The 54978-nt window shown below is 72.9% G+C and carries 55 protein-coding genes and 1 riboswitch (2 of these 56 cut by a window edge); of the genes, 22 read left to right on the top strand and 33 right to left on the bottom strand.

Annotation, left to right across the window (positions count from 1 at the left end; genetic code table 11):
• Window positions 1–545, bottom strand: the 5' portion of a protein-coding gene (locus AC0666_RS06435; protein WP_468583522.1) for a hypothetical protein. The gene continues 358 nt to the left of window position 1, outside the view; 545 of the gene's 903 nt are visible here — the first part of the coding sequence; the start codon lies at window positions 543–545; the stop codon falls past the left edge of the window.
• An 85-nt stretch (window positions 546–630) separates the two neighbouring features.
• A complete protein-coding gene (locus AC0666_RS06430) occupies window positions 631–2136 on the bottom strand; it encodes a hypothetical protein (protein ID WP_468971095.1) in 1506 nt (501 codons plus the stop codon).
• Window positions 2137–2244: 108 nt separating this feature from the next.
• On the opposite strand from AC0666_RS06430, the gene AC0666_RS06425 reads away from it, so the two are divergent.
• Genes AC0666_RS06425 through AC0666_RS06410 form a run of 4 tightly spaced genes read left to right on the top strand, consistent with a single transcriptional unit; the run spans window position 2245 to window position 4888 of the window.
• Entirely contained in the window at window positions 2245–3024 is a 780-nt protein-coding gene (locus tag AC0666_RS06425; RefSeq protein ID WP_468971093.1) for a LamB/YcsF family protein, read from the top strand.
• Entirely contained in the window at window positions 3021–3638 is a 618-nt protein-coding gene (locus AC0666_RS06420; protein WP_468971092.1) for a 5-oxoprolinase subunit B family protein, read from the top strand. Before AC0666_RS06425 ends, AC0666_RS06420 begins: the two co-directional genes overlap by 4 nt.
• The gene (locus AC0666_RS06415) at window positions 3635–4513 is read left to right on the top strand and encodes a 5-oxoprolinase subunit C family protein (protein ID WP_478707183.1); all 879 of its coding nucleotides are present in this window, start codon (window positions 3635–3637) and stop codon (window positions 4511–4513) included. Before AC0666_RS06420 ends, AC0666_RS06415 begins: the two co-directional genes overlap by 4 nt.
• Window positions 4514–4543: 30 nt before the next feature.
• On the top strand, window positions 4544–4888 hold the full coding sequence (locus AC0666_RS06410; RefSeq protein WP_468971089.1) for an RNA polymerase sigma factor: 345 nt from the start codon (window positions 4544–4546) through the stop codon (window positions 4886–4888).
• A gap of 323 nt (window positions 4889–5211) precedes the next feature.
• Here AC0666_RS06410 and AC0666_RS06405 read toward each other — a convergent pair whose 3' ends face one another.
• Both AC0666_RS06405 and AC0666_RS06400 read right to left on the bottom strand, forming a co-directional pair.
• Window positions 5212–6609, bottom strand: coding sequence for a HEAT repeat domain-containing protein (locus AC0666_RS06405; protein WP_468971086.1), 1398 nt, complete (start codon window positions 6607–6609; stop codon window positions 5212–5214).
• Between the two features lie 339 nt (window positions 6610–6948).
• Window positions 6949–7371: an ankyrin repeat domain-containing protein gene (locus AC0666_RS06400; protein ID WP_468971083.1), complete on the bottom strand. Its 423-nt coding sequence runs from the start codon at window positions 7369–7371 to the stop codon at window positions 6949–6951.
• Between the two features lie 324 nt (window positions 7372–7695).
• Here AC0666_RS06400 and AC0666_RS06395 point away from each other — a divergent pair, with 324 nt between their 5' ends.
• Both AC0666_RS06395 and AC0666_RS06390 read left to right on the top strand, forming a co-directional pair.
• On the top strand, window positions 7696–7890 hold the full coding sequence (locus tag AC0666_RS06395; RefSeq protein ID WP_356853947.1) for a hypothetical protein: 195 nt from the start codon (window positions 7696–7698) through the stop codon (window positions 7888–7890).
• A gap of 66 nt (window positions 7891–7956) precedes the next feature.
• Window positions 7957–9597 carry a hypothetical protein gene (locus AC0666_RS06390; RefSeq protein WP_478707182.1) on the top strand — a complete coding sequence of 547 codons (1641 nt, stop codon included), beginning with the start codon at window positions 7957–7959 and terminating at the stop codon, window positions 9595–9597.
• Between the two features lie 21 nt (window positions 9598–9618).
• On the opposite strand, the gene AC0666_RS06385 is transcribed toward AC0666_RS06390, so the two are convergent.
• Window positions 9619–11121: an SCO1417 family PLP biosynthesis transcription factor gene (locus tag AC0666_RS06385; RefSeq protein WP_468971077.1), complete on the bottom strand. Its 1503-nt coding sequence runs from the start codon at window positions 11119–11121 to the stop codon at window positions 9619–9621.
• A 311-nt stretch (window positions 11122–11432) separates the two neighbouring features.
• Between AC0666_RS06385 and AC0666_RS06380 the strand changes: the two genes are divergently transcribed.
• From AC0666_RS06380 to AC0666_RS06370, 3 genes are all read left to right on the top strand, one after another.
• Window positions 11433–12203, top strand: coding sequence for a glycerophosphodiester phosphodiesterase family protein (locus AC0666_RS06380; protein ID WP_468971074.1), 771 nt, complete (start codon window positions 11433–11435; stop codon window positions 12201–12203).
• 68 nt (window positions 12204–12271) lie between these two features.
• Window positions 12272–13654: an MFS transporter gene (locus AC0666_RS06375; RefSeq protein ID WP_478707181.1), complete on the top strand. Its 1383-nt coding sequence runs from the start codon at window positions 12272–12274 to the stop codon at window positions 13652–13654.
• 312 nt (window positions 13655–13966) lie between these two features.
• A complete protein-coding gene (locus AC0666_RS06370; RefSeq protein ID WP_007262928.1) occupies window positions 13967–14341 on the top strand; it encodes an RNA polymerase-binding protein RbpA in 375 nt (124 codons plus the stop codon).
• Window positions 14342–14423: 82 nt separating this feature from the next.
• On the opposite strand, the gene fxsA is transcribed toward AC0666_RS06370, so the two are convergent.
• The 4 genes from fxsA to AC0666_RS06350 all read right to left on the bottom strand — a co-directional run bounded on the left by fxsA (window position 14424) and on the right by AC0666_RS06350 (window position 18476).
• Window positions 14424–15008 (bottom strand): FxsA family membrane protein, encoded by a 585-nt coding sequence (fxsA, locus tag AC0666_RS06365; protein WP_478707180.1) that lies wholly within the window; start codon window positions 15006–15008, stop codon window positions 14424–14426.
• A 123-nt stretch (window positions 15009–15131) separates the two neighbouring features.
• Window positions 15132–15905 (bottom strand): polyprenol monophosphomannose synthase, encoded by a 774-nt coding sequence (locus AC0666_RS06360; protein WP_468971062.1) that lies wholly within the window; start codon window positions 15903–15905, stop codon window positions 15132–15134.
• Window positions 15906–16249: 344 nt separating this feature from the next.
• Window positions 16250–17890 (bottom strand): amidohydrolase, encoded by a 1641-nt coding sequence (locus AC0666_RS06355; protein ID WP_478707179.1) that lies wholly within the window; start codon window positions 17888–17890, stop codon window positions 16250–16252.
• A 145-nt stretch (window positions 17891–18035) separates the two neighbouring features.
• A complete protein-coding gene (locus tag AC0666_RS06350) occupies window positions 18036–18476 on the bottom strand; it encodes an Lrp/AsnC family transcriptional regulator (RefSeq protein WP_030240692.1) in 441 nt (146 codons plus the stop codon).
• 216 nt (window positions 18477–18692) lie between these two features.
• Between AC0666_RS06350 and AC0666_RS06345 the strand changes: the two genes are divergently transcribed.
• Complete coding sequence (locus tag AC0666_RS06345; RefSeq protein WP_468971058.1) at window positions 18693–19139, top strand: hypothetical protein; 447 nt, start codon at window positions 18693–18695, stop codon at window positions 19137–19139.
• 75 nt (window positions 19140–19214) lie between these two features.
• On the opposite strand, the gene AC0666_RS06340 is transcribed toward AC0666_RS06345, so the two are convergent.
• Entirely contained in the window at window positions 19215–20312 is a 1098-nt protein-coding gene (locus tag AC0666_RS06340; protein ID WP_468971055.1) for a phosphotransferase family protein, read from the bottom strand.
• 31 nt (window positions 20313–20343) lie between these two features.
• Window positions 20344–21477: an Rv3169 family protein gene (locus AC0666_RS06335; protein WP_468971052.1), complete on the bottom strand. Its 1134-nt coding sequence runs from the start codon at window positions 21475–21477 to the stop codon at window positions 20344–20346.
• A 197-nt stretch (window positions 21478–21674) separates the two neighbouring features.
• Between AC0666_RS06335 and AC0666_RS06330 the strand changes: the two genes are divergently transcribed.
• Window positions 21675–21962: a hypothetical protein gene (locus AC0666_RS06330; protein ID WP_468971049.1), complete on the top strand. Its 288-nt coding sequence runs from the start codon at window positions 21675–21677 to the stop codon at window positions 21960–21962.
• A gap of 60 nt (window positions 21963–22022) precedes the next feature.
• Here the strand turns inward: AC0666_RS06330 and AC0666_RS06325 are convergent, their stop codons facing one another.
• Window positions 22023–22307: a hypothetical protein gene (locus tag AC0666_RS06325; protein WP_478707178.1), complete on the bottom strand. Its 285-nt coding sequence runs from the start codon at window positions 22305–22307 to the stop codon at window positions 22023–22025.
• 307 nt (window positions 22308–22614) lie between these two features.
• Here AC0666_RS06325 and AC0666_RS06320 point away from each other — a divergent pair, with 307 nt between their 5' ends.
• A complete protein-coding gene (locus AC0666_RS06320; protein WP_468971044.1) occupies window positions 22615–23418 on the top strand; it encodes a maleylpyruvate isomerase family mycothiol-dependent enzyme in 804 nt (267 codons plus the stop codon).
• 471 nt (window positions 23419–23889) lie between these two features.
• Here the strand turns inward: AC0666_RS06320 and AC0666_RS06315 are convergent, their stop codons facing one another.
• The 4 genes from AC0666_RS06315 to AC0666_RS06300 all read right to left on the bottom strand — a co-directional run bounded on the left by AC0666_RS06315 (window position 23890) and on the right by AC0666_RS06300 (window position 27579).
• Entirely contained in the window at window positions 23890–25062 is a 1173-nt protein-coding gene (locus AC0666_RS06315; RefSeq protein ID WP_468971042.1) for an acyl-CoA dehydrogenase family protein, read from the bottom strand.
• A gap of 252 nt (window positions 25063–25314) precedes the next feature.
• A complete protein-coding gene (locus AC0666_RS06310) occupies window positions 25315–25467 on the bottom strand; it encodes an SCO1431 family membrane protein (RefSeq protein ID WP_468583551.1) in 153 nt (50 codons plus the stop codon).
• A 128-nt stretch (window positions 25468–25595) separates the two neighbouring features.
• Window positions 25596–26033 (bottom strand): SPW repeat protein, encoded by a 438-nt coding sequence (locus AC0666_RS06305; protein ID WP_361720548.1) that lies wholly within the window; start codon window positions 26031–26033, stop codon window positions 25596–25598.
• A gap of 91 nt (window positions 26034–26124) precedes the next feature.
• Window positions 26125–27579: a peptidase C39 family protein gene (locus AC0666_RS06300; RefSeq protein ID WP_478707177.1), complete on the bottom strand. Its 1455-nt coding sequence runs from the start codon at window positions 27577–27579 to the stop codon at window positions 26125–26127.
• Window positions 27580–27696: 117 nt separating this feature from the next.
• On the opposite strand from AC0666_RS06300, the gene AC0666_RS06295 reads away from it, so the two are divergent.
• Together AC0666_RS06295 and AC0666_RS06290 are read left to right on the top strand one after the other, a co-directional pair.
• Window positions 27697–28368 carry a uridine kinase family protein gene (locus AC0666_RS06295; protein WP_468971034.1) on the top strand — a complete coding sequence of 224 codons (672 nt, stop codon included), beginning with the start codon at window positions 27697–27699 and terminating at the stop codon, window positions 28366–28368.
• A 376-nt stretch (window positions 28369–28744) separates the two neighbouring features.
• The gene (locus tag AC0666_RS06290; RefSeq protein ID WP_468971032.1) at window positions 28745–30685 is read left to right on the top strand and encodes an AAA family ATPase; all 1941 of its coding nucleotides are present in this window, start codon (window positions 28745–28747) and stop codon (window positions 30683–30685) included.
• Between the two features lie 45 nt (window positions 30686–30730).
• On the opposite strand, the gene AC0666_RS06285 is transcribed toward AC0666_RS06290, so the two are convergent.
• From AC0666_RS06285 to ribD, 10 genes are all read right to left on the bottom strand, one after another.
• On the bottom strand, window positions 30731–31810 hold the full coding sequence (locus tag AC0666_RS06285; RefSeq protein ID WP_468971029.1) for a hemolysin family protein: 1080 nt from the start codon (window positions 31808–31810) through the stop codon (window positions 30731–30733).
• Complete coding sequence (locus AC0666_RS06280; protein WP_468583555.1) at window positions 31807–33240, bottom strand: hemolysin family protein; 1434 nt, start codon at window positions 33238–33240, stop codon at window positions 31807–31809. Before AC0666_RS06280 ends, AC0666_RS06285 begins: the two co-directional genes overlap by 4 nt.
• A gap of 263 nt (window positions 33241–33503) precedes the next feature.
• Window positions 33504–33968: a PH domain-containing protein gene (locus AC0666_RS06275; RefSeq protein ID WP_478707176.1), complete on the bottom strand. Its 465-nt coding sequence runs from the start codon at window positions 33966–33968 to the stop codon at window positions 33504–33506.
• 54 nt (window positions 33969–34022) lie between these two features.
• On the bottom strand, window positions 34023–34871 hold the full coding sequence (gene hisG / locus AC0666_RS06270) for an ATP phosphoribosyltransferase (protein WP_468583558.1): 849 nt from the start codon (window positions 34869–34871) through the stop codon (window positions 34023–34025).
• A gap of 66 nt (window positions 34872–34937) precedes the next feature.
• Window positions 34938–35219 (bottom strand): phosphoribosyl-ATP diphosphatase, encoded by a 282-nt coding sequence (locus tag AC0666_RS06265; protein WP_361720526.1) that lies wholly within the window; start codon window positions 35217–35219, stop codon window positions 34938–34940.
• A gap of 35 nt (window positions 35220–35254) precedes the next feature.
• The gene (gene ribH, locus AC0666_RS06260; protein WP_007262951.1) at window positions 35255–35740 is read right to left on the bottom strand and encodes a 6,7-dimethyl-8-ribityllumazine synthase; all 486 of its coding nucleotides are present in this window, start codon (window positions 35738–35740) and stop codon (window positions 35255–35257) included.
• Between the two features lie 55 nt (window positions 35741–35795).
• Window positions 35796–37100, bottom strand: coding sequence for a bifunctional 3,4-dihydroxy-2-butanone-4-phosphate synthase/GTP cyclohydrolase II (locus AC0666_RS06255; protein ID WP_468971022.1), 1305 nt, complete (start codon window positions 37098–37100; stop codon window positions 35796–35798).
• Window positions 37097–37750, bottom strand: a complete 654-nt coding sequence (locus tag AC0666_RS06250) for a nicotinamide mononucleotide transporter family protein (protein ID WP_361720519.1) — start codon at window positions 37748–37750, stop codon at window positions 37097–37099. Before AC0666_RS06250 ends, AC0666_RS06255 begins: the two co-directional genes overlap by 4 nt.
• Complete coding sequence (locus AC0666_RS06245; RefSeq protein ID WP_356850893.1) at window positions 37747–38370, bottom strand: riboflavin synthase; 624 nt, start codon at window positions 38368–38370, stop codon at window positions 37747–37749. The genes AC0666_RS06250 and AC0666_RS06245 overlap by 4 nt, the downstream gene beginning before the upstream one ends.
• Window positions 38371–39507, bottom strand: a complete 1137-nt coding sequence (gene ribD, locus AC0666_RS06240) for a bifunctional diaminohydroxyphosphoribosylaminopyrimidine deaminase/5-amino-6-(5-phosphoribosylamino)uracil reductase RibD (RefSeq protein WP_478707175.1) — start codon at window positions 39505–39507, stop codon at window positions 38371–38373.
• 150 nt (window positions 39508–39657) lie between these two features.
• Window positions 39658–39787: riboswitch (FMN riboswitch) on the bottom strand.
• A gap of 278 nt (window positions 39788–40065) precedes the next feature.
• On the opposite strand from ribD, the gene AC0666_RS06235 reads away from it, so the two are divergent.
• The 3 genes from AC0666_RS06235 (at window position 40066) to AC0666_RS06225 (ending at window position 44180) form a co-directional block, all read left to right on the top strand.
• Window positions 40066–42423 carry a chitinase C-terminal domain-containing protein gene (locus AC0666_RS06235; protein ID WP_478707174.1) on the top strand — a complete coding sequence of 786 codons (2358 nt, stop codon included), beginning with the start codon at window positions 40066–40068 and terminating at the stop codon, window positions 42421–42423.
• A 73-nt stretch (window positions 42424–42496) separates the two neighbouring features.
• On the top strand, window positions 42497–43381 hold the full coding sequence (locus AC0666_RS06230) for an RNA polymerase sigma-70 factor (protein WP_468583567.1): 885 nt from the start codon (window positions 42497–42499) through the stop codon (window positions 43379–43381).
• A gap of 55 nt (window positions 43382–43436) precedes the next feature.
• Window positions 43437–44180 carry an SDR family oxidoreductase gene (locus tag AC0666_RS06225; protein ID WP_478707173.1) on the top strand — a complete coding sequence of 248 codons (744 nt, stop codon included), beginning with the start codon at window positions 43437–43439 and terminating at the stop codon, window positions 44178–44180.
• A 43-nt stretch (window positions 44181–44223) separates the two neighbouring features.
• On the opposite strand, the gene AC0666_RS06220 is transcribed toward AC0666_RS06225, so the two are convergent.
• Window positions 44224–44622 carry a DNA glycosylase AlkZ-like family protein gene (locus AC0666_RS06220; RefSeq protein WP_468971008.1) on the bottom strand — a complete coding sequence of 133 codons (399 nt, stop codon included), beginning with the start codon at window positions 44620–44622 and terminating at the stop codon, window positions 44224–44226.
• A gap of 126 nt (window positions 44623–44748) precedes the next feature.
• Window positions 44749–45951 (bottom strand): ROK family transcriptional regulator, encoded by a 1203-nt coding sequence (locus AC0666_RS06215; RefSeq protein ID WP_468971005.1) that lies wholly within the window; start codon window positions 45949–45951, stop codon window positions 44749–44751.
• Window positions 45952–46006: 55 nt separating this feature from the next.
• On the opposite strand from AC0666_RS06215, the gene AC0666_RS06210 reads away from it, so the two are divergent.
• Together AC0666_RS06210 and AC0666_RS06205 are read left to right on the top strand one after the other, a co-directional pair.
• Window positions 46007–47236, top strand: coding sequence for an MFS transporter (locus AC0666_RS06210; RefSeq protein WP_478707172.1), 1230 nt, complete (start codon window positions 46007–46009; stop codon window positions 47234–47236).
• A gap of 143 nt (window positions 47237–47379) precedes the next feature.
• Window positions 47380–48021 carry a DUF5995 family protein gene (locus AC0666_RS06205; protein WP_468970999.1) on the top strand — a complete coding sequence of 214 codons (642 nt, stop codon included), beginning with the start codon at window positions 47380–47382 and terminating at the stop codon, window positions 48019–48021.
• A gap of 127 nt (window positions 48022–48148) precedes the next feature.
• On the opposite strand, the gene AC0666_RS06200 is transcribed toward AC0666_RS06205, so the two are convergent.
• The 3 genes from AC0666_RS06200 to AC0666_RS06190 form a co-directional block, all read right to left on the bottom strand.
• The gene (locus AC0666_RS06200; protein ID WP_361720495.1) at window positions 48149–49846 is read right to left on the bottom strand and encodes a flavin monoamine oxidase family protein; all 1698 of its coding nucleotides are present in this window, start codon (window positions 49844–49846) and stop codon (window positions 48149–48151) included.
• Window positions 49847–49897: 51 nt separating this feature from the next.
• Complete coding sequence (locus tag AC0666_RS06195) at window positions 49898–50698, bottom strand: carbon-nitrogen hydrolase family protein (RefSeq protein WP_361720492.1); 801 nt, start codon at window positions 50696–50698, stop codon at window positions 49898–49900.
• 170 nt (window positions 50699–50868) lie between these two features.
• A complete protein-coding gene (locus AC0666_RS06190) occupies window positions 50869–51261 on the bottom strand; it encodes a hypothetical protein (protein ID WP_468970995.1) in 393 nt (130 codons plus the stop codon).
• Between the two features lie 490 nt (window positions 51262–51751).
• Here AC0666_RS06190 and AC0666_RS06185 point away from each other — a divergent pair, with 490 nt between their 5' ends.
• From AC0666_RS06185 to AC0666_RS06175, 3 genes are all read left to right on the top strand, one after another.
• Complete coding sequence (locus AC0666_RS06185; protein ID WP_468970992.1) at window positions 51752–52486, top strand: GNAT family N-acetyltransferase; 735 nt, start codon at window positions 51752–51754, stop codon at window positions 52484–52486.
• Between the two features lie 140 nt (window positions 52487–52626).
• The gene (locus tag AC0666_RS06180; RefSeq protein ID WP_478707171.1) at window positions 52627–53115 is read left to right on the top strand and encodes a hypothetical protein; all 489 of its coding nucleotides are present in this window, start codon (window positions 52627–52629) and stop codon (window positions 53113–53115) included.
• Between the two features lie 882 nt (window positions 53116–53997).
• Window positions 53998–54351 (top strand): WhiB family transcriptional regulator, encoded by a 354-nt coding sequence (locus AC0666_RS06175; protein WP_468970984.1) that lies wholly within the window; start codon window positions 53998–54000, stop codon window positions 54349–54351.
• On the opposite strand, the gene AC0666_RS06170 is transcribed toward AC0666_RS06175, so the two are convergent.
• Window positions 54348–54803, bottom strand: coding sequence for an Lrp/AsnC family transcriptional regulator (locus tag AC0666_RS06170; protein WP_007262967.1), 456 nt, complete (start codon window positions 54801–54803; stop codon window positions 54348–54350). The two genes, AC0666_RS06175 and AC0666_RS06170, sit on opposite strands and share 4 nt — an antisense overlap.
• A gap of 10 nt (window positions 54804–54813) precedes the next feature.
• On the bottom strand, window positions 54814–54978 hold the final stretch of the coding sequence (locus AC0666_RS06165) for an amino acid transporter (RefSeq protein ID WP_478707170.1). The gene runs 1293 nt beyond the window's last position; 165 of the gene's 1458 nt are visible here — the last part of the coding sequence; the start codon falls outside the window, past its right edge — the gene reads right to left on this strand; the stop codon is at window positions 54814–54816.

Here is a 54978-nt window from a genome sequence, read left to right as displayed (position 1 = left end):
GCCGGGTCGGTGTTCTCCCCGAGCTCCTCGGCGCGCTCCTCCAGGCGGCGGCAGGCCTGCCGGACGAAGGCGTCGACCCCGTTGACGGTGACGCGGCCGATGTAGGCGTCGTCGGCGAGGTCCTCGGGGCGGGGGAAGGCGAGGGCGGCGAGGGCGAGGTGGGCCAGGCCGTGCAGGAACCGGTCGGCGGAGTCGGCGGTGGTGCGCCGGGCGTAGTCGCCCATCCGCACGGCGAACACCGAGTCCTCTCCTGCGGCCACGGCCATGCCCGCGCGGGGCGAGACCTCCAGGACGACGAGCCCGAGGCCGGTGGCGACGGCATCGGCGAGCCGCCCGAAGGCGGGGTCCTCGCGGTAGCGGCGCAGCAGCTCGGTGTACTCGGCGTCGCGGGTGGGGAGCAGTTTGGGCTGCAGCCCGAAGGCGACGAGCCGGGCGGCGTCCGCGGCGTCGGCGGGGGTGACGCCCGTGCTCTGCGCGGGCGCGACCGGGACCGGCGGCGCGTCGGCCTCGCTCCACGCGGGGTGCTCGGCGTGGTGGTCGCTCACGGGTACTGCCTCTCGTGGTGTGCGGTGGTTTCGGCGGCGGTTCGCGGGGCCCGCCCGCGGGGCGTCAGTGGGCGGGGGGCGGGGATCATGAGGCCTCCGTGCGGTCCGCGGTCATCGCCGCCGCGTCCAGCAGGGCCGTGCCGACGATCAGGTCCGCGCCGCCGAATTCGGGGTCGTCGAGCGTGGTGCCGTCGTCCACCGCGAACAGCAGCCGCTCCTCGCCCTGGCGGTAGGCCGTGCCCACCGCGGGGCTCGCCGCGTGCACCGCCAGCAGCGCGACCAGGTACGGCAGGTCCGGGTCCGTACGCCGGGCCTCGGCCAGCAGGCCAGACAGGCGGCGCGGCGCGTCGTGGGGGAGGTCCAGCAGCTGCATCGCGGCGGCGAGCTGCTCCTCGCTGAAGCGGCTGTCGTCGGGGGTGGCGATCAGGTCCGGCTCCGGCATCTCCGCGCCGAGGTGCTCCCGTTCCACCGGCGGGGTCAGGAGTATCTCCACCAGGTCGGCGACCCGCACGGAGACGGGCGTGCGCAGCCCCGTGCCCCGGGCGAAGAAGGCGTCGGTGACGCGGGTGGCGTCGGCGAGCGGCAACGGCAGGACGGGGGCGACCAGTTGGCCGTAGAGGTCGATGCCGGTGCGCCGGGCCGGGGCGGCGAAGGCCTGGCGGTCCTGTTCGGCGCGGAAGAGCGGGCCCGCGTCCAGGAGCCTCGACTGGAGCTGGGTGTGGCGGCGGATGCAGTCCTTGACGATGTCGACCAGCTCGGCGGCGCGCCGCTTGTTCTCGGGCTCCGCCGCCTCGTCGCGGGCCTTGCGGATGTTGGTCAGGATCGCGTTCTCGTGGCGGTAGCGGTCGGCGACGTGGTCGAGCGCCTCCTCGATCATGTCGGGCACGGACTGCAGCCAGTCGACGGCCCGGACGTTTCGCCGCGTCGCGTCCAACGTACGGCGCAGGGTCTCGGCGTACTGCACGGTGCGGTAGCGGGCCTGCTCGGCGGCCAGCTGGGCGTCCGCCAGCCGGCCCCGGCTGATCAGGACCTCCAGCTTCACCTCGGCCGCGATCTGCGCGCTGGTGACGTCCGTGTCGAGGGCGCCGACGAGGACGTTGACGGCCTCGTCGGTCGTGCGCAGGTACACCGCGCCCCCGTAACCGGGGACTTCCTCGATCAGCTTGAAGTCGTAGTCCCGGCGGACGTACACCCCGTCGGGGCCGAACGTGCCGTAGATCGCACGGAAGCCCCGGTCGACGCTGCCGACGTTGATCAGGTTCTCCAGGACCCAGCGGGCCACCCGCTCGTGCTCGGCCGCAGGACGGGCCGGCGCCTGGGCGGCGACGCGCGGGAGCAGCCTGGCGACGATCTGCTCGTGGTCGGCGCCCGTGTCGAAGTCCATCGTGAGCGTGACCAGGTCGATCGCGGCGAGGGCGACCTCGGCCATCGCGTAGATCCCGTACTCGCCGGCGAGATTGGCCTTGCGTACGTCGAGGTCGTGCAGCGGGGCGGTGCAGGCGAGCGCGCGCAGCCGCCGGGCCAGGCCCTCGTCGGCGGCCGGGCCCGGCGCCGGGGACGGGAGGGTCTTTGCCGGGGCAGGGAGAGTCACGGACAAAGACTAGGCGCTGTCACGGACAACATCCCAAACGGCATGGTTCGGCCGGATCGGTCCCCGGCGCTCGGCAACGCGGCGCGGGCGCTGTTCTACCCTCACGGCATGGCCTCCATGATCACACCTCTGATCGACCTCAACGCCGACCTCGGTGAGGGTTTCGGACGCTGGACGCTGACGGACGACGAGGCGCTGCTGTCCGTCGTCACGAGCGCCAACGTCGCGTGCGGATTCCACGCCGGCGACCCGTCCACCATGCGCCGGGTCTGCGAGCTGGCGGCGCAGCGCGGGGTACGGATCGGCGCCCAGGTGTCCTACCGCGACCTGGCGGGCTTCGGGCGGCGCGCCATGGACGTGCCGGCCGGTGAGCTGGCCGACGAGGTGGCTTACCAGATCGGGGCGCTGGAGGTGTTCGCACGGGCCGCCGGCTCCCGGGTGTCGTACGTGAAACCGCACGGCGCGCTGTACAACCGCACCGTGTACGACGCCGAGCAGGCGGGGGCCGTCGTCGCCGGGGTGCGGACGGCGGCCGGGTCCGGGGTCCTGCCGGTCCTGGGCCTGCCGGGGTCGGTGCTGCTGGCGGCCGCCGAGGCGGCGGGGCTGACGGCCGTACCGGAGGCGTTCGCCGACCGCGCCTACACCCCGGCGGGCACGCTCGTACCGCGCGGTGAACCCGGGGCGGTGCTGCACGATGCGGATGCCGTGGTCGCCCGGGCGGTCGCGATGGCCGCCGAGGGCGCGGTGACCGCCGCCGACGGCTCCCGGGTGGCGGTGGCGGCGCGCTCCCTGTGCGTCCACGGGGACACGCCGGGGGCGGCGCTGCTCGCCCGCCGGGTACGGGAGGCGCTGGGGGCCGCCGGGGTCCGGGTGGAGGCCTTCGCGTGAGGCCGCTCGTGGTGGGCGGCGAGGCGCTGCTGATCGAGCTGGACTCGGCCGCCGAGGTGGCCGCGCTCCACGCCGAACTGCTGCGCCGCCGCGACGCGGGCGAGCTGGGCGCCGTACGGGACCTCGTGCCCGCGGCCCGGACCGTACTTCTCGACGGCGTACGGGACCCCGCCGCGCTCGGCGTCCGGATCGCCCGGTGGGAGGTGCCCCCGCTCGCGCAGACGCAGGGGGCCCTGGTGACCGTCCCGGTGCGCTACGACGGCCCGGACCTGGCCGAGGTGGCCCGCCTGTGGGGCGTGGCCCCCGAAGAGGTCCCGGCCGTCGTCGGCGACACCGTCTTCCGGGTGGCCTTCTGCGGCTTCGCCCCCGGCTTCGGCTACCTGACGGGGCTCCCGGAGCGCTTCCACCTGCCCCGCAGGGCCACCCCGCGCACCGCCGTCCCGGCGGGCTCGCTGGCGCTCGCGGGCGAGTACGCAGGGGTGTACCCGCGCTCCTCCCCCGGCGGCTGGCAGCTGATCGGGACCACGGACGCGGTGCTCTGGGACCCGGACCGGGAACCGGCGGCGCTGTTCGCGCCGGGGGTACGGGTGCGGTTCACGGAGGCGGGCCGGTGACCGGGTCGGTGACCGGGCTTGTGGTGATCCGCCCGGGGGCGCTGACCACGGTCCAGGACCGCGGCCGCCCCGGCTACGCGCACCTCGGGGTCCCGCGTTCGGGCGCGCTCGACACGGCGGCGTACGACCTGGCCAACCGGCTGCTCGGCAACGCCCCGGACGCGGCGGCGCTGGAGACGACCCTGGACGGGGTCGGGCTCCGGGCCCTGGCTGCGACCAGCGTGGCCGTCACGGGCGCGCCCTGTTCCGTACGGGTGTCCGGCCGCCCGGTGCCCTGGGGAGCCGCGGTCGGGCTGCCGGCCGGGGCGGAGCTGGAGGTGGGCCGGGCCGAGTCGGGGGTGCGCAGCTACGTCGCGGTGCGGGGAGGCCTGGACGTCCCGCCGGTCCTGGGCAGTCGCTCGACGGACCTGCTGTCGGGGCTGGGGCCGCCGGTCCTGTCGGCCGGGATGCCGCTGCCTGTCTCCCCACCCGGCCCGCAGCCGGTGCCGTGGGCGGATGCCTGCCCACTGCCCGGGGCGCCCGCGGAACTCCTCCTCCCGCTCCGCCTCGGGCCGCGGGCGGACTGGTTCACGGAGGCTTCGCTCGCCGGGCTCTGGCGTTCGGTGTTCCGGGTCGCGGCGATGTCCAACCGCATCGGCCTGCGCACGGAGGCGGGCCCCCCGCTGGCCCGCAGCCGCCCGGGGGAACTCCCGAGCGAGGGCATGGTCCTGGGCGCGGTCCAGGTCCCCCCGGACGGCCTGCCGGTGGTGTTCCTGGCCGACCACCCGGTGACGGGCGGCTACCCGGTGGTCGGCGTGGTCCCGCCGGGACCGGCCCTGGACGCGGCGGCCCAGGCCCGGCCGGGGGTACCGGTCAGGTTCGTGAGGGCGCGATGAAACGTTCCGGAGGCCATCGGCAAGTAGGGGGTGAGGGGGCCGACCGGGTCCCCTGTGCAGGGGAGGAACCGGGTGCGCAGCCCACGACACGAGACCGGACCACCGGATCTCACCACGCCCGAGGGATTCGGGGCGTTCTACGAGGGACACATCGATGCCGTACTCGGCTTCGTCACCCGCCGGGTCGCCGACCCGCACCTGGCGGCGGACCTGACGGCGGACGTCTTCCTCGCCGCGATGGGCTCGGCCTCCGGTTACCGGCCCCACAGGGACCGTCCTGGTCCCGAAGCTGCCGCAATCCCAGTGCAAGGAAATCCAGGGCTGGGGCCGCGGCCCCCAGGACGATCCCGCGGCCGCTCTGTCGCACGGCGGTGACGGCCGCACCCTCAAGGTCAACCCGAAGGCGGTCCCCCCGGGGTACACACTCGTGTTCACGTGGGCGGACTACTTCCCCCCGGGGGAGGGGAAACAGGGACTCATCTTCGGAGTTCTGGAGAACGCCGACGTCCCGTCCTGTTCGGTCGACTACATGGAGGAGTTCCTGAGGTCACACCCGTGGCCCCCTACCCTGCCCCCCGGCGTACCCACCCCCGTTGCACCCCATTCCACTCCGTGACCGCAGGTGGTCACAGCACTCGGCCCGGCTCCCTCCCGTCAGGGGGGCCGGGCCGAGTGGTGTCGGTGGGGTGGCCGTCGGGCTACACGGCGGATTCCGGTGCGATGCGGCTGCGGACGGCCGACTGGACGTCCTCCTCCTCCGCCGGGTCGGCGGCCAGGCGGCGCAGGCGGGGGGCCACGCGTACGTCGGCGGTCTCCGCGTGGAGGGCGGCCACCTCGCGGGTGGTCTCCTCGCAGTCCCACAGGCATTCGACGGCGAAGCCCGCCGCGAAGGAGGGATCGGTGGCGGCCAGGGCGCGCGCGGCGCGGCCGCGGAGGTGGGACGAGGCCGTCTCGCGGTAGACGTGGCGCAGCACCGGCGCCGCGCAGCCGATCGACAGCCGGCCCGCTCCGTCCACCAGGGCGAACAGCCGCGGGGAGTCCGGGCCGGAGCCGCGGACGGTGGAGCGGAGGGCGCCCAGGACCAGGCCGGCGTCCTCGGCGTCGCCGTGGGCGGCCAGGAGGGCGGCGGCGGCCGCGCCGAGGGCGTCGGGGCGGTGGACCCAGCGTCGGGCCCGCTCGACGGCCGCGGGGCCGCTCATGCGCTCGTAGGCGGCGACGGCGGGCTCGTCCGCGGCTGCTTCGATGAGGTCCAGCACGGCCGGGTTGTCCGGCTCGGCGAGGACCAGGTGGTGCAGGGCGGTGGCCCGGGCGGCTTCGCCGAGGGTGCCGGCGGCGGCCGCGAGGATGGCGGAGCGGTCTTCGGGGGCGGCCACGGCGGCGAGGCACCGCGCGGCGGGGACGTGCAGCGGGGTTCCGCGGCGCAGCCCGTCGGCGGCCCAGTCGAAGACGGCCTGGACGCCCCAGCCGGGCCGGGGGCCGTTGGGGGTGAGCTGGCGCTGCCAGCGGTCGAAGGAGCCCTGGCGGCGGGCTGCGCGCAGCCGCTCTCCGTAGGCGGGCAGTTCCTCCCAGAGGAACCATGGCCGGGGCTCGTAGGCGTCGCGTACGGCGGCGGCCAGCCGCGCCTCACCCTCCTCGCCGGCGGGGAATCTCGCGAGGACCGGCGCGGCGAGGGAGCGCAGCCCCTGGTCGTCGTCGCGCAGGGCGAGCTCGTCGAGGGCCCAGGCCCAGTTGGCGCCGGAGGCGGCGTAGCGGCGCAGCAGCATGAGTGCGTCGTCGCGCCCGTAGGAGGCGAGGTGACCCAGGACGGACAGGGCGAGGCCGGTCCGGTGGTCCGTGTCGTCGACGAGGTCGTCGGCGCTGAAGAGGTGGCTCTCGATCTCGCCGAGGGGCCCGTCGAGGTCGAGGTACAGGCGTGCGTAGTACAGGGAGCGGTTCTCGACCTGCCAGTCCTGGCGCGGGTCGCGGAGCACGCACTGGTTGAGCGCCGCGAGGGCTTCCGCTCTGGGCGCCGCGAGCGCGTGCAGCGTGCCGTCGCCGCGGCCGCGCTGGAGGAGCCCGAGCAGGGTGCCGCTCGGCGCTATGACTGGTTCGAACATGGGAATGGCCTCAAATCAAGCTGGGGACGCAACCGGGAATCGGGATTCACAGGGCCGCGTAACAGCATGTGAGGACGTCCGCCGTCTTGTTCCGCTCGATGTAGACCATTGCCTTCTCACTCTCGTCGGTGCTTCGCGACCTCGGCGGCCGGTTCGGCAGGTGGGCTCGGACACCCGTCGTGTCCTGCCCGGTCCTGCCCGTCCGTCGTGCTCGCGAATCGAATCCGACGCCATGATGACCCAGCCGGTTTGTGCACCGCGACCACATTTACGGCTGTCGTGATCAACCCGTGAGCTGGGGGACCGGTCGGACCGTGCCAGGTCACGGCCAAAAACGGACTACTTGGCTCCGAAGAGTTCCAGCAGGTTGGCCTTGGCGAACATGCGGGCCGTGTCCACGGCGGAGGGGGTTCCGGCGTTCGGGTCGGCGCCTCCGGCGAGCAGGGCGCGGATGACGTCCTCCTCGCCCTTGAAGACGGCGCCGGCGAGCGGGGTCTGGCCGCGGTCGTTGGCGCGGTCGGCCTCGGCGCCGCGGGCGAGCAGGGCGGTGACGGTGTCGGCGTGGCCGTGGTAGGCGGCCAGCATCACCAGGGTGTCGCCGCGGTCGTTGGTGAGGTTGGCGGGGACCCCTGCGTCGAGATAGGCGGTGAGCAGGACGGTCTGGCCTTGGCGGGCGAGGTCGAAGATCTTGGTGGCCAGTTCGATGACGTCCTCGTCGGGGGCGCCCGGGGCGCCGCCGGCGGGCTCGTGCTGCTCGCTCATCGGTCGTGTCCGCCTTTCGTCAGCGAGTCGAGTCGGGATGGGGGCAGGCCGGGCGGGCAGCAGGGTGCCCGGTGCTGCGTCCGTACGGGTGAAGCGTCAGAGTAGCGCCCCGACCTGCACATACGGGGGCGTGTCCACGGCAAGGATCCCCCGCCGGGCCAGACGGGCCGATGCGCGGCCGGTCCGCGGCGGGCGCGCCAGCCAGGCTCGGCCGGTCAAGTGAAAAATGCCGGGATTCACCTAATTGCACCTTTTATCGCATTGATACTTCCTGTGAGCCTGGAACAACTGATGGTGACTGTCCCCACCCACCAGGAGAACTTCATGATCCTCTCCATCTCAGGCGTCGTCCTGCTCGGCATCATCGCCTTCCTGTTCTTCAAGAAGGACGGGCTGAAGCTCTCGCACGCGTTCGTCTGCTCGCTGTTCGGTTTCTTCCTCGCCGGTTCCGCCATCGCGCCGAGCATCACGGCGAGCACGGCGAGCCTGGCGAGCCTGCTCGGCGGGATCAAGCTCTAGCGTCCGCTGCCGCTCCGTCCCGCCCGACCGGACAACTCCCCGACCGGACAACTCCAGGAGACGCCCGTGGCCCGGCGCCCACTCCCCCGCATCCTCAGCAGCGGCACCGCGTCGCTGGCCCGGGGCCGCGATCTCGCGCGCACGGCCGCCGACAGTGCCACGGACGTCCTCCATCCGCTCCTGCTCATCGGGCGCGGCCTGCGCCTCCTGGCCGCGGCCGGGCGGCGCAAGTGGGCCGGGACCCCCAAGGACAAGCGTGGTCCCGCGCTGTTCCTGGGGGCCGCCTGCGTCCTCGTGGTCGCGCTCGCCCCCTACGGCCCGCTGCTGGCCCTGATCACCCTGATGGCGGCGGCGGCCTGGGCCGGACGGGACCGCAAACCCGTCAGGACGGGCCCCAGCGAGGCGGAGACCGAACGCCTCGTCTCCCTCTACGAGGCCCTCGTGCCGTACTTCTCCACCTCGGAGGACCCCGATCCCCTCTTCGCCCACGGCGGGAGCTGGGACCGTGCCTTCAGCGACTGCGCATTCGACCAGGAGGGCCGGATCACCCGGCTCCACATCCGCTACCCGGCCTACTTCACCGACGGTGAGGCCTCCTCGCGGGCCCGGATCGAGGCCCTGCTGCACGCCAAGTCGGGGCGGGGCCGCGAGTACCTCTTCCAGTGGGACGAGGAGGGCAACCAGCTCGATCTGACGGTGCTCCCGCCCCTGCCGACCGGGATCGCCGCGCAGCCGTTCGTCACCTCGCCCGGGGAGACCGTGCTCGGCTTCACCGACGCGGGCAGCGTGCAGCGCACGCTGCCGGTCACCGACGGCGGGCAGCCGCGCGACGTGCCGCCGGTGATCTGGCGTACGGGTCCCCGCTCCACCGAACCCCACCTGCTGGCCGTGGGCCAGCCGGGCAGCGGCACCTCCACCCTGCTGCGCTCGATCGCCCTGCAGGCGCTGCGACAGGGCGGCGAGGTCCTGGTCGTGGAAGGCGGCGGCAGCGGCGACTACGCGTGCCTGGCCGGACGGGCCGGCGTGCACGCCGTCGAGTGCGCGCCGAAGGGAGCGCTCGCCGTGCTGGAGTGGGCCGCCCAGGAGACCGGCCGGCGGCTGGCCGAGACCCACCGGGCCAGGGAGGAGGGCCTCCCGGCGCCGAAGGACACCCGGCGCCCGCTGTGGATCCTGCTGGACCGGCCGAGCGTGCTCGCGCACCTCGCGGCTGCGGAGGGGAGCCCCGACCCGCTGGCCCAGCTCCAGGTGCCGCTCCGGCACGGTCGTACCGTGCACGTCACCGTGGTGGTGGCCGAGCACTTCGACCATCTGGAGCTGCTGAACGACGCCGTCTGGCAGCACACCCGGGCGCGGGTCGCGCTCGGAGTGGCCGCCGCCCAGCAGCTCGCGGACGTGCTGGGGCTGCCGCCGCACACCACCCCGCCCGCGCAGGTCCCCGCGGGCCGCGGGTACGCCCGGCTCGGCACGGGTCCGGTGCACCGGCTGCAGGTGCCGGCCACGCCGGATCCGTACGACGACGCGGCGCCTCCCCTGCACCGCCAGGCCGTACGGGAACTGCTGCCCGCGCGGGAGGCCCCCGACCGGCCCGTCGCGCTCGGCAAGCCGCTGCAGGCGCAGCCGCCGGCGCAGCTCCAGGGCTCGGTGACGGACACCGCGGAGATCCCGAAGGTCCCGGACGCCCCCGAGGTCCCCGCCGAGGCTCCCTGAGCGGGTTCCGCGCGGCGGGATCTACGCGACGAAGGTGCGCGGGGGTTCCGCGCCGCTGCCGCCCGCACCCTTGCCGACCAGCCGGGCCGCCGCCGCCAGCCGCGCCGCGGCCTCCTCGGCCACCGGCCCGCCGACGGTGAACGGCAGCCGGACGTATCCCTCGAAGGCGCCGTCCACGCCGAACCGCGGGCCCGAGGGGACCCGTACGCCGACCCGCTCCCCCACCTCGGCGAGCCGCGAGCCGGACAGGCCGCCCGCCCGGGCCCACAGGGTGAGCCCGCCGAGCGGCACCTCGAACTCCCAGTCGGGCAGCTCCCGGCGCACCGCCGCGACCAGGGCGTCCCGGTTCTCCCGGGCCTGGGCGCGGCGGATCCCGACGGCTTCCTCCCAGCCGCCGGTCCGCATCAGCCAGTTCACCGCGAGCTGCTCCAGCACCGGCGTGCCGAGGTCGGCGTACGCCCGCGCCGCGACCAGGCTCCGGATGACGTCGGGGGCGGCGCGGACCCAGCCGATCCGCATGCCCGCCCAGAATGCCTTGCTGGCGGAGCCGACGGTGATCACGGTCGAGCCGGCGGGGTCGAAGGAGCAGACGGGCCGGGGCATCTCCAGCTCGGGGTCGAGCTGGAGCTCGGTCATGGTCTCGTCGACGACGAGGACGGTGCCGGCCGAGCGGGCGGCCTCCACCATGGCGCGGCGCTGCTCCGCCGTGGCGAGCGCGCCGGTCGGGTTGTGGAAGTCGGCGACGACGTAGGCGAGGCGCGGGGCGGCGTCGCGCAGCACCTGGCGCCACAGGGACATGTCCCAGCCGCCGAGCCCGTCGGCCATGGCGACCGGTACGAGCCGGACTCCGGCGGCGCGCATGAGCTGGAGGATGTTGGCGTAGGAAGGGGATTCGACGGCGATCCGCTCACCGCGGCCCGCGAAGAGGCTGCAGATGGCGTCGATGGCGCCCATCGCGCCGGTGGTGACCATGATCTGCTCGGGCATGGTGGGGATGCCGCGCTCGGTGTAGCGGTCGGCGAGCATCCGGCGCAGCGCGGGCAGTCCGGCGGGGTAGTCGCCGTGGGTGTGCGCGTACGGCGGCAGTTCCTCCAGGGCGCCCTGCACGGCCTTGGTGAGCCAGGGCTCGGGGGCCGGGAGGGCGGCGCAGCCGAGGTCGATCATCGAGCCGAGGGACTCGGGCGGCAGCGGTTCCAGGCCGCGGGCGGGCAGCGGGTTCCCGGCCGGCACGGAGGTCCAGCTGCCCGCTCCGCGGCGGGACTCCAGGAACCCCTCGCCGCGCAGGGCCTCATAGGCGGCGGCGACGGTGGTGCGGCTGAGGGAGAGGGCGACGGCCAGTTCCCGCTCGGCGGGCAGCCGGGCGGCGACGGGGATGCGGCCTTCCAGGACGAGCAGCCGGATCCCGTCGGCGAGGGTGCGGTACGCCGGGAGTTTGCGCGCCCCGGGGATGCCGGGCCGCTCCTGCTGGGAGGTGATGAGCCGCGCGAGCTGCGCGGCACCGACCGCCGAGGTCCACTCTGCCATGCCGTCCGGTCCACCTTTGTCGCATTGGCCTCACCACACCGCGGCAGCGGCGGGTATTGGATTGCTCCGTTCCCGCACAGCCTGTCACGCCGGGGGCCACCGGGCCAGAGCCGGCCGGGGACCGGGGCGGCCCGGGTCCACACCGACCCCGGGGTCCACAGCCGCCCCGGGTCCACCAGACCGGCGTCCACACCGGCCCGGTCGGCCGGGTCTCCCTCTGGCGGCCAGGTGTCCTTTCGGCGGCCCGGTGTTCACCGGGGCTCCATGCCGTCGCTCCCGGCGCCGGGGGCGGAGCGTGCATACTGCGGCGGGTGACGCACGTACGCCTTCGCCATCCGTATCTGGACCACCCGGCCCCGATTCCCTTCGCGCACCGGGGAGGTGCCGCGGACGGTCTGGAGAACACCGCCGCCGCCTTCCGGCGGGCCGCCGCCGCGGGGTACCGCTACTTCGAGACCGATGTGCACGCCACCGCCGACGGCAAGCTCGTCGCCTTCCACGACGCGACCCTGGACCGGGTCACCGACGGGCGGGGCCGGATCGCCGAGCTGGCCTGGAGCAAGGTCCGCGAGGTGCGGGTGGGCGGCAGCGAGCCGCTGCCGCTGTTCGAGGAGCTCCTGGAGGAGTTCCCGGACGCCCGCTGGAACATCGACGTCAAGTCAGAGTCGGCCCTGCACCCGCTGGTCAACCTGATCGCCCGCGCCGGGGTCTGGGACCGGGTCTGCGTCGGGTCGTTCTCGGAGAGCCGGGTGGCCCGGGCGCAGAAGGTCGCCGGCCCCCGGCTGGCCACCTCGTACGGGGTGCGCGGAGTGCTCGGCCTGCGGCTGCGCTCGTACGCGATCCCGGCGGCGCTGCGGGCCGGGGCGGTGGCGGCGCAGGTTCCGGAGACGCAAGGGGGTATCCGGGTGGTCGACCGGCGCTTCGTCCGCACGGCGCACGAGCGGGGCCTCCAGGTGCACGTGTGGACCGTGAACGAACCGGAACGCATGGAGGCTCTCCTCGACCTGGGAGTCGATGGCATCATGACCGACCGGATCGACATCTTGCGCACGGTGCTGGACCGGCGCGGGGCCTGGGCCTGACGAGCCCTTACGGCCGCCGCGTCCGGTGGAGCGGCCGGGGCGGCACGGGGACCAGCGAGGGGGCACCGATGAGTGCGCGCACGACAGAAGAAGCGGAACCGGGCGCGGAGGACGGCAGAGCGGGTGCCGCAGCCGCGGCGGCCCGCAAGCGGGAGCAGCACGGCTGGTACTTCTACGATTTCGCCTGCTCGGTGTACTCGACGAGCGTGCTCACCGTGTTCCTCGGGCCGTACCTGACGGCCGTGGCCAAGGCCGCCGCGGATGCCGAGGGCTATGTGCACCCGCTGGGCCTCCCTGTCCGGGCGGGGTCCTTCTTCGCGTACGCGGTGTCGGCGTCGGTGATCGTGGCCGTGCTGGTGATGCCGCTGGTGGGCGCCGTGGCGGACCGCACCGGCCGCAAGAAGCCGCTGTTGGCGGCGGCCGCCTACACGGGGGCCACGGCCACGGCCGGAATGTTCTTCGTGGGCGGCGAGCGCTACCTGCTGGGCGGCCTGCTGCTGATCGTCGCGAACGCCTCGCTGTCGGTCTCGATGGTGCTCTACAACGCCTACCTGCCGCAGATCTCCACCCCGGACGAGCGGGACACCGTCTCCTCCCGCGGCTGGGCCTTCGGCTACACCTCGGGCGCTTTCGTGCTCGTCCTGAACCTGGTGCTGTTCCAGGGCCACGACGCCTTCGGCCTCGGCGAGGGTGCGGCGGTGCGGATCTGCCTGGCCTCGGCCGGTCTGTGGTGGGGGGCCTTCGCGATCACCCCCCTGCGCCGGCTGCGCGACCGGGCCGTGGTGCGGGAGCCGGGCGCGGGGCCGGCCGTCAGCGGCTGGAAGCAGTTGGTGGCGACCTTGAAGGACATGCGGCGCTACCCGCTGACCCTGTCGTTCCTGCTGGCGTACCTGATCTACAACGACGGCGTGCAGACGGTGATCTCGCAGGCCTCGATCTACGGGTCGCAGGAGCTGGAGCTGGAGCAGTCCACGCTGATCGTGGCGGTGCTGCTGGTGCAGATCCTTGCGGTGGCGGGTGCGCTGGCGATGGGCCGGCTGGCCGTGGTGTACGGCGCCAAGCGGACGATCCTCGGTTCGCTGGCCGCGTGGGGGCTCACCCTGGCGGCCGGATACTTCCTGCCGGCCCGGACGCCCGTGTGGTTCTTCGCCCTGGCGGCGATGATCGGGCTGGTGCTGGGCGGCAGCCAGGCGCTGTCGCGGTCGCTGTTCTCGCACCTGGTGCCGGCGGGCAAGGAGGCCGAGTACTTTTCCGCGTACGAGATGAGCGACCGCGGGCTGAGCTGGGTGGGGCCCCTGGTGTTCGGCCTGACGTACCAGGTCACCGGGAGCTACCGGGACGCGATCATCTCGCTGGTGGTGTTCTTCGCACTGGGTTTCGCGCTGCTGGCGCGGGTGCCGGTGCGGCGCGCGGTGGAGGCGGCGGGGAATCCTGTTCCCGAGCGCATCTGACGGCCGTCGGCAGCCCGGCCGGGGCCGGATCTTCATACGAATTCCGAACGGATTTCGACGTTGAAGCGAAGGGCCGGTAGTGTACGCCTTTGGCCTGCCAGGCGGACCGTTACTGCGTGCGTAAGAAGTAAAGACGTTGGGTGACATCTGCTGCCAGATGTGACAAAACGGGCATTGGTGGGTACAACAAGGGGCGGCACGACGGGCGACGCACGACCCGGAGCGGGAATCTATACCGCCGACCGGACGTTGACCGGATGACGACGACAGCGACACCTGTCCTGTGGGCGACAAGCCCGGGAGGCACGATTCATGAGTGAGCGAGCTCTCCGCGGTACGCGGCTCGTGGTTACCAGCTACGAGACGGACCGCGGCATCGATCTGGCCCCGCGCCAGGCGGTGGAGTACGCATGCCAGAACGGACATCGATTTGAGATGCCGTTCTCGGTTGAGGCAGAGATTCCGCCGGAGTGGGAGTGCAAGGCGTGCGGCGCCATGGCACTCCTGGTTGACGGGGACGGGCCCGAAGAGAAGAAGGGCAAGCCTGCGCGAACGCACTGGGACATGCTCATGGAGCGGCGCACCCGCGAGGAGCTGGAGGAGGTGCTGGCCGAAAGGCTGGCGGTCCTGCGTTCCGGCGCCATGAACATTGCCGTGCATCCGCGGGACAGCCGCAAGTCCGCCTGACAAGCGGACGGATTCACACACAACAAGCCGAGGGCCCCCGCCACGCATGTGGCGGGGGCCCTCGGCTTGTTGTGTTCCTGCCTCAGGGAGCCAACGGCGGCCTGTACCCCGTGTCGGGCCGGGCCGCGCCCGACTGCTGTCCGCCGTCCTCCCGGATGACCTCGCCCTGGACCACCTTGCCGTCCGGGTGGTGGATACGGGCCTGCTGGAACGCGTCCCCGAAACCGCCCTTGGAGGCCGAGGCCATCCTGCGCTCCAGCGAGCGCGCGAAGCGCCGCCCGACCCATGCCCGCACCGGCGGGATCAGGCAGAGCAGGCCGGCCAGGTCGGAGAGCAGGCCGGGCAGGATGAGCAGCAGACCGGCCAGCATGGTGAGGCCGTTGCCGCCGCCCGGCTGCTGCGGGGCGGGCCGGATCCCCTGCTGAGCCTGCTGGAAGGTGCTCGTCAGATTTCTGAAGGCCCGCCGTCCCGCGCGCTTGATGACCACCGCGCCGAGGACGATGCCGCCCGCGATCAGTGCGGCGACGGTCACAGCGCCGGCCGCCTCCGCGACCAGACTGAGCAGCCAGATCTCCAGGATCAGCCAGACGGCGACCGCCAGGGGCAGGAACGTGCGGGCGGGCGAGCGCCGCCGCGGGGCCGTGGAAGTGGAAACGCCGCTCATCATGGGTCCAGTGTGCCGGGAGCAGCATAAAAGCGACCTCAGCCGGGGGTGGCGGGCCTCCCCGAGGGACCGTGCCCTCGGTCCTGTCCCGGCCCCGGCCTGTCCCCGGCCTTGGCCTGACGCTCGCTACCCCTTGGCCTTGTCCTGCCCGGTCAGCTTGGCCGCGTGGGCCTTGAGCCCCCACTGGGTGACCCGCCACAGGGCCTCCACCACGATGTCCTTGCTCATCTTGCTGTCGCCGAACTCCCGCTCGACGAAGGTGATGGGCACTTCCACGACGCGGAAGCCCTGGCGCACGGCCCGCCGGGCCAGGTCGACCTGGAAGCAGTACCCCGCGGAGGCCACCTCGTCCAGGCCCAGCCCCTCCAGCGTCTCGCGCCGGAAGGCCCGGTAGCCGCCGGTCACGTCGCGGATCGGCACGTCCAGCATCAGCCGGGAGTACGTGGAGCCGCCCCGGGAGAGGAACTCCCGGCTCTTGGGCCAGTTGACGACCCGGCCGCCCGGCACCCAGCGCGAGCCCAGGACGAGGTCGGCGCCGGCCAGCGCGGTGAGCAGCCGGGGCAGCTCCTCCGGCTGGTGGGAGCCGTCGGCGTCCATCTCGACGAGCACGCCGTAGTCGCGCTCCAGGCCCCAGGCGAAGCCGGCCAGATAGGCGGCGCCGAGGCCCTCCTTGCCCTTGCGGTGCAGGACGTGCACGTGGTCGTCGCCGGCTGCCAGCTCGTCGGCGAGCTTGCCGGTGCCGTCGGGGCTGTTGTCGTCCGCGACCAGGATGTGCGCCTCGGGCACCGCCGCGCGCACGCGGGCGACGATCGGCCCGATGTTCTCCGCCTCGTTGAAGGTGGGGATGATCACCAAGGCCGTGCCGAGCGGTCCGTGGCCTCGCTGTCCGCCTTCGCTCACTGGGTCCGCCTTCGTGTTCTTGTACGTCCTGTCACAGAGGATGACTCTAGAACAGTGGTCGGGGCCCGCGGTCCTTCGGGCCGGTCCGGTCCCCGCTGGCTGCGGATCGCCGTCACCGTTGTCTACTGGACCGCCGGGCCCCGACGCGGGGCCACCTCCCCCGGCTACCTTCCCCAGACCTCGTCCGGGGGTACCCCGGGGGTGCCCCCACCGGCGAAACCTTCCCTCGCCCCCGAGGCGCGGGCGCGCTGAGCGGACGGATCCGTCCGGTACGGACGTCGTTTGGTGGACCCGGCCGAACCTATCCGGGTCCGGCCGCCGGTACCGAACCGAGGCCCGCCGGATCACCCCTGTGGCCGTACGAATACCTCCCGCCCGCCGACCACGGTGGCCAGGCACACCGGCAGATCCCTGCCCGGGGTCAGGTCGGGCAGGCCGGGGGTGCCGGAGCGGGGGTCGGTGGACCAGCGGGCGACCCGGTCGTCCGGGGCCTGGACCACCAGTTCGGCGTTCTCCCACACCGCGTAGTCGGCCGGGGCCCCGGGGACGAGCACGCCCGCGCCGTCCCGGCCCAGCGCCCGCCAGCCGCCGCGGGTGTGGGCGGTGAAAGCGGCCCGTACGGAGATCCGGTGCTCGGGGGTGCGGTGGAAGGCGGCCGCCCGGACGGTGCCCCAGGGGTCGAAGGGGGTGACCGGGGCGTCGGAGCCGAAGGCGAGCGGTACGCCGGCCTTGAGGAGGGCGGCGAACGGGTTGAGGGTACGGGCGCGCTCCGCGCCGAGCCGGTCCGCGTACATGCCGTCCTCGCCCCCCCAGGCGGCGTCGAAGGCGGGCTGCACGGACGCGGTGAGTCCGAGGTCGGCGAAGGCGGCGATGGTGGCGGGGGTCATCATCTCGGCGTGCTCGACGCGGTGCCGGGCGGCGCGCACCCGGCCGAGGCCGACCTTGTCGGCGGCGGCGCGCACCCCCTCGACCACGGCGGTGAGCGCGGCGTCGCCGATGGCGTGGAAACCGGCCTGCAGGCCCGCTTCGGTGCAGGCGGCGACGTGCTCGGCGATGTCGGCGGCGTCGAGGTAGCCGGTGCCGGTGTGCGGGGCGTCGGCGTACGGGGTGTGCAGGCAGGCGGTGTGGGAGCCGAGGGCTCCGTCGACGAAGAGGTCGCCGGCGGCGCCGATCGCGCCGAGCGCGGCGGCCTGTTCCAGGTCGCGGTCGGCCCAGTAGCCGAAGACGCGCGGCCCGGGCCGTTCGCGGGCGAGGTTGAGCAGGTCGCTGAAGTCCTCGGCGGAGGAGATCCCCGGGCCGCCGCACTCGTGCACGGAGCCGATCCCGAGGGAGGCGGCCCGGTCGAGGGCGGCCTGCTGGGCCTCGGCGCGCTGGGCGGCGGTGACGGCGGAGAGGGCGGCGGTGCGGACGGCGTGGTGGTCGTCGCGGACCAGCGGCTCGTCGCCGCGGACGACGAGGCCGGGGACGAGGTCCAGCAGGGCGGTGGTGACGACGGCGGAGTGCACGTCGATGCGGCTGAGGTAGAGCGGGCGGCCGCCGACGGCCTCGTCGAGCTCCGCGCGGCGGGGGGCGCGGCGCTCGGGCCAGCGGGCGGCGTCCCACCCGTGGCCGAGGAGCACGCGGTCCGCGGGGCGGCGCTCGGCATAGGCGCGGACGAGGCGGAGGGCGTCGGCGAGGGAGGCGGCCCCGGAGAGGTCCAGCCCGGTGAGCGCGAGGCCGGCGGCGGTGGTGTGGACGTGGGCGTCGGTGAACGCGGGGGTGACCAGCGCCCCGCCGAGGTCGACCACCTCGTCGACGCCCTGCGCGAAGGCGTCGGCGGCGCCTTCGGAGCCGACCCAGGCGATGTGTCCGCGCTCGACGACCATCGCGGTGGCGAAGGGGTCGGCGGGGCTGTGGACCTCGCCCCCGCGCAGGAGGACGGTGCGTGCGGGGGCGTCTGCTCCGGCGGCGGTGGCGGTGGCGGAGGTGGCGGTGCGGTCAGTCATGGCCCCAGTTTCGCGGGTCGACCGCCCCCGCTCCGACACGACCCCCCTGCGGGCGGGTGCGGCCCCTGCCGAACGGAGTCCGGCGCAGCGGCTCGAAGCCCGGGAGGCGCCCCGGCGCCGAACGGTGCGAGGGACGCATAAAGAATCAGACGCGGGGCGGGCGGGCCTCGTACGGGGTGGAGAGGACCACCGTGGTGCGGGTCGAGACGTGGGCCAGGGCACGCAGCCGGCCCAGGAGGTCCTCCAGTTCGAGCGGCGTGGCCACCCGGACCTTGAGGATGTAGTTCTCGTCGCCGGCGACGCTGTGGCAGGCCTCGATCTCCGGTACGCCGGCCAGCCGCTCCGCGATGTCGTCGGGCGCGCTCGGGTCGAAGGGCTTCACCGAGATGAAGGCCGTCAGCGGCAGCCCGACGGCCTCGGGGTCGACCACCGCCGCGTACCCGCGGATCACCCCGCGCTGCTCCAGACGGCGTACTCGCTGGTGGACCGCCGACGTGGACAGTCCCGTGGCCTTGCCCAGGTCCGTGTAGCTCATCCGCCCGTCCCGTACGAGCAGATCCACGATCTGGCGGTCCAGCTCCTCCATTGCGCTCATAGCCGCACAACCTACGGCCCAATGCCCCTCCAGGCCCAGTGCTGTCCGCCCACAAGTGGCACCTGCGGCGGGCATGTGACCAAAGCCACAGGGGTATGTACGCGTACGCCGGGATGTCGTGGTTACTCGTGCCGCGCGACGGGAAGTGCTTGCTGTGGCCGAGGCCGTGGGAATGCCCGCCCGGCCCACTCAAGGGGGAGTACATCCATGCAGAACACCCAGCGCGCCGGTCGCACCGAACGGGAGCCTCTGGAACCGGGCGGTTCCGCGTACGCGGACGACGCGGAGTACCTCGACGACACCGAGGGTTTCGACATCCACCACGCGACCTGCCCGGACTGCGGTCAGGCGATCGCCCTGGTGGCGGACGAGGAGTACCTGCCGGAGCACGCGCTCTGCCTGACCCCGTGGAACCCCTTCGGGCTCACGGTGTGCGCGGGTACGGGCCGGCCGGCCGCCGACGCGCTGCCGACCGTGGGCACGAGCGGCGGTGAGGAGGCGCGGGACCTGGAGGTCGTACTGCTGACCCTGCCGCAGGGGCTGGACTGGCGGACGCAGCCGTTCTCGCACGTGGGCGGCCCCGGCTCGCGGCCGGTGCGGATGCCGGCGCCGACGCTGCTGCCGCAGATGCGGCAGCACGCGCAGGCCGCCTGACCCGAGCACCGGAGCACCGGAGCACCGGAGCACCGGAGCACCGGAGCACCGGAGCACCGGAGCACCGGGCCGGAGCTACCAGTACGTTCCCTGCACCATCGCCGCGAGGCCGGCGTGGTGCAGGATCAGGGCGTCCGGATCCGCCGGGATCTCGACCTCGCCGAAATGCGCCTGCCGGTAGGCGATGCGCAGCATCACGATCCCGTGCCGCAGGGCGGCGTACAGGGTGTGGAACTCCATGTCCCGCGGGGTGTGCCCGGTGAGTTCGGCGTACCGGCGTTCCAGGTCCGTGCGGCGCAGGAAGTCGGGCAGGCCCGGCTGGCCGAAGCCCACCGTGAGGTCCTGGAAGAAGCGGTGCAGGTAGACGGTCCAGCCGAGGTCGACCTCGCGCGGGGCGTAGGCCGCCATCTCCCAGTCGAGGACGGCCACGGGTTCGAAGCCGTCGTAGACGACGTTGCCGATGCGGGCGTCGCCCCAGTTGAGGACGGCGGGGCCCTCGTCTTCGGGCCACAGCTCCTCCAGGCGGTCGAAGGCCCGTTCCAGGAGCGGTGAGGGTGCGAGTCCCCGCACCACCCAGGCGTAGTAGGCGCGTTGGGCGTCCACGTGGCGGCGCAGCGGGCTGCCCGCCCCCTCGGGGAGGAGGAACTCGGCCTCCTTCGCCGGGAACTGGTCGTGCAGGCGGGCCAGCAGCGAGATGCTGGCCTCCTGGAGCGCGGCGCGTTCGGTGTCGCTCGCGGCGTGCAGCCAGTTGCCCTCGTACGTGTAGGGCATGACGTCGGGCGGCACCCGGCCCTCGGCGCGCGCCATGACGAAGAAGGGCGCTCCGAGCGGTCCGGGGTCCTCCTCCAGCCAGTGCACGCGCGGGACCGGCAGGTCGGTGTGGGCGGCGACCAGGCCCATCACCCGGTGCTGGCGGGCCATGTCGTACGTGGGGAAGACGGTGTACGCGGCCGGGTCGGCGGCGAGCCGCAGGGCGCAGGCCCGTACCGGGGTGTCGGGGTGTTCGATGTCGAAGAGCAGGGTTTCGCTGGACATGCCGTTGGAGGCGGGGACGCGGACGTCCGTCACCTGCGCGCCGGGGAGCCGGGTGTCGAGCCAGGCCGCGAGGCGCCGGCCGAGTTCTTCCGGTTCCCGGGTGGAGGTGCGGGGACGTGGTGCCGGTGCTGCTGCCATGACTGCCCCTTTGCTGCTGCTGGTTCTGCTGCTACTGGGCCACTGAGCCGTAGTCGGTGAAGCCGCTCGGGTCGTGGCGGCCGAAGCTGCCGTGTTCGAAGATGCCGTGGCCGGTCTGCCCGTCGAGGGTGAAGCGGGCGGCGTGGTCGGTGACGCCGAAGGCGGCCATGGGGTGGGCGGCCGGGTCGGAGAGGTCGTAGACGCGGCGGTCGGTCCAGCCGCGGCCCTGCCAGCTGCCGTGCTGCCAGTCGGTGGCGGGCGGGTAGCCGGCGCCGACGGCGAGCGGGGAGGAGTTCAGGATCTCGACGCCGAGTTCGAGGGGTTTGCGGGCGGGGTCGGTGAGGTGGACGACCGCGCTCTCGGGGTGGCGGGTGCCGGGGCGGTAGCGGATGTCGGTGTGCGGCCAGCCGAGCTGGACGTCGCTCCGGCCGCTGCCCTCGGGGAAGACCTGGACGGCTTCGCTCAGGGTGCGGTGCCCGTCGGCGTCCTCCTGGGCGATGACCATGAGGAAGCGGTCCTCGAAGCGGACAGGGATCCAGAGCCAGTGGAAGCCGTCGGGCCGGTGCTCCTCGGCGGCGCGGCCGCCGTCCTCGCCGGGAATGGGGCGGACCCCCCAGCTGCGGTCGCGGGTGCCGGTCCATTCGCCCGGGGTGAGGGCGAACTGCTCGCCGCGGGCCCGCAGGGTGCCGGTGACGTGGCCGGCCTGGACGAAGCGGCGGCCTTCGAGCATGAGGCGGTCGCCGCGCCGCTGGACGTGGTGCGGCTCCCAGACGGCGGGGAACTCGGCGGTCCAGGTGAGGGCGTAGGAGAGCCCCTGCGGGTCGGCGGGGTCGGCGTCGCAACGGAGGGTGATCCGCTTGAGCGGTTCGTCGACGATGATCCGCAGGGGGCCGACGGAGAGGTGCATGCGGTCGTCGGTGAGGGCGTCGGAGGCCCGCACGGCGAGGAGTTCGTCGCCGAGGCGCAGGGTGGCGTACGCGTCGATGACGCCGGCGTTGGGGTAGACGCCGAGGCCGAGGATGAGGACGGCGCGGCCGGCGTGGTCGAAGACATGGAAGATGCACCGGTCGTAGGCGTTGCGGTCGCCGGTGACCAGGTGTTTCATCGACAAGGGGGCCTGGTGGACGGGGTATTCGTCGAGGGGTACGGGTCGGTCCGCGGGCATGGCAAACCTCCTGGGCGGCGCGGCGGTGTGCGAGAGCTCGGCGGAAATGACGGTACGTCAGAAACCGTTCTGACGACCATACTTCTGGCACGTTCTGACAGCTCGGCACGCCCGGTCGGCCACCCGGGGAAGGATCGAACGGAAACCCGCAGGGCAAGGGCGGTTACCCGCGCGGCCGGTGGCGCGTTTGGCCCTGCATGACCACGCTTGAAGCTTCCACGCCGCGGACGGGACGTCGCCGCAGGCCGATGCTGGCCGGCTACGAAGAATCGGTTCAGCAGAGGCAGCCGGATCCACCGATCTACCGCGCGCTGCTGGCCCGCTGGGCCGACGACGGGCGCACCCTGCCCGGGCGTCGGGACCCCGAGTGGTCCCGGGTCGCCGGCGCCCCCATCTGGCCGAGCGGGCCCCTCTTCGGCGATCAGGCCGGGTCGTGGAGCGAGAGCAGTCCCGCCACCGCCGAACGCACGCCGCAGCGGACGTAGCGTGCTCGGCCGTGGGCACCCGCGGTACGGCCGTTGGCGTTAAGCGCTTGATCATGGCAGTCAGCTGCGGGTCTCGGCGTTCGGGTGGGGCTGGGCCTGGAGCCGTTCGCGCAACTCGACCTCCTCGGCGGTGAGCGGGTCTTCGGGCTGGCGGATGCGGGTGGGCTTGGGCCGCAGCGGCAGGCCGTCGTCCAACGCAGCGACCCCGGCTTCCGCGAGTGCCCGGTAGAGCGAGGCGACCGAGAGGGACTTGCCCGCGTTTTTCCCAACCTTGATGGTGAGCTTCTTCGCGAGGTCGGGGACGGGGACGCCCTTGTCCTTCAGCGCGATGGCGAAGGTCAGCATGTCGTCGTCGATGACCTTCGGCCGTCCGCCGTGGTTGCCCTTGGACGCGGCGATGACCTGCCCTTCGAGGGTCTCCTCCCGTGCGGGTCTTGAGAGGATTTTTCGCGAGCGGTGATCTGCGGCAACGCGGTCACTCCCGAGGTCAGTCGCAGAACTCGCAGGTGAACACGTATGAGAATGACCGTGTGTGACGCACCGTCGGCGGCGGAGAGGTCCTCCATCATTTCTCCGCCGTGGTGAGGTCTGCTCGCGATGCGGCTGTGGAAATCGCTGTCCAAATGTCGGAACGCAGTGATAGAGATTCAGGGTGACAATGACCCTTGAGTTCCCCGTTCTGCTGCGACTGATCGACGAACGGTCGACTGCCTTCCGCGCCGCGGTCGCCTCCGCGCCCAGCCTGGACGTACAGGTGCCCACCTGCCCCGAGTGGACGCTGTTCGATCTGGCGCAGCACATCGGCGAGGGGCGCCGCGACTGGGCCGCCACCGTCGCCGCAGGGCCCGCTCCGGCCAAGTCCGCAGCGGAGGGCGCCCCGGCTGCGCCTCGGGAGCGCGAGGCCCTGCTGGCCTGGTTGGCGGAGTCCACGCAGCAACTGCTGGACGCGTTGCGGAAGTCCGGCCCGGATCGCGGTTGCTGGACGTGGTGGGAGACGTCGCAGTCGCCGCAGACCTCCGGTGCCGTAGCTCGGCACCAGCTCCAGCAGATGGCGGTGCACACGTACGACGCCCAGATCACCGTAGGTGCCCCGCAGCCGCTGCCGGACGAGGTGGCGCTCGACGGTGTCGACGAGTTCCTGTCCACCTGCGTCGCAACGACAAGTGCCTGGCCGCACAAGCCCGCTGCCATCGACTTCCACGCCTCCGAGGGCCGCTCCTGGCGCCTCTCGCTCTCCGCCGACGGCGCACGGACCGCCCGCCTCGCCGGGCCCGGCGCCATGCCGGCCACCGCTGCCGGCCAGGAGCCCGACGGGGCCGCCGCCTTCTTCTCCGCTCGGGGCACGGCCAGCGAGCTGGTCCTCATCCTGTACGACCGTATCCCGGTCGACTCCCTGAAGCTCGACGGCGACCGACGTCTCTTCGAGCAGCTCAGCGCCTGGGACCCGGATGAGTAGGACGTGACGATGCGCCACCTCGTACGCTCCGGGGCATGCCTCCCGCCAACGGCCACAACCACGCCGTGGTGGCCTCGGGGCCGCGGGGGGAGCAGACCGTCACGGCTGCGAAGCGGCTGACCAAGCCGGCGGCTCACAAGCTGATCGGTGCGCCTGGTCGGCCCCTGACGCCGTCACTTCTCAGCGCCGCCCTCGTCGTCATCGAGTCCGGCCGCGTCCGGGTCGCGCAGCGGGCGCAGGGTGCCGCCCGCCGGCTGGGTGGGGGTGAAGCCGTAGCGGCCCAGGACGTTGAGGTTCTTGTGCTTGAGCGGAGACAGCCGGCCCGCGTTGAGCTTCCGGAAAACCCCCGCCGGTGCTGCGCTCAGGACGTACGCGACGGAGGCCCGCCCGGCGCCCCGGCCGGGCGGCGGCGAACAGTTCGTTCGGCTCCGCTTGGGACGGGGAGCGGGCGGACCTCCGACGGCAGCGGCGTCAGCGCGACTCGGGTCCCGCGAGGTGGCGGGCGATGACCATGCGCTGGATCTGGTTGGTGCCCTCCACGATCTGGAGCACCTTCGCCTCCCGCATCAGCCGCTCCACCGGGAAGTCCGCGGTGTAGCCGTAGCCGCCGAGGACCTGGACGGCGTCCGTGGTGACGGCCATCGCCGCGTCCGTGCAGAACAGCTTGGCCATCGCGGCCTGCCGGGAGAACGGCTTGCCCGCGTCCCGCAGCCGCGCCGCCGCGAGGTACAGCGCCCGGCCCGCCTCGATCTTGGTGGCCATGTCGGCCAGCATGAAGCGCAGGCCCTGGAAGTCCGCGATGGGGTGGCCGAACTGCTTGCGGTCCAGGGCGTACGCGAGGGCCTCGTCGAGGGCGGCCTGCGCGACGCCGATGGCGCAGGCCGCAATGCCCAGGCGCCCCGCGTCCAGCGCGGCCAGCGCGATGGTGAAGCCCTGGCCCTCCTCGCCGATGCGCCGACTGTCCGGGACGCGGACGCCGTCGAAGTGCAGCTGGGCGGTGGGCGAGCCCTTCATGCCCATCTTCTTCTCGGGGGCGGCCGCCGTCAGGCCCTCCGCGTCGCCCGGCACCAGGAAGGCCGTGATGCCCTTGGCTCCGTCGCCCCCGGTGCGGGCGAGGACGGTGTAGAAGTCGGCGACGCCGCCGTGGGTGATCCACGCCTTGGTGCCGGTGATGATCCAGTCGTCGCCGTCGCGCACCGCCTTGGTGGTCAGCGAGGCGGCGTCGGAGCCCGAGGAGGGTTCGGAGAGGCAGTAGGCACCGAGCAGGCCGCCGCCGAGCATGTCCGGCAGGTGGGCGCTGCGCTGCTCCTTGGTGCCGTAGCCGGCCAGGCCGTGGCAGGCGAGGGAGTGCACGCTGACGCCGAGGCCGACGGTCAGCCGCGCCGCGGCGAGCTCCTCCAGGACCTGGAGGTAGACCTCGTACGGCTGCTCGCCGCCGCCGAACTCACCCGCGTACGGAAGTCCCAGCAGACCGGCCTCGGACAACAGGGTGAAGATCGCACGGGGGAACGTGCCCGTGTCCTCCTCCTCGGCGGCCGTGGGGCGGATCTCCCTCTGCGCGATCTCGCGCACAAGTGCGAGGAGGTCCCGGGACTCCTCGGTGGGCAGCTGTCGGTCCACCGGCTGCGGGGCGCGGTCGTTCATGGCGGCGCTCTCCTCCCTCGTCGGGCACGGCGGCGACGCGCGAGGTGTGGGACGCGCCGCCGGATCTCGGTGCTCTCACAGCCGATACTGCCCTCCCGGGTCGCGGAAGGAGCAGTTCAGGGGCTGCGGCGGCTTGAGTATGCCCGATCAGGGCCGTCCCGTCACCGGGGCAAGATCACCCGCCCGACCGAACGGCCTTTCGGGAGCGGACGGGGCCGGACACACCGGCACGAACCGCATCCGGAGAGGGGGTCAGAGCCAGCCGACCTGGGTCACGAACATGGCCACGACGACCACGAGCGTCCAGCCGAGCACGTGCTCGACCCAGGCGGAGGAGTCCTTGGGACCGCCGGTCCCGACGAGGTTGCGGGCGCGGGCGGTGAGGGTGGCGGTGTATGCGGTCATACGGACCAATGTGACAGCGTATGCGGCTTTCACGGTAGAGACGAGGCTCACGGGTGGCGCGAATCACGTGGCCGGGCCCCGGCCGTCTCGCGGTCGGGGCCCGGCATTCCGTGGGTGTCGAGCGGGTGTCAGCGGGCGGTGCGGCCGACGCGGTTGCGGCCCGCCATGGCGGCCATGGCCAGGGCGAGCAGGCAAGCGACGATGCCCGTGATGATGTTGTTGACCACGGTGCGGGTCGTGTCGACGTTGCCCGCGATGACCCAGGGAGCCACGATCGTCCAGGCCCCGATGGCCAGAGCCGTCCAGGCCATCGCGTGGGTGCGTTCGTAGGCCGAGCCGAGACCGCTCATGCACAGGCAGTACGCCAGACCTGCGATCAGGTTGTTGACGGTCAGCGCGGTCAGCACACTGAACCCGGCGATCCACGGCGAGGCCGCCAGGTACAGGCCGGTGATGAGAGCCAGCGCCTCCACGGCCTGGGCGGCCGGGGTGCTGGTGACCCGCTCGAACCGCGTACGCATCTCGGCGAGGTCGGGGTGGTGTTCGATGCTGCTGTGGGTGGTCATGGGGGCCGCCTCCTGTAGAAGACTTATAAGCCCTTTACCCCCTTATGTTCGCCTTATCCCGATTTACGGTCAATGCAGGTCCGGCCTTTCCTCACAGCACGCCGGCCGACCGCAGCGCCTGGATCTGGGCCTGGCTCGGGCGGGCCGGGGCGTAGAGGTAGCAGATGCCGCCGGAACCCGAGACGGTCTTGCCCGCCGCGTCGTGCCGCTTGGTGCGCAGCCACACGTTCTCCCACTCCCGGCGCCGGTAGACACGGCGGACGGAGGGGTTGTCGGGCGAGTTCGGGTCGTTCGCGATCACGTCCCCGGCCGCGGTGAAGCCGATGACGGTCATCAGGTGGCCCGCCGTGCCGTAGCCGGCTCCGGTGAGCTCCTCGGCGCGGAAGGACTGCGAGGTGATCACCGGGATTCCGGCCGCGATCAGGGCCTCCAGGTCGTTGAGGGAGCCGAGCCGGGTGACCACGCCCGCGAACCCGGGATAGGTCGCGGCGTAGGCGGCGTTGAAGGGCCAGTTCCCGCAGCCCTTGAACGCCCAGTCGTAGGTGGACCGGGCCGCGTGGCAGACCTGGGGGTCGGCGTAGGAGGGGTTGACCCAGGCGAGGTCCCGGGCGGCGGGCCGCAGACCCCAGGACTCGATGATCATCTGGGAGGAGGTGGGGCTGCACCACGCCTCGCCGCCGTTGTCGTACTCGGGGTACTGGCCGACGTGGAGCTCCTGCGAGTACCGCGGGACCTTCAGCTCGCGGGCCGGGCGGGAAGGGGTGGAGGCGGGAACGGTGAACCGGTCCGGTACGTCGGAGGCCATGGCCCCGGCCAGCCAGACCGTCGGCCCCGCGACCGCGCCGCCCGGGGTGCGGTACAGGGTCAGGCGCAGCTGCCAGGCCTCGATCCGCAGGCCGCCGGCCTTGGCCGGGGCGTCGAGGGCCAGGGTGTCGGTCCACACGGTGGAGCGGCCGTCGGTCTGGCCGTTCACGGAGGTGCGCCGGATGTCGCCGTCGCCGGAGGCCCAGCGGCCCATCACGTACCACGGCGTGGCCGTGCCGTCGGTGTACGTGCCGCGCACCTCGGTCTGGATCCAGCTGCCCGCGGGGGTGTGCGCGTTCCAGGAGGCGATGATCTCGGAGGCGGGGACGGTCGAGTGGTGCACCGGGGAGGTCCAGGTCGCGTACTCCCAGGTGCTCTTCCTCCCCGTGTGCGGGTCGGCGTACTCGGTCCGGCCGGCCGGCGTAGCGATCCGCACGCCGGGACGGGTACCGGAGACGGCGGCGGTCCCCCGGTGCGTGCCGGCCCGCCAGTGCGAGTCCGTGAACCAGAACCGGTTGTCGACGGCCTTGCCGACGGCTCCGGCTCCGGTCGGGCGGCCGGAGTCCGGGCCGGCGGGGGCCGCGCCGTTGCCGGACACGGCGTTACCGGGCAGGCTGGTGCCGGACACGGCGGTACCGGACGTCGCGGTACGGGCCTGTGCCCTGCCGCCGGGAACGGCGGCGGCGGTGGCAGCCGCGAGGGCGATCGCGAGCAGGGCCCGGCGGGGCGTGGGTGCGGTCATCGAGGCGGTCCCCCGGAGTCGGTCGGGTGCGGTGTTGCCGGTCGGCTTTCCCAGCCTTACAGTTCCCGGCAGCCGGACGGTGAAGCCGCGGGCGTGTCGGGGTCATACCCTGACCGGGTGGAGTCACAGCAGTCACCGGCACCCTCACCGCTCCTCGGCCGGCCGCAGCCCCTGGAGCGGCTCGCGCACGAGATCAGCGGCCTGCCGCCCTCGCTCGGCCCGGTCAGGCTGATCGGCATCGACGGCCACGCCGGCTCGGGCAAGAGCACCTTCGCCGGACACCTCGCCGCGGCCCTGGGCGGGGCGCCCGTACTGCACCTGGACGACGTCGCCACCCACGAGGAGCTCTTCGACTGGCCGGCGCGGCTGCGCGCGCAGGTGCTGGAGCCGCTCGCCGCCGGGCGGGCCGCCCACTGGGCCCCGTACGACTGGGCGGAGCGCCGCTTCGGCCCGGAACGGGTCCTGGAGCCCGCGCCCGTGCTGCTCGTCGAGGGGGTCGGGGCGGGGCGGCGGCTGCTGCGCCCGCACCTGGCGCGGCTGCTGTGGATGGAGACACCGCGCGCGCAGTCCTGGGGGCGCGGACGACACCGGGACGGGCGGGAACTTTCCGAATTCTGGGACGGGTGGGAGCGCGCGGAGCTCGCGCACTTCTCGGATGATCCTTCGCGCCCCTTCGCCGACACGCTGGTACGCCAGAGCAGTACGGGATACGAGTGGACTTCCGGGACGGCTGGGACGACGCGACAGCCGAGTTCCGTCACGGAAGGTAACGAACTCCCCCGGGCCTGAGCGGCCTCCGGAATCCGGCCGCGCGGGCCTTCACCGACGTGCTTGACCTGGGCCCCGCACCGGCCTTACGTTCTCAATGCGCGGTCTTTCCAGGCCGCCGCGGACGCGAAGCCCCCGATTGTTCCCCCGTGATCGGGGGCTTCGTTCTGCCCCCGCCGCCTCCCGGGCGGCCGCCGCTCGCGGCACTCCTCCCCGAAATCTTCACCCTGTGTCACCCCGCCTCCGTCGGGGCTCTGCGGGTCCGCGCCTCCCGCACCCTGGGTAAGGTGCGTCCCCGCAGGTACGATGCACCCCTGGTTTCATCGGCGCGGTGGACAACTCGCGGGCTCGATGCGGGGGTTGCCGGGCACCACGGGGCAGGCTTGTGGGGGATGTGATGGATTTCGCCGCGCCGGGCAGTACGCACGCCCCGGCCGAACTCGCCTGGCTGCGCGGGGTGGACGCCTGCACGATGGGTGCCTATCCGCAGGCCGAGGAGGAGTTCCGGACGGCCGTACGGCTGGATCCCGCGATGGCCGACGCCTGGCTGGGCCTGCACGCCCTCCGGGTGGACACCACGAACGCGTTATTACGCATGTACGCCCATCGGGACCGCTTCGGCGAGCAGCGGGCCCGCCACCGCCGCACGCTGAACTCCTGGTACTGGCTGGGCTGGTGGGTCCAGCCCGTACTGGAGAGCCGCCGGGACCTGCTGCTGGCCCACGCCTCGCATTGGCTGGACGGCCGCCACGTGCCCGAGCTGGACCAGGCACTGGCCGCGCTGCCGCCGGTGGACACCGACGCGCAGGTACGTTTCCTGCACGCCTGCCGGGCCTATCTGGTCAAGGACTGGGAGCAGCTGGTCCGGCACACCGAACCGCTGGTGGACGATCCACTGCTCGGCATCGAGGCGGGCCTCTTCGGCGGGATGGCCCGGGTCCGGCTGGAGATGTACGGGCAGGCCGAACCGATGCTGTCCGCGGCGCTGATGCGGTGCCGCAGCGAGCAGCCGCAGCGCAAGGAGCTGCGGTACTGGCTGGCGCGGGCGCGCGAGGGGACCGGGCGCAGTGCGGCGGCGCTGCCGCTGTACCGGGCGGTGCACCGGGTGGACCCGGCGTTCATGGACACGGCGGCGCGGCTGACGGCGATCGAGGACAGCGAGGACGCCGACGGGTACGCCGGATACGCCGGGCATGCGGCGGACACCGGGTACGCCGGGCACGGCCTGACCTCACTCGGTGGGGATTTCGCCGCGGTGGCGCTGGGCGGCGTCCCGGTCCAGGACATCGCGGCGGACGGCCAGGCGGAGCCGGACCCGCTGCTGTCGCCGGAGCCGCCGGACCCGCGGTTCGGGGCGCCCGCCACGGACCGGGTGGAGGACGTACGGCGGAAGGCGCCCGTCCCGCCGCAGACGGCGCCCGGGGGGCTGCCGGCCGGGCCGTCCGACCCGGAGCTGCTGGCCCGGGCGCTGTCCGAGCTGGAGCGGATGGTGGGCCTGGAGCCGGTGAAGCGTCAGGTGAAGGCCCTGTCGGCGCAGTTGCACATGGCGCGGCTGCGGGCCGGTCAGGGGCTGCCGGTGCAGCCGCCGAAGCGGCACTTCGTGTTCTCGGGGCCGTCCGGTACCGGCAAGACGACCGTGGCGCGGATCCTGGGCCGGGTCTTCTACGCGCTCGGCCTGCTGGGCGGGGACCACCTGGTGGAGGCCCAGCGGGCCGACCTGGTGGGCGAGTTCCTGGGCCAGACCGCCGTCAAGGCCAATGAGCTGATCGATTCCGCGATCGGCGGGGTGCTGTTCGTGGACGAGGCGTACAGCCTGTCCAACTCCGGGTACAGCAAGGGCGACGCGTACGGGGACGAGGCCCTGCAGGTGCTGCTGAAGCGGGCGGAGGACAACCGGGACCGCCTGGTGGTGATCCTCGCGGGCTATCCGGCCGGGATGGACCGGCTGCTCGCCACCAATCCAGGGCTGTCCTCGCGGTTCACCACGCGGGTGGACTTCCCGAGCTACCGGCCGCCCGAGCTGACCGCGATCGGCGGGGTCCTGGCGGAGGCGAACGGGGACCGCTGGGACGAGGAGGCCCTGGAGGAGCTGCGCAGCATCAGCGGGCACGTGGTGGAACAGGGCTGGATCGACGAGCTGGGCAACGGCCGCTTCCTGCGCACCCTGTACGAGAAGAGCTGCGCCTACCGGGACCTGCGGTTGGCGGGCTTCGCCGGCGAGCCGTCCCGGGACGATCTGGCGACGCTGCGGCTCCCGGACCTGATGCAGGCGTACGGGGAGGTCCTGTCGGGCCGGGGCCCGCAGGACCGGGGCCGCCCGGAGCCCCCGCCGCTGTGAGCGCGGCGGCGGCCCGGGCGGCCCCGGCGGCCCGGCCGGGCGGGGTCAGCCCGCCATCGCCCCGTCCCGGCGGGGCGGGCGCAGGGCCGCCGCGACGGCCCTGCGGTGCGCGGGGTCGCGCACCTCGCCGACGAGCATCTCCAGGACGTCCTCCAGGGCGACCAGGCCCAGCACCCGTCCGGCCGGGTCGGCGACCTGCGCCAGATGGGTGGCGTCCCGCCGCATGACGCTGAGCGCGTCGTCGAGCGGGAGGGTGGAGGACAGGGTGGTCATCCGGCGCCAGACCCGCTGGGGCACGGCCCGCTCCCGCTCCTCCAGGTCCAGCACGTCCTTGACGTGCAGGTAGCCCATGAAGGCGCCGTTCTCGGAGCGGACGGGGAAGCGGGAGTAGCCCGTACGGACGGTGAGCTGCTCGATCTGGCGCGGGGTGGCCGAGGGCCCGACCGTGACGAGCCGTTCCCGTGCGAGCAGCACGTCGGTGACCGGGCGGCTGCCGAGCTCCAGGGCGTCCTCCAGCCGTTCCTGCTCACCCGGGTCCAGGAGGCCCGCCTGCCGGGAGTCCTCGACGAGCCGGCCGAGCTGGGCGCTGGTGTAGACGGCTTCGACCTCGTCCTTCGGCTCGACCTTGAACAGGCGGAGCACGAAGTGCGCGCACGCGCCGAGCGCGGTGGTGACGGGCCCGCACAGCCGGGCGAACGCGACCAGGCCGGGGCTGAACCAGAGCGCGGTGCGCTCGGGGGCGGCCATGGCCAGGTTCTTGGGCACCATCTCGCCGATGACCAGGTGCAGGAACACCACGGCGGCGAGGGCGAAGGCGTAGCCGAGGGGGTGGATCAGCCCCGGCGGGACGCGGACGGCGTGGAAGAGGGGCTCCAGCAGGCTGGCCACGGTCGGCTCGGCGACCGCACCGAGGGTCAGCGAGCACACGGTGATGCCGAACTGGGCCGCGGCCATCATCCGGGGCAGGTTCTCCAGGCCGTGCAGCACCTGGCGGGCCCGCTTGGAGGAGGCGGCCAGCGGCTCGATCTGGCTGCGCCGGACGGAGACGAGGGCGAACTCGGCGCCGACGAAGAAGCCGTTCGCAAGGACCAGCAGCAGGGCGAACAGCAGTTGCAGGGCGTTCATCGGACGGCCGCCTCCACGTCGCCGCGCAGAGCGGGGGCCGGCTGCCCGGCGCCGGGGCCGCCGTGCGGGTGTGCCGCGGGGCGGGCGGCCGGGGACACGGCCGGCCCGGGGTGCGGGGCGGGTACGAGCCGGACCAGCCGGACCCGTTCGGCCCGGTAGCGGCGGACCTGGCGGACGGAGAGCTTCCAGCCGGGGAGTTCGGCCCGGTCCCCGGGGGCGGGGATGCGGCCGAGCAGGTCGGCGACGAGGCCGGCGACGGTCTCGTACGGCCCTTCGGGCACCTCCAGGCCTATCCGGCGCAGGGTGTGCACCCGGCAGCTGCCGTCGGCCTCCCAGGAGGGGCGGCCGTCCTCGGCGGGGACGGCGGCCAGCTCGGGGGTCTCGTTCTCGGCGAAGTCGTGCTCGTCGCGGACCTCGCCGACGAGCTCCTCGACGATGTCCTCCAGGGTGACCACGCCGGCGGTGCCGCCGTACTCGTCGACGACCACGGCCATGGGCTGCTCGCTGCGCAGCCGCTCCAGCAGCGGCTGCACCGGCAGGGAGCCGGGCACCAGCAGCGGGGCGACGCAGATCCGGCTGACGGTGGTGCGGCCGCGCTCGGACTCGGGCACGGCGAGGGCGTCCTTGAGGTGGACGACGCCGGTGATCTCATCGATGCGCTCGCGGTAGACCGGGAAGCGGGACAGGCCGGTGGCGCGGGTCAGGTTGAGCACGTCGGCCGCGGTGGCCGTGTGCATCAGGGCGCTGACCTTCACCCGGGGGGTCATGACGTGCTGGGCCGTGAGCTCGCCCAGCGACAGGGTGCGGACGAAGAGGTCGGCGGTGTCCTGTTCGAGGGCGCCGGCCTGGGCCGAATGGCGGACCAGGGAGACCAGTTCGCCCGGGGTGCGGGCGGAGGCCATCTCCTCGGCCGGTTCCACGCCGAGCGCCCGCACGAGCCGGTTGGCGACGGCGTTGAGCGCGGCGATGACGGGCCGGAAGGCGCGGGAGAAGACCTGCTGCGGGCCGGCGACGACCCGGGCCACCTGGAGGGGCCGGGAGACGGCCCAGTTCTTCGGGACGAGCTCGCCGACGACCATCTGGACGGCGGAGGCGAGCAGCATGCCGATGAACACGGCGACGCCGGAGACGGCTCCCGCGGGCAGTCCGGTCGCGGCGAGCGGCCCGGTCAACAGGGCGGCGAGGGCCGGTTCGGCGAGCATGCCGACGACCAGTGAGGTGATGGTGATGCCGAGCTGGGTGCCCGAGAGCTGGAAGGACAGCTCCCGCAGGGCCTCGACCACCGTGCGGGCACGGCGGTCACCCTCGGCTGCGGCACGCTCGGCCTCGGGTCTCTCGACGGTGACGAGGCCGAATTCGGCTGCCACGAAGAACCCGTTGGCGAGGATCAGGGCGAAGGCCGCCACGAGCAGGAGTAGCGGGATGGTCATGCCGCCGCCTCCGCGGGGAGGGCGGCGCGGGTACTACCGGACGATCCGTCCATTGCTGGAAGGAGTCACTCCTCTGGTTGCAGGTGCCCACAGGCCACGAGGTCCCGGGGCCGGTGGGAGGGCGCACGGCTGCGCCCCGCCACCAGGGTAGTCATTGAGATCGCCGCCGCAATGGGACGCAGCGGTGTTCCGTCGGCCCGGCGGCCGGCTCGAAGCCCGCTCAGGAGGGGTTCGAGCCGGCACGAGCCCGGCGCGGCGGCGGCTCAGCGGTCGTGGGGGCCGGTGCCCCGGGCCTCGGCGAGGGCGCGCAGGGCGCGGGCGTCGCTGATGGCCTGCTGCCGGGCCACCCCGGGCTGGATGCCGAGGGCGGGCAGGCTGGTGCCGTCGCTCAGGTCCAGGAACACCCAGGGGTCGCCCGGGCGGAGGTTGACGCGCAGGATCTGCGCCCACTCCAGGCGGCGGGTGGTGGTGAGGTTGACGACGGTGACGCCCGACTCGTCCGCGACGACCTTGGGGCGGCTGAGCAGGACGAGCACGGAGGTCAGCAGGACGGCGGTGAAGACGAAGCTGATCCGTTCGCCGGGGCTGAGGTTCTCCAGCAGGAAGGCGATCGCCGTGATGGTGGCGAACACGGCGAGTCCGGTGCCCAGCAGGACGGCCCGCGTGCGGGTCGGCCGGAAGGTGACCGGCAGGGCGGGCGGTGCGGGCTGGGTGGTGGACTCGTCCATGGTGCTGGTGTTGCCTTCTTCAGGTGGCGTACGGATCGGCGGCAGGCGTACGGGTCACAGGCGGCAGGCGTGGATCGAGGTGGTGAGGATCGCGCGCGCGCCGAGCTCGTACAGGTCGTCCATGATCCGCTGTGCTTCCTTGGCGGGAACCATGGCGCGGACGGCGACCCAGCCCTCGTTGTGCAGCGGGGAGACGGTCGGCGACTCCAGGCCCGGGGTGAGGGCGACCGCGCGCTCCAGGTGCTCGGCGCGGCAGTCGTAGTCCATCATCACGTAGCTGCGGGCCACCAGGACGCCCTGGAGACGGCGCAGGAACTGCTGGGCCTGCGGGTTGTCGGCGTCGGTGCCGTTGCCGCGGATGACCACGGCCTCCGAGGTGAGGATCGGCTCGCCGATGACCTCCAGGCCGGCGTTGCGCAGGCTGGTGCCGGTCTCGACGACGTCCGCGATGATCTGGGCGACGCCGAGCTGGATGGCGGTCTCCACGGCGCCGTCCAGGTGCACGACGGAGGCGTCGATCCCGAGGTCGGCGAGGTGCTTGGCGACGATTCCCTCGTACGAGGTAGCGATCGTCATGCCCTGGAAGTCCTCGGGGCCCTTCGCGGTGCCGGGCTTGGTGGCGTAGCGGAAGGTGGAGCGGCCGAAGTTCAGCGGCAGGATCTCCTCGGCGCTGGCGCCCGAGTCGAGCAGCAGGTCCCGGCCGGTGATGCCGATGTCGAGCTTGCCGGAGGAGACGTAGATCGCGATGTCCTTGGGGCGGAGGTAGAAGAACTCCACCTCGTTCTCGGGGTCGACGACCACGAGTTCCTTGGACTCCTTGCGCTGGCGGTAGCCGGCCTCATGGAGCATCGCCGACGCCGGTCCGGAGAGTGAACCCTTGTTGGGGACGGCGATGCGCAGCATGGGGATTCCTCGGGTGCGTAGGTGCGATGGTGGGTTCGGGCGGGGGGCCCGCGGACGAGCTCCGGCCTAGAGGTGCGCGTAGACGTCGTCGAGGGAGATCCCGCGCGCCACCATCATCACCTGGACGTGGTACAGCAGCTGGGAGATCTCTTCGGCGGCGGCTTCCTTGCCCTCGTACTCGGCGGCCATCCAGACCTCTGCGGCCTCCTCGACGACCTTCTTGCCGATGGCGTGGACGCCCTTGCCCACGAGTTCGGCGGTACGGGAGGTGCTGGGGTCGCCGTTGGCGGCCTTGAGCTGGAGCTCGGTGAAGAGCTCTTCGAAGGTCTTGGAGGATTCGTTCGCCATGATGGTCCTCAGAATAAGGGGTCCCCCGCCGCCACTCAGCGCCAGGGTTCGCTGACGGTCCGCAGGGTCATGGCGGTGGAGACGGCGGCGGTGACCGCTTCGTGCCCCTTGTCCTCGTTCGACCCTTCGAGTCCGGCGCGGTCCAGCGCCTGCTCGTCGTTGTCGCAGGTCAGGACGCCGAAGCCGACGGGGACTCCGGTGTCGATCGACACCTGTACCAGGCCCTGGGTGACGCCCTGGCAGACGTAGTCGAAGTGCGGGGTGCCGCCGCGGATGACCACTCCGAGGGCGACGATGGCATCGTAACCGCGACCGGCCAGTACCTTCGCCACGACCGGGAGCTCGAAGCTGCCGGGGACGCGCAGCAGGGTGGGCTCGTCGATGCCCAGTTCGTGCAGGGCGCGCAGGGCGCCGTCGACGAGCCCGTCCATGACCTTCTCGTGCCACTGGGCCGCGATCACGGCGACCCGGAGGTCGCCGCAGTTCTTCACGCTCAGTTCGGGTGCGCCCTTGCCGCTCACAGCTCTGCTCCTCGGTACGTCTGGTGTTGGCTGGTTGCCTGTTACTGGTTACGGGTTACTGGTTGTTGCAGGTGGAGACGGCCTGGGCCGGGTCCAGCCAGGGCAGGTCGTGGCCCATCCGGTCCCGCTTGGTGCGCAGGTAGCGCAGATTGTGCTCCCCGGCCTCCGTCGGCATCGGCTCGCGGTGCGCGACCTCGATCCCGTGTCGTGCGAGGGCGGCGGCCTTCTCGGGGTTGTTGGTCAGCAGCCTGACGCTCTTGACGCCGAGGTCGGCCAGGATCTGGGCGCCGGCGGCGTAGTCGCGGGCGTCGGCCGGCAGGCCGAGTTCCAGGTTGGCGTCGAGCGTGTCGCGGCCGCGCTCCTGGAGCTCGTACGCGCGCAGCTTGGACATCAGTCCGATGCCGCGGCCCTCGTGGCCGCGGAGGTAGACGACCACGCCCCGGCCCTCGTCCTTGATCCGGGCCATGGAGGCGTGCAGCTGGGGGCCGCAGTCGCAGCGCAGGGACTGGAAGATGTCCCCGGTCAGGCACTCGGAGTGGACCCGGACCACGATGTCGGCGCCGTCGCCGATCTCGCCGTGGACGAGTGCGACGTGTTCGACCCCGTCGACGGTGGAGCGGTAGCCGTACGCGGTGAACTCGCCGAAGGCGGTCGGCAGGCTGACCTCGGCCTCGCGGCGCACGGTCGGCTCGGCGGAGCGGCGGTAGGCGATCAGGTCCTCGATGGAGATGATCGTCAGGCCGTGCTTGCGGGCGAAGGGGATCAGCTCGGGCAGGCGCAGCATCACGCCGTCCTCGCCGGCGATCTCCACGATCGCGCCGACCGGGCGCAGGCCCGCGAGGCGGGCGAGGTCGACGGCCGCCTCGGTGTGGCCGTTGCGGACCAGGACGCCGCCGGGCTTGGCGCGCAACGGGAAGATGTGGCCGGGGCGGACGAAGTCGGAGGCTTCGGAGACGCCGTCGGCCAGCATCCGCAGGGTGGTGGAGCGGTCGGCGGCCGAGATTCCGGTGGAGACGCCGTGGGCGGCGCTCGCGTCGACGGAGACGGTGAAGGCGGTCTTCATCGACTCGGTGTTGTGCTGCACCATCTGGGGCAGTTCCAGGCGCTCCAGCTCCGGGCCCTCCATCGGGGCGCAGATCAGGCCGCGGCACTCGCTCATCATGAACGCGACGATCTCCGGGGTGGCCTTCTCGGCGGCGATGACGAGGTCGCCCTCGTTCTCGCGGTCCTCGTCGTCGACCACGACCACGGGCCGGCCGGCCGCGATGTCGCGGATGGCCTGCTCGACGGGGTCGAGCCGGAAGGCCGCTTCGAGGTCGAGGTCGAGATCGATCGCGGGCACGGGGTCGAGGGTGTTCATGCCGTTGCTCCTTCCAGGGCCGGGGCGGGGGCGGTGCGCGAGCGCTGGTACCAGTCGTAGGCGCCCCAGAGGACGAGCGCGAAGTAGACGACGTAGACGAGGCCGGAGAAGGCCAGTCCGTTGTTGAAGGCGAGCGGGACGCCGACGAGGTCGACCAGGAGCCAGGCGAACCAGAACTCGACCAGGCCGCGGGCCTGGGCGACCATCGCGACGATGGTGCCGACGAAGATGTAGGCGTCGGCCCACGGGCTCCACGACAGGTTCGGGAAGAGGGTGAACAGGCCGCCGACGGCGAGGGTGCCCAGGGCCGCGCCGGCGAGGAGCAGTCCGCGCTCGGCCCAGCCGGCGGTGCGGACGGCGATGGACCCGTCCTGGGCCTGCTGTCGGCCGCGCTGCCAGGCGCGCCAGCCGAACACGGCCACCCCGATGACGAGGAGCTGCTTGCCGACACCGCCGGCGAGGTGGGCGGAGGCGTAGGCGGCGATGAGGATCAGGCCGGACAGGAGCTGGGCGGGCCAGGTCCATATGGAGCGGCGCCAGCCGAGCGCGAGGGCCGCCAGGCCCATCAGGTTGCCGATCATGTCGGACCAGATGACCTTCTGTCCGAAGACGGTGAAGGCCTCCGCGTTGAGCCAGGTCAGGGCGCTCACCGGTGGTCCTCCTGGGCGTGCAGCGGGTTCACGCCGGCGGCGAGCAGGCGCTCGACGTACTTCGCGAGGACGTCGACCTCCAGGTTGACCGGGTCGCCCGGCTGCTTGATGCCGAGGGTGGTCAGCGCGAGGGTGGTCGGGATGAGGCTGATGCTGAAGTGGTCGGCACCGGCCTCGACGACGGTGAGGCTGACGCCGTCCACCGTGATGGAGCCCTTCTCGACGACGTAGCGCGCGAGGTTCTGCGGGAGGGAGATCCGGACGATCTCCCAGTGCTCGGAGGGCGTCCGGGACAGGATCTCGCCGGTGCCGTCCACGTGGCCCTGGACCAGGTGGCCGCCGAGCCGTCCGCCGAGCGCCATCGGGCGCTCCAGGTTGACGCGGGAGCCCTCGGTGAGCGCGCCGAGGCTGGAGCGGTTGAGGGTCTCCTGCATGACGTCGGCGGTGAACTCGCCGTCGGCGGTCTCCACGACCGTCAGGCAGACGCCGTTGACGGCGATGGAGTCGCCGTGCTTGGCGCCCTCGGTGACGACGGGGCCGCGCAGGCGGAAGCGGGAGGCCTCCGAGAGCTGCTCGACGGCGGTGACCTCGCCCAGTTCTTCGACGATTCCGGTGAACACTCAGTGCTCCTTGGGGGCGGTGGCGGGAACGGCGGTGATGCGCAGATCGGTGCCGACGCGGACGGTCTCGGTGAGGTCGAGGCGTACCGCGCGGGTGATGGTGTGGATGCCGGCGTCGGCGAGGGCGGCGGGGCCCGCGCCCAGGAGGGCGGGGGCGAGGTAGCCGATGACCCGGTCGACGGCCCCGGCCCGGAGGAAGGCGCCCGCGAGGGTGGGGCCGCCTTCCAGAAGGATGGAGCGCACGCCGCGGGCGTGCAGGCGGGTGAGCAGGTCGGGGACGGCGATGCGGCCCTCGTGCAGCGGCATCCGCAGCAGGTCTACGCCCGGCAGGTGCCCGGTGTCGGCGTCCTCGCCGACGACGAGCAGGGTGGGCGCCGCCCCGTCGAGGATGCGGGCGGTCGGCGGGAGGGCGGCGCGGGTGTCGAGGGCGATGCGCAGCGGCTGGGTGGCGCCTTCGATGCCGCGCACGGCCAGGTGCGGGTCGTCGGCGCGCAGGGTGCCACCGCCCACGAGGACGGCATCGGACTCGGCGCGCAGCCGGTGGACGTCGGCGCGGGATTCCGGGCAGGTGATCCAGCGGCTGGTGCCGTCCGAGGCGGCGCTGCGGCCGTCGAGGGTGGCGGCGTACTTCCAGGTCACGTGCGGGCGGCCCAGGCGTACGGAGGTGAGCCAGGCGGTGTTGCCGGCCTCGGCCTCGGCTTCCAGGAGCCCGCCCTCGGTCTCGACCCCGGCGGCGCGCAGCGTGGCGGCGCCCCCGCTGGCCTGCGGGTTCGGGTCGGCGACGGCGTAGACGACGCGGGCGATGCCGGCCTCGGCGAGGGCCTGCGCGCAGGGTCCCGTACGGCCGGTGTGGTTGCAGGGCTCCAGGGTGACGTAGGCGGTGCCGCCGCGGGCGGCTTCGCCTGCGGCGCGCAGGGCGTGCACCTCGGCGTGGGGGCCGCCGGCCTGCTCGTGCCAGCCCTCGCCGACGGGGGCGCCGGCGGCATCGGTGATGACGCAGCCGACGACGGGGTTGGGGCTGGTGGAGCCGAGTCCGCGGGCTGCGAGTGCGATGGCGCGGCGCATGGCGGATACGTCGGCGTCGGCGCTGTGCGCTGCGTACGCGGCGTGGTTCGCCACCGGGTCCTCCTGCCTCATCGGGCACGGACTCCGGGGCCTGTCGGGATACGACAGATGAAGCGGTACAGCACACACGGAGACGCCGAGGCCGGAGAAACGGTCCGTCCGGACATATCCGCAGGGATACGCCGATGAACCGCCGACGGCGGCGTACCGGTGACTGGCCCGCCGCGCACTGCCTCCCATCCGGACTTTCACCGTCGGTCCAGGAATTTCACCTGGTCAACCGGCCGCTGGCTGCGGACGGGTCGCGGACTATACCGCCGGTTCGGAATTACACCGACCCCGGAGTGCGCTGCTTACTGGTACTGGAGCCAGTCTGCCACGGGTGATCGGCGGCCATGCGAGTGAGGAGCTGTGGCCTGGGTCACAGGACGGCCTTCCGGCCGGAGTCCGTCAGGTCCCGCCGCGGTTGGTCCAGACCTATTGACGAGGTGGTCTAGTCCTCTTAACGTTCCCTTCATCTTCCCCGGGAGACAGCCCGTCAGATGTGCGCACGTCACGGGCCGACACGCACCACACGTACGCCTGTTGTGCCCTTTCCGTGCCCCCCTCCTCCCCTCCCCAGGAGGCACCATGCTGTCCCCCACACGTACGAGAGCGATGCTCCTGGTATCCGGCGCCGCAATAGCCGGACTGCTGGTGGGCGGGCTTTCGGCGGGCGTCTCCCAGGCCGCCGACAACGAAGGCTGTCGCCCGGACGGGCTCTACAAGACGGCCGGCGTCGACGTCCCCTACTGCTCGGTCTACGACTCCGAGGGCCGCGAGAAGATGGGCGCCGACCACCAGCGACGCGTCATCGGATACTTCACCGGCTGGCGCACCGGCAAGGACGGCACCCCCGCCTACCTCGCCGGCAACGTCCCCTGGTCCAAGGTCACCCACCTCAACTACGCCTTCGCCCACGTCGGCGCCGACAACAGGATCTCCGTCGGCGCGGACAACGCGAACAACGCCGCCACCGGGACGACCTGGCCGGGCGTCGCGGGCGCCGAGATGGATCCGGCCCTCCCCTACAAGGGCCACTTCAACCTGCTCAACAAGTTCAAGAAGCAGTACCCCGGCGTCAAGACGCTGATCTCGGTCGGCGGCTGGACGGAGACCGGGGGCTACTTCGGCGACGACGGCAACCGGGTCGCCTCCGGCGGCTTCTACTCGATGGCCACCAACGCCGACGGCTCCGTCAACCAGGCCGGCATCGACACCTTCGCGGACTCCTCGGTCGAATTCATCCGCAAGTACGGCTTCAACGGCGTCGACATCGACTACGAGTACCCGACCACGATGAAGGACGCGGGCAACCCGCTGGACTGGCAGCTCTCCAATGCGCGGCGAGCCGGGCTGGTCAAGGGCTACGCGGCCCTGATGAAGTCGCTGCGCGAGAAGCTCGACCGCGCGGGCGCCGCCGACGGCAGGCACTACCTGCTCTCCGTCGCTGCCCCCTCCTCCGGCTACCTGCTGCGGGGCATGGAGACCTTCCAGATGCAGAAGTACCTGGACTACGTCAACATCATGTCCTACGACCTGCACGGCGCCTGGAACGAATACGTCGGCCCGAACGCCTCCCTGTTCGACGACGGCAAGGACGGCGAACTCGCCGCCGCGGGCGTCTACTCCACCTCCCAGTACGGCGGCATCGGCTACCTCAACTCCGACTGGGCCTATCACTACTTCCGCGGCTCCATGCCGTCGGGCCGCATCAACATGGGCCTGCCGTACTACACCCGCGGTTTCAAGAACGTGCAGGGCGGCACCGACGGCCTGTGGGGCAAGGCCCCGGCCACCGCGTGCCCGGCCGGCGCGGGCCTGACCAAGTGCGGTGACGGCGCGGTCGGCATCGACAACCTGTGGCACGACCTGGACACCAACGGGGTCGAGTCCCCGGCCGGCTCCAACCCGATGTGGCACGCCAAGAACCTGGAGAAGGGGGTCGTCGGCGACTACGCCACCCGGTACGGTTTCCCCGCGAACACCACCCTGACCGGCACCTACGTACGCAAGTACAGCTCCACGCTGGTGGCTCCGTGGCTGTGGAACGAGCAGAAGAAGGTCTTCCTGTCGACGGAGGACGAGCAGTCGGTCGCCGCCAAGGCCGACTACGTGGTGAACAAGGGCATCGGCGGCACCATGGTCTGGGAGCTGGCGGGCGACTACGCGTACAACTCCGCCAAGGGCCAGTACGAGATGGGCGACACGCTCACCACCACGATGTACGAGAAGTTCAAGTCGGCGGCCCCGTACGGAGCCAAACGCGCCACCACCGCCCTGCCGAGCCAGGCGATCAAGGTGGACGTGGACTTCGGGCAGTTCCCGCTGGGCGACTCCAACTACCCGATCAGCCCCAAGCTGAAGATCACCAACAACACGAAGGCGACCCTCCCGGGCGGTACGGAGTTCCAGTTCGACTACTCCTCCTCGGCGCCGAACAACGCCAAGGACCAGTCGGGTTGGGGCACCGCGGTCATCCGCAGCGACCACACGGGCAGCAACGTCGGCGGTCTCAAGGGCGACTACAACCGGGTCTCGCTCAAGCTGCCGTCCTGGCAGTCGCTGGCACCGGGCGCCTCCGCGGAGATCGACTTCGTCTACTACCTGCCGACCTCGACCCCGTCCAACTGGACGGTGAGCTTCGGCGGGAGCACGTACGCCCTCGCCGGTGACCTGGCCCGCGGTACGACCGTCGTCGAGCCCGGCGGTGCGACCACCACGCCGACCACCCCGCCGACCACTCCCCCGCCCACGACCACGCCGCCGACCAGCCCGCCTCCGGGCGGCACGTGCACCGGCCAGGCGTACGCGGCGGGCACGGTATACACCGCCGGGCAGGTCGTGTCCCACAAGGGGCACCGCTGGAAGGCGCAGTGGTGGACCCAGAACGAGGAGCCGGGCACCACGGGCGACTGGGGCGTCTGGAAGGACCAGGGCGCCTGTTGACGCGCTCCGGATGAGGAAGCGTGAGGACCCGGTGGCCCGGCGGCCACCGGGTCCTCGCACGTACGCTGCTGCCGTGAGCACACAGACAGCCGCCTCGGCCGCGGATTTCGAGGAGCACCGGGGCCGGATGTTCGGCATCGCCTACCGCATGCTCGGCTCCGCCGCCGAGGCCGAGGACACCGTCCAGGACGCCTACCTGCGCTGGAGCTCCGCCGACCGCGAGCAGATCGAACACCCGGGGGCCTGGCTCGCCAAGGTCGTCACGCACCTGTGCCTGAACCGCCTCACCTCGGCGCGGGCCCGGCGCGAGGAGTACGCAGGGCCCTGGCTTCCGGAGCCCGTGCTCACCGGGGACGGAACGCTCGGCCCGCTGGAGTCGGCGGAGCAGCGGGACAGCGTCTCGATGGCCCTGCTGGTGCTGCTGGAGCAGCTCACACCGGTCGAGCGGGCGGTGTACGTGCTGCGCGAGGCCTTCGCGTACGGCCACCGCGAGATCGCCGGGCTCCTGGACCTGTCCGAGGCCAACTGCCGCCAGCTCTACCGGCGGGCCGCGGGCCGGGTGTCCGCTCCGAAGCCGCGCTTCGCGCCGGACCCCGAGCAGTGGCGGAGCCTGGTGGAGACCTTCCTGACGGCGGCGCGGGACGGCGACCTGACCCGGCTGGAGAGCCTGCTGACCGCCGATGCGCGGTTCGTGGGGGACGGCGGCGGGGTCGTCAGCGCGGCCCGGCGGCCCGTCCTGGGCCGGGACAAGGTGGCCAGGTTCCTGGTGGGCGTGCTGCGCAAGTGGACGGGCGGCCACTCGCTCACCTTCGCGGAGGTCAACGGGGAGCCGGCGCTGGTGTTCGGCGGGGCCGGAGTCCTGCTGGTCGAGTTCGAGGACGGGCTGGTCAGCGGTATGCGCAGTGTGCTGAACCCGGAGAAGCTGGAGTTCCTCCAGCGGCAGCTGTCACATTCCTGAGGGCTGTCCGGTCTCGGCTGGTGAACGCATCCCCTTCTGGGAAGGAACGGACACCATGAGCACCATCCTCGTCACCGGAGGCACCGGGACCCTCGGCACGCTGGTCGTCGCGAGGCTGCGCGCGGCGGGCCACGACGTGCGCGTCCTGAGCCGGCGCGCGAAGGACCACCCGGTGGACCTGCGCGACGGCAGCGGGCTGGACGCGGCGATGGCCGGCGCGGAGGTGGTGGTGCACTGCGCGAGCACGCCGCGGGGCGGTGACGACGTGGCCGCCGGACATCTGGTCGAGGCTGCCCGGCGGGCGGGGACGGTCACGAACATCGTGTACATCTCGATCGTCGGGGTGGATGTGGTGCCCTTCGCGTACTACGAGGTGAAGTACAAGGTGGAGCGGCTGCTGGAGGACTCGGGGCTGGGCGCGACGATCCTGCGGACGACCCAGTTCCACGACCTGGTGGCGACGGTGACGGAGACGCTGGCGAAGGTGCCGGTGCTGCCGGTGCCGCTGCCGAAGGGCGTCCGGGTGCAGCCGATCTCCGTCGAGGAGGTCGCCGACCGGATGGCGGAGCTGGCGGTCCCGACCCCGGCGGGCCGGGTCCCCGACATGGGCGGCCCGGAGATCCACACCCTGGTGGAGCTGGGCCGCGCGTACCTGGCGGCGACGGGGCGCAGGCGGCCGGTCGTCCCGCTTCCGCTGGCGGGCAAGGCGTACGCGGCATTCCGCCGCGGCGGCAACCTGGCGCCGTCGCATGCGGTGGGCCGCACCACCTTCGCGGAGTTCCTGGCGCGCCGCGGTTAGGCCCCCGCGTCCCGCGCCTTCCGGACCCTGCGTCTCGTGCCGTTCACCGACGGTCGCGCTCCCGGCTCGCCCTAGGCGTGCGGGCCCGCGGCCACCGGGCCGATGGTGAGGTCGGGCAGTCCTTCGAGGATCGCGGCGGTGCGTTCCGCCTCGCGTTCCAGCGCTCGGCGGTGCGCGGCGTCGAGTGCGGCCAGCCGCGGGGGCCGAACGTCTTGACCAGCGACCGGTCCGTCCACAGCGCCCGGTGGACGTCCGTGCGGGTGGCTCCGTCGAGGCGGAGCGCGAGGGAGAACTCGGCGGCGGACAGGACCTGGGCCTGCGCGCCCAGCATGGCTGCGGCGACTTCGGCGGCGTGGACGCCGGGTGGGGCGGGGCCGGTGAGGAACTGCCGGCGGAGCCGCCGGGCGTTCACCGCGGCCCAGGCCACGCTGCTGGTGGGCACGTCCCCGACGCTACCGGCCGGCCGGCGGCTCGGCCGCCCGGGACTCGGCTGCCCGGGGCTCGGCCGACAGGGGCGCCGCCGTCAGGCACTCGGCCGCCCGCGGCTCCGCCGCCCGGCGCTCGGCCGTCAGGGGCCGAAGAGGGTGTTCTGGGCGGCTTCGCGGGCGGCCAGGCGGGCGCCCGTGAGGACCGCCGGGCCTCCGAGTGCGGTGGCGCGGACCTCGGTGGGGACCGGGGTCAGCGTGGCCAGCCGGGCGGCGACCGCGGCCGCCAGCGCGTCCCCGCCCGCCCGGCCGAGCTCCCCCGCCAGGACCACGCACCCCGGGTCCAGGACGGCCGCGACGGCCGCCGCACCGAGGGCGAGCCGCGCCGCGAGGGCTTCCAGGAAGGCGGTCCCGGCGGCGCCGGCCACCGCCTCCTCCACCGGCCCGGTGAAACCGTGCTCCGTGGCCAGCGCGGCCACCGCCTCGCGGCCCGCCAGCGCGTGGAAGCCACCCCCGCAGTCCCTGGCGGAGGGCAGCCCGTCCGTGCCCGGCACCGGCAGGAAGCCGATCTCCCCCGCCCCGCCGGAGGCCCCCCGGCGCAGCCGGCCGTCCAGGACCACTGCCGCGCCGACGCCCGCGCCGAGCCACAGCAGCACGAAGGAGTCCAGGTCCCGGGCGGCGCCCACCCGCTGCTCCGCGAGGGCGGCGAGGTTGGTCTCGTTCTCCACCACCACCGTGGCCGGCAGCCGCCGCCCGAGGGCGGCGACGAGGTCGCGGTGCCAGGAGGGCAGTCCGGCCGTGCCGCGCAGTTCCCCGCTGCCCGGCGCGACCAGGCCCGGGGCTCCGACCACCACCGTGTGCAGCGGATCGGCGCCGGCCTCCCTGGCGAGGGCCTCCAGGACGTCGACGGCCTCGTCGACGGCGTCCACCGGCAGTGCGGCCTCTGCGAGCGGCCGGCCCAGCAGGTCCGTGACCACCGCGGTCGCACGGTCCGTCCGTACGTCGAGGGCCGCCAGATGGGCCCGGCGGGCGACGATCCCGTACAGCCGGGCGTTCGGGCCGCGGCGCTGTTCCCCGGACTCCCCCACGACCTCGATCAGCCCGGCGTGGGCGAGCCGTTCGACCAGGTCGGCGACCGACGGGCGGGAGAGGCCGGTCTTCGCCTTGAGCTGGGTGGCCGTCAGCGGCCCCTCCTCCTGGAGGAGTTGCAGGGCGAGCCGGTCGTTGATGGCCCGGGCCGTGCTCGGCGACGCCGGCGTCACGGGCGGGGCGGGGGAGACGGACGACGTCGATGCAGGTGACACGGCGACGGCGGTCAGGGCATTGGCAGGAGTCACGGCGCCCATCCTAGGCAGCTTCCCGCCCCTCACTATCAGGCAGGTTCCCTGATAGTTTAATGCCATGACCGGGGAAACCGACCTCAGCCCTGCGCGCCTGCGCCAAGCCCGCCTCGCCATAGCCGCCGTCTTCTGCACGCACGGAGCCGTCACCGGCTCCTTCGCCACCCGCATCCCGTGGATCCAGGAGCACGCCCACCTCGGCGCGGGCTCCCTGGGGCTTGCCCTGGCCTTCCCGGCCCTCGGCGCGGCGCTCGCGATGCCGCTGGCGGGGCGGATCAACCACCGTTTCGGGGCCCGCCCCGCACTGCGCGGCCTGCTGGCCCTGTGGACCCTGTCCCTCGTCCTGCCGGCCCTCGCGCCGAACCTGGCGACCCTGTGCTTCGCCCTCCTCGTCTACGGGGCCACCTCGGGGATGTCGGACGTGGCGATGAACGCACTGGGCGTGGAGACCGAGAACCGGCTCGGCCGCTCGGTCATGTCCTCCCTGCACGGCATGTGGAGCGTGGGCGCGCTGCTGGGCTCGGCCGCCGGCACCGTCGCCGCCCACACCGGTGCCGACGCCCGGCTGCACCACCTGCTCGCCGCGCTGGCCCTGACCGCGGCCGGGCTGGTCTGCGTACGGGGCGTGCTCGATCTGCGCAGCGCGGCCGGGGCCGAGGCTCCGGCTCATTTCGCACTGCCGCCGCGGTCCGCGCTGCTGATCGGGGCGATCGGCTTCTGCGCGGTCTTCGCGGAGGGGGCGAGCCTGGACTGGTCGGCGGTCTACCTGCGGGACGTGCTCGACACCGACGCCGGCCTCGCAGCCGCCTCGACCACCGCCTTCGCTCTCACGATGGCCGCCGCCCGGCTGGCCGGCGACCGGGTGGTGGACCGGTTCGGGCCGGTGCGCACGGTCCGGGCAGGCGGCGTCCTGGCCACCGCGGGCGGGCTGCTCGTGGTGACGGCCGGCCATCCGGCCGCGGCCCTGGGCGGGTTCGCACTGATCGGGCTCGGCATCTCGGTCGTGGTCCCGCTGGCCTTCGCGGCGGCCGCCCGCAGCGGGCCGGCCCCGGCGCAGGCCATCGCCGGTGTCGCCACGATCACGTACACCTCGGGACTGATCGCGCCCTCGGCGATCGGCGCGGTGGCGGACGCGAGCTCCCTCGTGGTCTCCTTCGGGCTGGTCACCCTGCTGGCGTTCGCGCTGGTGGCGGGTGCGGCCGTACTGCGGCAACGGCCGGCCGCGCGTGCGGCGGAGCCCGCCGATCGGGATGAACCCGCCCGTGTCCGCCCGTATCCCCCCGTCGCGTAGGGCCCGGCCGTCGGCACGGCCGTTTCGTACGCGGGCCGTTCGCTCTCGTTCTCGGCGCTCTTCCGCAACCGGGTTCGCCCGAACCGGCGAAGCGCACGGCCAAGTTCCCCGGATCCGCGCCCACGGCTGGGACCCTGCCTCCCATGGAAGCGGTGCTCGCGCGGATGCGCGCCCTGGACGAGCGGCTCCCCGCGCAGGACGGTGTCGCCGTCTTCAACCGGGTGTACCTGACGGTCACGCAGACCCTGCACGAGCGCATCGGCCGCGGGGAGTTCCCCTCGCCGCGGCGGGCGCAGACCCTGAGCGTCCGCTTCGCCGAGCGGTACCTGACGGCGGTGGAGGCGGACCGTGCCCCGGCCTGCTGGCGGCCGTTGCTCCAGTACCGCCGCCATCCCGGGGTGCGGCCGCTGCAGCACGCGCTGGCCGGGATCAACGCGCACATCGGGCACGACCTGGCCCTGGCGGTGGTGTCCACCTGCCGGGCGCTGGACTGCGAACCGCGGGCCCTGGAGGCCGATTTCGACCGGGTCGGCGACACCCTGGTCTGCCTGGAGGAGCACATCCGGGAGGACCTGATGCCGGGCCCCGACCTGCTGGAGATCGCCGACCCGCTGACGCACCTGCTCGGCTCCTGGAGCCTGGACCGGGCCCGCGGCGCCGCCTGGTCGGCGGCCCGCCTGCTGTGGACCCTGCGCCGTACGCCCGAACTGGCCGAGGAATTCACGGAGTCCCTGGACGCGGGCGTGGGTCTGGTGGGCCGCTGCCTGCTGACCCCGACCGGCTGATCCCACCGGCCGAAGCGCCCCGGCGAAGCACCCGGCAGGAGCCGCGTACGGCATGTGAAAACGGGCCGCCGCCGCGCTGTGTGCGCGGGGGCGGCCCGTGGTCACGGGGCCGGAGGGACCGGGCGGGTCAGTCCTCCGGGAGTTCGACCGGGGCGATCTCGTCGTAGACGTCGCCCGGGCCGGGGTTGGTGGCGTCGGTCGAGCCGCCGAGGTGGTGCATGACGCCCCAGACGGCGTTCAGGGCGGTCTGGACCGCACCCTCGGCCCAGCCGGCCGTCCAGGAGATGTCGTCGCCCGCGAGGAAGATGCCGCGCTTGTCCTCGGGGAGGCGGTCCTGCATGAAGTGGGTGAACAGGCGCCGCTGGTAGCGGTAGTGGCCGGGGAGGTTGGCCTTGAACGCGCCCATGAAGTACGGCTCGTTCTCCCACGACACCGTCACCGGGTTGCCGATGATGTGGCGTCGGATGTCGACCTTCGGGTAGATCTCGCCGAGAGACTTCAGCATGACCTCCATCCGCTCGTTCGCGGACAGCGGCAGCCACTTCAGGCTGTCGTCGCACCAGGTGTACGACAGGCAGATGACGGCCGGCTGGTCGGGACCGTTGTCCAGGAGGTACGTGCCGCGCGTCATGCGGTCCGTGAGGGTCATCGACATGACGTCGCGGCCCGTCTCCTCGTCCTTGTCGAGCCAGAACGGGCGGTCCACCGGGATGAAGAGCTTCGAGCTCTCCATGTAGTGGGTGCGCTCCATCGCCGTCCAGTGGTCGATCGGGAACAGCGAGTCGTCGCACGCGATCTTGGACAGCAGCATCCAGGACTGTGCGGTGAAGATCGCCGCGCGGTAGGTGCGGATGTCGCCGGAGGCGTCGGTGACCGTGATGCGGTTCCCGGCCGTGCGGTGCAGGCGGGTCACCGCCGGGCGCGGGGTGCCCTCGTGCAGGGAGGACAGCGAGGTGCCCGGGGCCCAGTGGACGATCTTCTCGGGCTCGCGCTCCCACAGGCGCAGCGGCAGCTGCTGCGAGCCGCCGACGATGCCGCGGTGGTGGTCGTCCGCCTCGGTGTAGACGACGCGCAGGATCTCCAGGATGGAGTTCGGGAAGTCGGTGTCCCAGCCGCCCGTGCCGAAGCCGACCTGGCCGAAGATCTCGCGCTTGCGGAAGGACTGGAAGGCCTCGGACTTGCAGAGGAACCCGTAGAAGGTCTCGTTGTCGAGCTTCTCGACGAGCTTGGCCCAGATCTCGCGGATGCGCGGGACGTCGCGCTCGCGCATCGCCCGGTTCATGTCGGAGAAGTCGGCGCCCTCGTCGAGGCACGCGTTCCACGCGTCCGCGACGTCGCGGTAGATCTGCGGCAGGTCGGCGATGGTCTCGGCGTAGTGGGTCTCGCCCTTGAGGTCCACGACGGTCGAGGGGGTGGCCTCGGCGAGCGGGTTCGGGAAGGGCTCGGTGACCAGGCCGACGAGGTCGATGTAGTGCTGGAGCGCCGTGGAGGAGGGCGGGAAGCGCATGGCGCCCATCTCCGCGGTCAGACCCTCGGTGCCGGTACCCTCGAAGCCCACGGTCCGCAGCCGGCCGCCGATCTGGTCGGCCTCGTAGACGACGGGCTTGAGGCCCATCTTCATCAGCTCGTACGCGGAGATGATCCCGGACAGGCCGCCGCCGATGACGGCGACCTCGGTGCCGTGCTCCGTCGCCGGTATCTGGCCCAGCCCCGCCGGGTGGGCGAGGAAGTCGTCGTACGCGTACGGGAAGTCCGGGCCGAACATGGTGATCGGCGGCTGTCCGTCGCTGTGCGGGACGGCGGTGGTGGGCACCGTGGACGTCATGGGGTACGGCTCCTTGCAGGGTGGGGCAGGGGGGGAGGGCGCGGGCGGGGCTCAGACGAGGGAGGCGTAGAGCCCGGGGCGGCGGTCGCGCAGGTAGGGGTTGGTCTCGCGGGAGGCGCGCAGCAGCTCGGGGTCGGCCTCGCCGAACACCAGCTCCTCGCCGCGGCCGGCCCGGGTGCGGGTGGCCCCGTCGGGGCTCGCCAGGCAGCTGAGTCCGACGAACTCGAACTCGCCTTCGGGGCCGGTGCGGTTGACGTACGCGATGTACATCTGGTTCTCGAAGGCCCGTACGGGGACGAGCTGTTCGGCGACGAACTGGAACGGGTGCATCTGCGCGGTCGGCACCAGGAGGAGGTCGGTGCCGGCCAGCGCGTGGGCCCGCACGTTCTCCGGGAACTCCACGTCGTAGCAGATCATGATGCCGATGCGGAGGCCGCCCAGGTCCGCCTGGACGACGGGGGTGTCGCCGGGCGTGAAGGCCTCCTGCTCGAAGCAGCCGAAGAGGTGGGTCTTGCGGTAGTTCGCGAGCCGCGTCCCGTCGGGGCCGATGAGCTGCGCCGCGTTGTAGACGGTCTCGCCGTCCCGCTCGGGGTAGCCGTACAGGACGGCGACCCCGTGGCGGCGGGCGATCGAGCCGATGGCGTGGGCGGATTCGCCGTCGGCCGGCTCGGCGAGACCGGCGATGTCCTCGACCGGCAGGGCGTAGCCGGTGAGGAACATCTCCGAGGTCACGAGGAGTCCGGCCCCCGCCTGTGCGGCGCGCGCCGCGGCCTCGTCGAGCGCCTTCAGGTTCTCGGCGGTGTCGCCGAGCCGTCCGGAGCTCTGGAGGAGGGCGGTGCGCAGCGGGGGCATGGGCGTACCTCTGGGGCAGGAGGGGTGGGGTGTCCTACGAAGGTACGTTTGCGCGTTCGACCCCGACAAGCCGTGACTGTTGCGCTCCGCGCATCGAATCGTTGCGTGTTTCCGGCGCGGGGCGGAGATTCGTTGCGCCGGGGCCTGTGGTGCCTCGCGGGAGGGCGGTCTCAGGCGTCCCCGGCGCCTCCGGGGTCCCCGCGGAAGGCGGGGTGGGCGCTCATGCGGCGCAGGTCCTCCAGGATATCGGTGGTGTCGTTGCTGACGATGCGACCGCTCCAGGTGTCGCACAGGGCGGGGACGGCCAGGGTGCCGTCGTAGTGGTGTCCGGCGGCCTCGTAGGCCCGGCGCAGTGCGGTGTACGAGGCCTGCGGCCCGAGCACGGTGGCGGCGACGCTTCGATCCAGCCCGAGCAGGGCCAGGGTGTCCGCTACGCGCCCGGAGAGCGGACAGCCGTCGGACAGGTAGAGGCGGTAGCGGTGCGGGACCGGGGAGAACCCGGCGCCGATGCGGCCCCGCAGGGCGGGCGCCGGGCCGGTACGGGGCAGGACCATCTGAAGCATGACTCTCCTGGGGCGTGGCGGAACGCCCGGCGGCGGGCTGCGCGCCGGGTCACGGGGCCGTGCGGGAGACGTACGCGGCCGGGGCGGGCGCCGGCGAACGACGGCCGGGGCGGGCGGGCGCCGGCGGGCGTCGGCGAAGGACGGCCGGTGCCGGCGGGCGTACGGAGGCGGGAAGGTCAGGCGGCGGCGCGGAATGCGCTGCAGACGCGCAGGAGGTCGATGTGCAGGCGCCGGGTGAGCCACCAGCGGCGGAGGGTCTGCGCCCCCGCTTCCGCCGTCCAGGCCATCTCCACCCGCTCCGTCCTGCCCTCTCGGCGCGTCGGGGGCTTGGCGCCCCGGGGATGTGGCGCCCCCGGGGGCATAAATTCACCCGCGTCGGACGCTGACCCTCGTGACCGTCGTCCCCAGCAGTCTCGTGGCGGCGCGCAGAGCCGTCAAGAAGGTGTCGGCGCCCGGCCCGGACCGCCCGAGTAAAGGAGCTCTCCCCCTCATGTCGCCCGACACCGGCACGGTTTCCCCCGCCCCCGCTCGCGATGTCGCCGCTGTTCTGGACAACCCCGTCTGGTCGGCTCTGACCGGGCCCGCCCGCGACTTCGCCGAGACGGGCCCCGCGGGGCTCGCCGCCCGCTACGTCGGGGACGCCTCTCCGTTCGCGGCGCTCGCCGACCCGCAGGACCCGGCCGCCTGGGCGGATCTGGCCGCGCTGGCCGGCCCGGGGGCTCCGGTGTGGGTCACCGGGCTGCTGACACCGCCCGCGGGGTGGACGACGGTGGCTTCGATAGCGGGCGTACAGCTGGACGGCCGGGCGGTCCGGGCCGAAGCGGCGCCCGAGGCGGTCCCACTGGGGCCGGCCGACGTGCCGGAGATGCTGGAGCTGGTGGAGCTGACGAAGCCGGGCCCGTTCCTGGACCGCACCGTGGAACTGGGCACGTACCTCGGGATCCGGCACGAGGGGCGGCTCGTCGCGATGGCGGGCGAGCGGATGCGGCCGCAGGGCTGGTCGGAGATCAGCGCGGTGTGCACCCACCCGGACCACCGCGGCCAGGGCCTCGCGGGCCGCCTGATCCGCGCGGTGGCGGCGGCGGTCACCGCACGCGGCGACCACCCCTTCCTCCACGCGGCGGCGGACAACGCCCCGGCGATCGCCCTGTACGAGTCGATGGGCTTCACGCTGCGCAGGCGCCCCCTCTTCCTGGGCCTCCGAACCCCGGACGCGCAGGCCTGAGGCAATCCCGGCGCCGCGGCCCGAGGATGAGGGGATGAGGGGATAACAAGCAGTACACCAACGCCGCCCGCACGACTCGCAGTCGACGCTGTACAGCTACAACAAGCTCGGGCAGCTCGCCCAGGTCACCGACCCGGGCAATGCGAAGTGGACAGCCACCTACGACGCCCGCGGACGCCAAGTCGAGTCGAGTCGAGTCGAACGACCCGGACAAGGGCGTCACGAAGGTCACCTACGACGCCGGTGACCGCACCGTGGACGTCACCGACGCCCGCGGTATCACGCTGGACACCGACTACGACGACCTCGGCCGCCCTACCGCCGTCAAGCAGGGCGCGATCGTGCTCATCGCGCAGGTCTACGACACGGTCGCCAAGGGCCGGGTGGCGAAGTCCACGCGCTACGTGGATGGCACGGCGTACGAGTCCCAGTTCCTCGCCTACAACAACCTCATCGCCGGCCAGATCCTGACGGCCAAGCAACCGGCCATGGGTGACCTGCCCGCCGAGACGGTCGGCAACCGCAAGACCGAGACCAAGCACAAGACGGCCTCGGGTCCGACCGCCGACACCATCCGCACCTACACCCCGCCGACCGCCGGCAATCACGATCTCACCAAGGTCATCTAGACAGGCACCGACCCGCACGACGAAACCTTCACCTACGACGAGAGCGGCAACGTCAAGGCCCGAAAGAGCGGCACCGGCGAAACCCAGTGCCTCGCCTGGGACGTCGAAGGCCCCCGAAGACCCTCCACCTGGGCACCACCAGCAACTCCTTCCTTTACGGCGCCGTGGCCGTACGGGAAGGCGGAAAGCTCACCTTCCTCCTCGCCGATCACCACGGCTCCGGCACCACACAGATCACTGCGGACGCCTCCCGGGCCGTGACCCGCCGCAGGACCGGGCCTTTCGGCGAGATCCCTGGCACCCAGCCCATCGGGGGAGATTTCTGAGATTAAATGGCAGAAATCCACTCTCGGATATCGACTCCGCCTGGTAAATGGAGCGGCTGACGCAGCCAAGAAGTTCTACCCAAAGGCCTTTCAGAAGACCCGGGATGGGAAAGGGGCAAGGACGCGGCTCTTGGCTGACACGGAAGCCATGAGAGATTCCTCGTCCAGTGGGTCGGGAGACCCGCTGCGACATCAACGGTCCGGCTTCGCGCCGGAAATCGTCTCCGTGGCCTTCTTCATCCTCTGCTTGATCGTGGCACTGACTGGCCAGTGATCACGATGGGCGGTCCGGCGGGTACTACCTGCCGGACCGCCGTGGGGGAACCGGGGTACCGAGGCACACCGACTTGATGGCGCTCCTGAGGGGCAGTTGGGACAGTGCGCGTGGTCCCGACTGCCCCTCAGCACGTTCACCGACTCCGGCAGCTTCCCAGCGCGTGCCCTGACACTGGCACGGCTCCCTGCCGAGGCGGCCGAGGCGGCTGGAGTGCGGTTGCGGGGTTTTGGGAGGCGGGGAGCGGTCAGACGCGGGGGTAACCCACCGAAAGGAACTGCCATGACCGACGTCTCAAGGCTGCCCGGCGCCGCCAGCCATCACTGGCAGTGGCAGCTGCGTGCGGCTTGCCGGGAGCTGGGCCCGGGCCGGTTCTACCATCCGGCCGGGGAGCGGGGTGAGGAGCGGGAGGACCGGGACCAGGCCGCGAAGCGGGTCTGCGCGGTCTGCCCGGTCCGCACCGCGTGCCTGGAGCATGCCCTGCGGACCCGGGAGCCCTTCGGGGTGTGGGGCGGGCTGACGGAGGAGGAGCGCCGGACGCTGCTCAGCCGTACCTCCACCGAGCAGGAGCGGCGCCGGCTGATAGGCCGTGCCTCGGCCGAGGCCGCCCACGCCACCGCGGGGGCACGGGCCTAGGCCGGGGCGCCCGAGGTGAAGCGGCGGAGGAGCGGGGAGAGGACCAGCACCGATTTGGTGCGCTCCACGAACGGCTCGCCCGCGATGCGTTCCAGTACCCGCTCGAAGTGCCGCATGTCGGAGGCGAAGACCTGGACGAGGGCGTCCGCGTCGCCGGTGACGGTCGACGCGGACACCACCTCGGGGTAGCGCTCCAGACCTCGCCGGATGTCGTCGGGCGAGGTGTTGTGGCGACAGTAGATCTCTATGAACCCCTCGGTCTCCCAGCCCATGGCGGCGGGGTCGACCCGGACGGTGAAGCCGGTGATGGCTCCCTCGGCCCGCAGCCGGTCCACGCGCCGCTTCACGGCGGGGGCCGAGAGCCCGACCTCGGAGCCGATGTCCGCGTAGGAGCGGCGGGCATCCTCGGCGAGGGCGTGCACGATGCGTTCGTCGAGATCGTTCAGTCGCACTGCGGGTGGATCACATTTCTGCTGTGGCCAGTCGGGAGCGGCGGATGCCGTACACGAAGTACACCACGAGGCCGACGGCCATCCAGACACCGAACGCGACCCACGTGGCGACCGGCAGGCTGTACATCATGTAGCCGCAGGCGAGGAAGCCGAGGATCGGCGTCACCGGGAACAG

The organism is Streptomyces sp. NPDC043680 (genome assembly GCF_056436685.1).
Note: the sequence above shows the minus strand (reverse complement) of the source record. Positions and strands in the feature narration are given on the sequence as shown.

Bases quoted from the DNA above. Each gene is read 5' to 3' on its own strand.
- AC0666_RS06395 (WP_356853947.1), top strand. From the start codon at position 7,696: ATGATCCTCTCCATCTCAGGCGTCGTCCTGCTCGGCATCATCGCCTTC.
- AC0666_RS06330 (WP_468971049.1), top strand. From the start codon at position 21,675: ATGACCACGCTTGAAGCTTCCACGCCGCGGACGGGACGTCGCCGCAGG.
- AC0666_RS06345 (WP_468971058.1), top strand. From the start codon at position 18,693: ATGCAGAACACCCAGCGCGCCGGTCGCACCGAACGGGAGCCTCTGGAA.
- AC0666_RS06315 (WP_468971042.1), bottom strand. From the start codon at position 25,062: ATGAACGACCGCGCCCCGCAGCCGGTGGACCGACAGCTGCCCACCGAG.
- AC0666_RS06335 (WP_468971052.1), bottom strand. From the start codon at position 21,477: ATGCCCGCGGACCGACCCGTACCCCTCGACGAATACCCCGTCCACCAG.
- AC0666_RS06195 (WP_361720492.1), bottom strand. From the start codon at position 50,698: ATGCCCCCGCTGCGCACCGCCCTCCTCCAGAGCTCCGGACGGCTCGGC.
- AC0666_RS06325 (WP_478707178.1), bottom strand. From the start codon at position 22,307: ATGCTGACCTTCGCCATCGCGCTGAAGGACAAGGGCGTCCCCGTCCCC.
- AC0666_RS06385 (WP_468971077.1), bottom strand. From the start codon at position 11,121: ATGGCAGAGTGGACCTCGGCGGTCGGTGCCGCGCAGCTCGCGCGGCTC.
- AC0666_RS06350 (WP_030240692.1), bottom strand. From the start codon at position 18,476: ATGGAGGAGCTGGACCGCCAGATCGTGGATCTGCTCGTACGGGACGGG.
- AC0666_RS06210 (WP_478707172.1), top strand. From the start codon at position 46,007: ATGACCGGGGAAACCGACCTCAGCCCTGCGCGCCTGCGCCAAGCCCGC.
- AC0666_RS06190 (WP_468970995.1), bottom strand. From the start codon at position 51,261: ATGCTTCAGATGGTCCTGCCCCGTACCGGCCCGGCGCCCGCCCTGCGG.
- AC0666_RS06275 (WP_478707176.1), bottom strand. From the start codon at position 33,968: ATGGACGAGTCCACCACCCAGCCCGCACCGCCCGCCCTGCCGGTCACC.
- AC0666_RS06290 (WP_468971032.1), top strand. From the start codon at position 28,745: ATGGATTTCGCCGCGCCGGGCAGTACGCACGCCCCGGCCGAACTCGCC.
- AC0666_RS06200 (WP_361720495.1), bottom strand. From the start codon at position 49,846: ATGACGTCCACGGTGCCCACCACCGCCGTCCCGCACAGCGACGGACAG.
- AC0666_RS06305 (WP_361720548.1), bottom strand. From the start codon at position 26,033: ATGACCACCCACAGCAGCATCGAACACCACCCCGACCTCGCCGAGATG.
- AC0666_RS06175 (WP_468970984.1), top strand. From the start codon at position 53,998: ATGACCGACGTCTCAAGGCTGCCCGGCGCCGCCAGCCATCACTGGCAG.
- AC0666_RS06375 (WP_478707181.1), top strand. From the start codon at position 12,272: ATGAGTGCGCGCACGACAGAAGAAGCGGAACCGGGCGCGGAGGACGGC.
- fxsA (WP_478707180.1), bottom strand. From the start codon at position 15,008: ATGATGAGCGGCGTTTCCACTTCCACGGCCCCGCGGCGGCGCTCGCCC.
- AC0666_RS06215 (WP_468971005.1), bottom strand. From the start codon at position 45,951: ATGGGCGCCGTGACTCCTGCCAATGCCCTGACCGCCGTCGCCGTGTCA.
- AC0666_RS06180 (WP_478707171.1), top strand. From the start codon at position 52,627: ATGCGAAGTGGACAGCCACCTACGACGCCCGCGGACGCCAAGTCGAGT.
- AC0666_RS06205 (WP_468970999.1), top strand. From the start codon at position 47,380: ATGGAAGCGGTGCTCGCGCGGATGCGCGCCCTGGACGAGCGGCTCCCC.
- AC0666_RS06425 (WP_468971093.1), top strand. From the start codon at position 2,245: ATGGCCTCCATGATCACACCTCTGATCGACCTCAACGCCGACCTCGGT.
- AC0666_RS06310 (WP_468583551.1), bottom strand. From the start codon at position 25,467: ATGACCGCATACACCGCCACCCTCACCGCCCGCGCCCGCAACCTCGTC.
- AC0666_RS06185 (WP_468970992.1), top strand. From the start codon at position 51,752: ATGTCGCCCGACACCGGCACGGTTTCCCCCGCCCCCGCTCGCGATGTC.
- AC0666_RS06400 (WP_468971083.1), bottom strand. From the start codon at position 7,371: ATGAGCGAGCAGCACGAGCCCGCCGGCGGCGCCCCGGGCGCCCCCGAC.
- AC0666_RS06355 (WP_478707179.1), bottom strand. From the start codon at position 17,890: ATGACTGACCGCACCGCCACCTCCGCCACCGCCACCGCCGCCGGAGCA.
- AC0666_RS06405 (WP_468971086.1), bottom strand. From the start codon at position 6,609: ATGTTCGAACCAGTCATAGCGCCGAGCGGCACCCTGCTCGGGCTCCTC.
- AC0666_RS06285 (WP_468971029.1), bottom strand. From the start codon at position 31,810: ATGAACGCCCTGCAACTGCTGTTCGCCCTGCTGCTGGTCCTTGCGAAC.
- AC0666_RS06255 (WP_468971022.1), bottom strand. From the start codon at position 37,100: ATGAACACCCTCGACCCCGTGCCCGCGATCGATCTCGACCTCGACCTC.
- hisG (WP_468583558.1), bottom strand. From the start codon at position 34,871: ATGCTGCGCATCGCCGTCCCCAACAAGGGTTCACTCTCCGGACCGGCG.
- AC0666_RS06370 (WP_007262928.1), top strand. From the start codon at position 13,967: ATGAGTGAGCGAGCTCTCCGCGGTACGCGGCTCGTGGTTACCAGCTAC.
- AC0666_RS06280 (WP_468583555.1), bottom strand. From the start codon at position 33,240: ATGACCATCCCGCTACTCCTGCTCGTGGCGGCCTTCGCCCTGATCCTC.
- ribD (WP_478707175.1), bottom strand. From the start codon at position 39,507: ATGAGGCAGGAGGACCCGGTGGCGAACCACGCCGCGTACGCAGCGCAC.
- AC0666_RS06235 (WP_478707174.1), top strand. From the start codon at position 40,066: ATGCTGTCCCCCACACGTACGAGAGCGATGCTCCTGGTATCCGGCGCC.
- AC0666_RS06300 (WP_478707177.1), bottom strand. From the start codon at position 27,579: ATGACCGCACCCACGCCCCGCCGGGCCCTGCTCGCGATCGCCCTCGCG.
- AC0666_RS06265 (WP_361720526.1), bottom strand. From the start codon at position 35,219: ATGGCGAACGAATCCTCCAAGACCTTCGAAGAGCTCTTCACCGAGCTC.
- AC0666_RS06340 (WP_468971055.1), bottom strand. From the start codon at position 20,312: ATGGCAGCAGCACCGGCACCACGTCCCCGCACCTCCACCCGGGAACCG.
- AC0666_RS06225 (WP_478707173.1), top strand. From the start codon at position 43,437: ATGAGCACCATCCTCGTCACCGGAGGCACCGGGACCCTCGGCACGCTG.